The sequence below is a fragment of the Crenothrix sp. genome (assembly GCF_043729335.1).
Taxonomy (GTDB): domain Bacteria; phylum Pseudomonadota; class Gammaproteobacteria; order Methylococcales; family Methylomonadaceae; genus Crenothrix.
The window spans coordinates 1-57671 of record NZ_JAYTLQ010000028.1; the positions used below are offsets into that span (position 1 = coordinate 1).

Below are 57671 nucleotides of genomic sequence, written 5' to 3' on the forward strand. Positions count from 1 at the left end.
CAAACCACCGGCATCGGTGCTGACCACGGTAAAGCTGTAGCTGGCTTTAGCTTCAAAGTTAGCGGAACTTAACAAGATTACTGCACCGGTAGCGGCATCAATGCTCAACAGCGGCGCATCATCACCGGGTACGGTTTTAAAGCTGTAAGTGCGGGTATCACCAGCATCTACATCTGTTGCCGTGGCGGTATAGATGATTGTGCTGACAGGCGCATTTTCAGCGACTGAACCGGTGGTAGCGGAAGTCATCATCGGCGCTTCGTTGACATTGGTGACTGTCGCCACTACGGCTTGTTCTGCGCTTAAACCACCGGCATCGGTGCTGACCACGGTAAAGCTGTAGCTGTCTTTAGCTTCAAAGTTGGCGGAGTCTTTCAGTGTCACCGCACCAGTCACGGCATCAATGTTCAGTAACGCTGAGTCATCTTCACCCGCTTTGAGGCTGTAGGTCGCCGTGTCGTTGTCATCCATATCTTCTGAAGTTACGGTGTAGATGACGGTGCTGACAGGTGCATTTTCAGCCACCGAACCGGTGGTACTGGAGGTGATTACTGGCGCTTCATTCACATCGGTCACTGTCGCCACTACGGCTTGTTCTGCGCTCAAACCACCGGCATCGGTGCTGACCACGGTAAAGCTGTAGCTGTCTTTGGCTTCAAAGTTAGTGGAGTCTTTCAGTGTCACAGCGCCAGTCACGGCATCAATGCTCAGTAACGCTGAGTCATCTTCACCCGCTTTGAGGCTGTAGGTCGCCGTGTCATTTGCATCCACATCCGTTGCAGTAGCCGTGTAAATGACCGTGCTGATGGCTGCATTTTCAGCGACTGAACCGGTTGTGCCGGAGGTGATCACTGGCGCTTCGTTGACATTGGTCACTGTCGCAACCACGGCTTGTTCTGCGCTCAAACCACCGGCATCGGTGCTGACCACGGTAAAGCTGTAGCTGTCTTTGGCTTCAAAGTTAGCAGGATTTAACAAGGTTACTGCACCGGTAGCGGCATCAATGCTCAACATCGACGTATCATCACCGGCCACGGTTTTAAAGCTGTAAGTGCGGGTATCACCGGCATCCACATCCGTTGCAGTGGCGGTGTAGATGACCGTGCTAATAGCGGCGTTTTCAGCAATGCTACCGGTAGTACCTGAAGTGATGGCTAAACCTTCGTTGACATTGGTGACTGTCGCCACTACGGCTTGTTCTGCGCTCAAACCACCGGCATCGGTGCTGACCACGGTAAAGCTGTAGCTGGCTTTGGCTTCAAGGTTAGCGGAGATTAACAAGGTTACCGCACCGGTAGTGGCATCAATGCTCAATAGCGGCGCATCATCACCGGCCACGGTTTTAAAGCTGTAAGTGCGGGTATCACCGGCATCTACATCCGTTGCAGTAGCCGTGTAAATAACCGTACTGACAGCTGCATTTTCAGCGACCGAACCGGTTGTGCCGGAGGTGATTACGGGTGCTTCATTCACATCTGTCACTGTCGCAACTACGGCTTGTTCGGCGCTTAAACCACCGGCATCGGTGCTGACTACGGTAAAGCTGTAGCTGGCTTTGGCTTCAAAGTTAGCAGGCGCTTTCAGAGTTACTTCACCGGTGATAGCGTTGATAGTTAGCAGAGACGCATCATCACCCAACCCTGTTTTAAAGCTATAAGTAGCTGTATCACCTTCATCCACATCAGTTGAAGTGGCTGTGTAGATTACCGTGCTAGTGGCTGAATTTTCTGCCACAGTGCCTGTTGTGCTTGATGTAATAACTGGGCCGCCGTCATTCTGTGCGGCTAAGCTAAAGCTTTGTGTGGCAGGAATACTACCGCCATTGTCATCAATTACGTTATACGTTAAAGCTACTGCACCGCTGTAATTAGCGGCGGGTGTAAATATCCAGCCACCTACTATAGGCACAAGCGTGCCGTGGCTGGCAGTTAGATTAGACACTGTTAACGCATCGCCATCCGCATCATTAAAACCTTGTAATAAGGTATTGGCAAGAATGGTATAGGCAGCGTCTTCTGTGCCGCTTATCATTGCAGCAGATGCTGTGCCTGTTGGGGTGTCATTGACTGCCGTTAAGCTAAAGCTCCGCGTTGCCGCAATGCTATTGCCACCGACATTACTACCATCAAATACGTTATAGGTTAACGCTACTGCGCCGTTGTAATTAGCATTGGGTGTAAATGTCCAGGTGCCATTGTTATTGTTGAATAATGTACCGTCAGTGGCTGTCAGATTTGATACTGATAAGGAATTGGTGTCAGCATCACTAAAGCCTTGTACTAAGTCAGTAAGATGAATAATGTAAGTATGATCTTCTATACCAGGGGCAAACACAAAAGTGGCTGCACCGGTGGTAGGATCATTTACAGGTGTGACATTAAAGGTAATTGCAGAAGCGGTGCTATATGAATTGCCGTCGTTAACCGTAAAGCCAAAGCCGCTGTTGGCTAGTCCATTCGCATTTAAAGCTGGGGTGAAAGTTAGATACTGAATATCGCTAGCATCAATTACCTGGTTTAAAGTGACTGGGTCTCCATCCCATACTAACAAACCAGAGCTCGGCAAGGTAGTGATTTGCACGCTAGCCATAGCAACGCCTTCCAAATCAGCATAACCGAAATCGGCCGCTGTGAATGTGTAGGTGTTATCTTCAAGAACAGTGATGGCTTTGTCTGCGCCTGTAGGGGCATCATTTACGGCTTCAACATTAAAATTAATGACTGAAGCAGTACTGCTTAATTCGCCGTCATTAACGGTAAAGCTAAAAGCGCTGTTTTCTGCTCCATTAGTGTTTAAAGCTGGAGTGAAAGTTAGCAGAGCAATATCGGCAGCAAGAATGACTTGGTTTAAGGTAACAACCGCACCCTCTAATTGCAATGAACCCGATTCTGGTAAGACAGTGATTTTGATACTGACCATAGGATTGGCTTCAATATCATCATAACCAAAGTCAGCTGCTGTGAAGTTATAAGTATTATCTTCAGGGACGGTAATGGATTTATTTTCAGCGGTAGGTGCATCATTTACAGCAGTGACATCAAAGGTGATGGCAGAAGCTGCGCTGTTTAGCTCTCCATCATTAACTGTAAAGCCAAATCCACTGTTTTCTACTCCGTTAGTATTTAGGACTGGGGTGAAGGTTAATAAAGCAATTTCGGCAGTCGAAATGATTTGGTTTAAAATGACTGGCTCACCATCAAATTCTAAAAAACCAGATGGGGGCAAGGTCGTGATTTTAACACTGACCATAGGACTGGCTTCAACATCAGTATAACCAAAGTCAGCGGATGTAAAGGTGTAGATATTATCTTCAAGAACGGCAATGGTTTTGTCTGCGCCTTTAGGGGCATCATTCACGGCGCTAACATCAAAGGTAATGGCAGAAGGCGCACTGTTTAGCTCGCCGTCATTGACCGTGAAGCTGAAACCGCTATTGGCTAGTCCATTCGTGTTTAAATCAGGGGTAAAGGTTAATAAATTAATATCACCAGCCAGTACGACTTGGTTTAAAGTAACAGCCGTTCCATCAAATTCTAACAAACCAGAACTAGGCATGGCAGTGATTTTGACACTAACCATCGCATCTTCGTCAATATCAGCATAACCGAAATCAGCAGCTGAAAATATGTAGGTGCTATCTTCATCAACCGAAATAGTTAGACCTGCGGCTGTTGGCGCATCATTTACCGCAGCTAAGCTAAAGTTTTGTGTAATCTCGGTGCTAGCGCCATGGATATCCGTTACGTTATAGGTCAGTTGAACTGGGCCGTTATAATTAAGGTCGGGTGTATAGGTCCAACCTCCCGTAATAGCAGCTATTACGCTGCCGTGGCTAGCCACTACAGTGTCGATTGAAAATGTGTCATTTTCAACGTCGCTAATACCTTGTAATAAAGCTGAAGTCAAGATGGTGTAAGGAGTGTCCTCTGTACCGGCTGCTAATACAGCCGTTGCGGGGCCTACAGGCGCATCATTAACTGGGGTTACATTAAAACTTTGTGTGGTTGGAGTAATGCCGGTACTGCCATCGGTTACGCTATAATTTAAAACAACCGGGCCGTTGTAATTTAGCGCAGGTTGGAATGTCCAACCACCAGGAACAGCGGTAAGTGTGCCATGGTTAGTTGTTAAACCTACAACGGATAAGGCATTGCTGTCTACATCAGTAAAGTTTTTCAATAAATCAAAAGCAAGAATACTGTAAGGCGTGTCTTCTGTAGCATTAGGCAATACTGGGTTTGCTGCAGCGACTGGGGAGTCATTTACTGCGGTTATGGTAAAGCTTTGTGCGCCTCCAACGCTACCGCCTTGGCCGTCAATTACGTCATAAGTTAAGTTTACAGTGCCGTTAATGTTTGCATAAGGGACAAATGTCCATGTGCCGTCATTATTGTTTAACACGGTACCCGTGCTTGCAGACAGGTTGTCAATAAATAGATTAGTACCTTGTTCTGCATCACTAAAACCGTGCAATAAATCAGCTGCAGTAATGGTGTAATTAAAATCTTCTGTACCCGCTGCTAACAAAAGGTCTGCTGCGCCTGTTGGATTTGTATTTAGTGCTACCATGATGATTTCCCTTTATGAGTTAGATAATAATTGGTATCAGCTCGATCGATAAACCAATAAAGCTAATAAACTATTGGAAGCTTAGTACAGCAATTTTGATTTTGTGGTCTGTATGAAAATATTTTTCTAATATTTGCGGGCAATTTCTGATGGATTGGCAAATGGACGCCATACAAATTAACTAGACAACAGCAAAGTTTTGCTTTATGGCTTGTTTGTTTGTAAAGTAATGTCAAAACTCAATAATAAAATCGTGTTCTGACGTCATCGCTAAGCTTTTGTAATAACTAAAATAAAGCGTGTGATTTGAAGGGAAAATCAAGGAAACTGAATAGAAGATGGCAAAAGCGCCTTCTGAGAAGAGAAAGCGCTATCTGTTTAAGTTCGGTATTGGAAAAACAGGGGTAATTTTTTTAGAACGAGGTTTAAATAAAATCAATACCTATCGCATCAACCAAGTGTACATGAGGATTGAGTAGCGTTTTAATACCGGAAAATTCCCGGTGATTGACCAAAAATACCACAACATCTGCTTGCGCAATGGCATCACTTAACAGCACAAGTTTATGGTCGGCCAAGACGTCCGGTAAGATTTTAATATTGGGCTCTACCAGCAATAACTGTACCTGCGTCGTTTCAGCAAACTGCTTGGCAATGTGCAGGGCAGGGCTCTCGCGTAAATCGTCAATATTAGGTTTGAAGGCCAACCCTAAAATAGCCACTTTAATAGTCGATTCTTCAATGCCAGTGGTTGTTAAAGCCGCAACCGCAGTGTGTATTTTGTTAAGCACCCAGGTGGGTTTATGGTCGTTAACTTCACGGGCAGTACGGATTATTCTGGCTTCATCCGGTGTTTTATCGACAATAAACCAAGGATCAACCGCGATACAATGGCCACCAACACCACAACCAGGCTGCAAGACATTGACCCGTGGGTGGTGATTAGCCAGCTTAATGAGTTCCCACGGATTAATATCAAGTTTATCGCAAATCAGCGACAGCTCATTGGCAAAGGCAATATTGACATCACGGAAGGCATTTTCGGTGAGTTTGCACATTTCTGCGGTGCGGGCATTGCTAATCAGTAATTTGCCTTTAACAAAAATGCGGTAAACATCTGCCGCTTTTTGAGAACATGCAGCGCTCAGGCCACCAATAATACGATCATTTTCCACTAGTTCACGTACCACATGGCCAGGTAATACGCGCTCAGGACAATAAGCAATATTAATATCGACATCAACGGCATTGTCTACAGGCAAACGTAAATCCGGGCGGGCTATCGTTAGCCACGCCAGCATTTTTTCTGTGGTACCTACGGGCGAAGTGGACTCTAAAATAACAATATCGCCCTTTTTTAATACCGGCGCAATGGATTCAACGGCGGCTTTTACGTAAGTTAAATCAGGTGAATGATCGCCCATGAATGGCGTAGGCACCGCTATGAGAAAAACATCGGCGGGTTCCGGTTTTGTTGTTGCCCGTAAATAACCTTGGGTAACGGCGGCATGGACAATCATGTCCAGCTCCGGCTCAACAATATGGATTTTGCCTTGATTAATGGTATCTACCGCGTGCTGGTTAACATCGACACCAATCACCTTAATTTTGCGGGAGGCAAACATGGCGGCAGTTGGCAGTCCAATGTAGCCAAGACCAATAACGGAGGCGGTGGTAATACTAGACGCTTGCATAGTGGCTCTTTTTGTTATCGTTTTTAATAATAGCGACAATACGTTCACAGGCTTTGCCATCGCCATAAGGGTTATGGGCAAAGCTCATGCGGTTATATTCATCGGGGTTGGTTAACAGTTCAGTCACCGCTTCGGTGATAACGGCAGCATCGGTGCCGACTAACTTCACCGTGCCTGCGCTAATGGCTTCGGGGCGTTCTGTCGTAGTGCGCATCACCAGAACCGGTTTACCTAATGAGGGCGCTTCTTCCTGAATACCACCGGAATCGGTAAGTATAATAGTAGCGCGGGTCATTAAATAAATAAACGGCAGGTAATCTTGCGGCTCAATCAAATGCACGTTAGTCACATCCTGTAGAATGCGGTTAACAGGTTCCAAGACATTCGGGTTTAAATGCACGGGGTACAGGAAATCCACATTCGGAAAATCAAGCGCCAAGCCTTTAATAGCCATGCAGATCTGCTCAAAGCCATCGCCAAAGTTTTCGCGCCGGTGGCCGGTAATCAGTACTAAGCGAGCGCCATCACGCAGGAACGGAAAGTTCTTATGCAGTGCCTGACTGACCGTATTATCAGCCTCAAGCTTGGCTTTTACCCACAGCAGGGCATCAATAACGGTGTTGCCGGTTACGTGTATGTTATTTGCAGGAATAGCTTCTTTGAGTAAATTGGACTGTGATTGCAAAGTCGGTGCAAAGTGCAGCTGTGCAAGCGCACCGGTCAGTTTGCGATTGGCCTCTTCCGGCCACGGCGAATAAATATTGCCAGTACGCAACCCTGCTTCTACATGGCCAACCGCAATACGCTGATAAAATGCCGCCAAGGTGGTGCAAAACGTGGTGGAAGTGTCGCCGTGCACCAGTACCAGATCAGGTTTGAATTCAACCAATACAGGTTCTATGCGGTTTAAAATTTCAGTGGTGATACCCGATAATGTTTGTCCGGGCTTCATGATGTTAAGATCATAATCTGGTTTGATATCAAATAGCTCTAAAACTTGATCCAGCATTTGTCTATGTTGTGCCGTTACGCAGACGCGGCTATCAAATTCTGGCTGTTCAGCCAGCAATTTAACTAACGGAGCCATTTTAATCGCTTCCGGTCGCGTTCCAAATACGGTGAGTATTTTCATAAGTCTATGTATTATATGTGTAGTAAATTTTTGACAAATAACTTACGCCAGCTGGATTCACAGCCGTTTTATTAAGTTAACGTCGGAATAGTCGGGTTTTATATCCCTATTTTTGCGAGTACTAGCCCTCCTAGCCAAGCGGGTATTGCAGGTTTAGGCATCATGGCTGCGTCAGATGATGCAGCCATTACCAAAGCTTAATTCAATCTGGTTAAGTTGTCGATATTTGCTGAAGGTTCTTTGCACAGAAGCATAGTGTATTAAGGTCATATTTACAGGTGTTTTATATTTTTAGAATATCATCAACAGATGTGGCCAGCGCAACGCGATAGAAGACTGGGCTTTTTTAAAGATTTATACGATCTATAGATTTTGAATAATCCTGTATGTGTGCCATTTCTAGAATTTTCCTTTAAGCCTAATAGCAAGAGGAGCTTTAGAGGCGGTAGTTTGCTGTCGACTGAGATACGTTAAGCAAAAGCGCATCCGTTAATGGTCTATACCTAAAGTTGTCTGGTGGTAGCACTCAACACAAGAATTGCCTTACAATCGACACCATTACATGATTAATATTAACTTGTTACTGCTCATGCCAGTATTTAAACAGCAGTATTGGCTTATTATGCTGACTCACTCATCTGTGATGCTTCTTTTGAAGTCATGATTTAGCACACCTTTCCTACTAAAAATCGTTTTGTCTAATCCAGTCATTTAGAACAAAACACTAACGAGACAGACGATGCCCGTTGATATTTTACTTACCGTTATAGCGGTATCCGTTATTCAATCCATTTTTGGTGTGGGCGTATTATTGTTTGGTACCCCGATATTACTATTGTTGGGATATGATTTTGTTGAAGCCTTGGGTGTATTGCTGCCTATTTCCATCTCCATTAATACCTTACAAGTACTTAGGCATCATCGCGAACTTGATGTAGGTTTTTATAAAAACATACTCATTTACAGTGTGCCATTAGTGGTTATTTTTCTAGCGTTGGTCACGTCGGTTAAAATTAACGTTACTCCCGTCATTGGTGTCTTGTTGATTTTTGTGGCTTTAAAAAGTATTTCAGTATTTATTGAGCATAAGGTACAGTCGATAGTTAAATACGAGCGAGTGTATTTAATGGTCATGGGGATAGTTCATGGCATCAGTAATTTAGGCGGTTCGTTGCTAACCGTCATTATTTACAGCAAACACTATCCTAAAAATAAAACCCGTGTAACTGCTGCTGCAAGTTATGCGACCGTTGCGTTATGTCAACTGCTTACTTTATTGTGGGTCGGCAGTGAATTTACCGTGTCTTACTTTGACAAAATCAGCTTGATGCAAGTAGGAACTATTATGTTTTTATTAACTGAAGAAATGCTGTACAACCAGATTGATAACGACAAATACAGTAAATTATTTGCGGTGTTTTTATTTATATCGGGGATTTTGCTGATCATAAAATCATTATAAAAAAGCGTTACTCTATTCACACAAACAGTCAATTTGTTTATTATTTTATTATAACTTATCAACTTCCAGGATACGATGTCTGATATTGAAATTGCCCAAAAAGCAAAAATGCAGCCGATTATCGGTTTAGTCAAAGAACACTACGGCATTGATGCTGAGCACTTAGATCCTTTTGGCCACTACAAGGCCAAACTTTCCTTGGAATATGTCGCTAGTTTGGCGGATAAACCCGATGGAAAACTCATTCTGGTGACCGCCATTAGTCCTACGCCAGCGGGAGAAGGTAAAACCACCACTACCGTAGGCTTGGGCGATGCTCTAAATCGCATGGGTAAAAAAGCCATCATGTGTTTACGCGAGCCTTCTTTAGGGCCGTGTTTTGGCATGAAAGGTGGGGCGGCAGGCGGGGGCTATTCGCAAGTTGTGCCGATGGAAGATATTAATCTGCATTTTACCGGTGATTTTCACGCCATTGGCGTGGCACATAATCTGCTGGCAGCGCTAATTGACAACCATATTCATCATGGCAATGCCTTGGATATTGATCCACGGCGCATCCAATGGAAACGTGTGGTCGACATGAACGACCGTGCTTTACGCCACATTATTGTAGGGTTGGGCGGAGCCGCTAATGGTTATCTGCGCGAAGACGGTTATGATATTGTTGTCGCTTCGGAAGTAATGGCAATTTTATGTTTGGCTACCAGCCGTGTTGATCTTAAAGACCGTCTGGGTAAAATCGTCATCGGTTATAAATCGGATAAAATAACCCCGGTTTACGCCAGTGATTTGCACGCACAAGGTGCAATGGCGGCGCTGCTAAAAGATGCGATTAAACCGAACCTGGTGCAAACCCTGGAAAATAATATTGCTATTATTCACGGCGGGCCATTTGCCAATATTGCGCATGGTTGTAATACGGTGACCGCCACTAAAACGGCGTTAAAATTAGCCGATTATGTCATTACAGAAGCGGGCTTTGGCGCTGATTTAGGCGCGGAAAAATTCATTGATATTAAATGCCGCATGGCTGACTTAAAACCCTCTGCTGTGGTGTTAGTGGCTACCATACGTGCGTTAAAGTTTCATGGCGGCGTGAACAAAGATGATTTGAATCAAGAAAATTTGGCCGCGCTGGAAAAAGGCTTTGAAAATCTGGAGCGCCACTATAACAACATCACCCAGCATTACGGCTTACCGTGTGTGGTGTGTGTTAATCATTTTACCTTTGATACCGAAGTCGAACTTGAGCTGTTGCAGGCTAAATGTGCTGTTTTAGGAGCCAGGTGTGTGGTTTCAAAACACTGGGCGCAGGGCAGCGCGGGTGCAGAAAGCCTGGCGCAGGAAGTCATCAATATCGTCGATCACCGTGAACCTGGCTGTACTTTTGTCTATGATGAAAATCTCAGCGCCTGGGACAAGATTGAAACCATAGCCACTAAACTTTACGGCGCCTCAGGGATTTCTGCCAGTGCCAAAATTAAAGCCCAACTTAATACCTGGGATGAAAATTATGGCAAGTTTCCGGTGTGTATTGCTAAAACACAAATGTCATTTTCTACCAATCCAGGTTTAAAAGGCGCACCGTCTGGCCATACCATTGAAATCAGTGAAGTGAGATTGGCCAATGGCGCGGGCTTTATCGTTGCTATTGCAGGCGACATGATGACCATGCCGGGTTTGCCCAAATATCCCGCCGCTGAACGCATTGATATTGATGATACTGGCAAAATAACTGGATTGTTTTAATTATGTTTTCTATTGTATTGCCCGTAGCTGAAATTTACACCGGGGTTTTCCCGGCAAGTTACGTACTAGGCAGGCAGCACTGGTTAACCCAAGTTGAACGCTTAACTTTGCCTAAGCACAGCAGAGCGTTTGCCTGTGCCGGTACAACCCCCGATGGCCAGGCACTGATTACCGATAGCGTATGGATAGGTGCGAGTGATGCCAAAAATGTACTGGTGTTAATTGCCGGAACCCACGGTATTGAAGGCTATGCGGGTAGTGCAATAGAAATCGATTTTTTGCGGTTATTGAGATCACAGTGTCTCACGTTACCACCGGATGTTGCGGTGTTGGTCATTCACGCTTTAACGCCGTGGGGTTATGCCTGGCAAAGGCGCTGTGATGAAGATGGCGTTGATCTTAACCGTAATGCGGTTGATTTTCCCAAGCCCCTGCCGGAAAACCCCGATTATGATGCACTTCGGTCAGCCTTATTTTTAGAAGATAAAACTGAAAGAACGCAATTATTTAAAGTATTTGAACAACATCATGGCCGAGTCGCCTTTGAAAAAGCCATCAGTGGCGGGCAATATCACGATCCTAGCGGCCCTTTTTACGGGGGTGCAAAGCCCGCGCATGGCCGCTTGGTGGTCGAGGAACTTATCCAGCATTATAATTTAGCAGAACGTAATCTCGCTGTCATTGATTTACACAGTGGTTTAGGTGCTTATGGTTACGGTGAAATTATATGTGACCATGCGCCAGAAAGCCCAGCTACACAGATGGCGCAGCTTTGGTACGGTGATTCTGTAACGTTGCCCGCGCTGGGCACCTCCAGTTCGGTCGCCAAAACCGGCCTACAAGATTATTTGTGGCATGCCATTATGAATGACCACAGTTGTTATATTACCCTGGAGTTTGGCACTTACAGCACTGACCAATTATTTGATGTTTTGCTACGCGACCATCAGTTATGGGCGCAATCTGATAACCCACAAGCGAAAGAAGCGCACAGCTTATTAATGCGTCAGCATTTTTGCCCAAATGATACGGCTTGGCAAGAAATGGTGTTGTTTCGCTCACGGCAAGTTATCACCCAAGCGTTACGAGGCTTAATTGTATGACAGCTTTGATTCGTCCGGCGCATCTGGACGATATTGATGATTTGCTTGTGCTGGAAAATAGCAGTTTTGAGACGGATAAACTCAGCCGCCGCAGCTTTCGTCACTGGTTGACCACAGAACATTGCGCTTTACTGGTAGCGGAACTTGCTCAGCAAATTGTCGGTTATATTCTGGTTATCTATCATCCTGGCACGCGATTGGCGCGAGTTTATTCGCTGGCAATATTGCAGGTATTTAGAGGGCAGGGCATAGCCAAGCAGCTGATAATAGCGGGTGAAAAAGCCGCCAGTGAGGGTGGTAGATTGTATTTGCGCCTTGAGGTGAGCATCGATAATATCGCTGCAATTCAGTTGTATGAAGGCTTGGGATTTCAAAAATTTGGTATTTACCGGGGCTATTATGAAGACCATAAAGATGCTTTGCGTTACCAAAAGCGTATTCGCTATTTTGCCGATGTGCTGCAACATCGGTCTGTCCATTGGCTAAAACAAACCACGCCGTTTACTTGTGGGCCGGCGGCTTTAATGATGGCCATGCACGGTCTTGATAGACAATATCACCCGTCCCGCGAAGAAGAAATTAATTTATGGCGAGAAGCGACCACTATTTTTATGACCTCAGGGCATGGGGGGTGTCATCCGATAGGTTTGGCGTTAGCAGCTAAGCGACGTGGTTTTCAAGTAAAAGTCTGGATTAATAAAACTGATACCTTGTTTATTGATGGGGTACGCAATGATGAAAAAAAACAGGTTGTTGAACTGGTTGATGCGTGTTTTAAGCGCGAAGCGGCAGAGCAGGGTATTCCTATACATTATGCCAACATCACTCAAAATGATTTGATTGCTGCTTTTAAAGCCGGTGCCATTCCTCTGATCTTAATTAGTACATTTTCTTTGGATAGAAAAAAAGCCCCACATTGGGTAGTGATGAGTGGTTTTGATGATGATTGCCTGTACATGCACGACTCTGATCCTGAAGAAGGCCGTCAAAATGAACTCGATTGCCAGTTTATTCCGGTGGCGCGTGAGGATTTTGACAGGATGTCGTGTTTTGGTAAAAACAGATTGCGAACAGCCGTTATTGTTTTGCCGGAGTCAAAAAAGGCTAATAAGGTTTCAGAGAGCTGAGCTAAAAGAAGCGCATCATTCGCGAATAATGCGCTTTTGTGAAAAGTCTTATTTATTATTTTGACAACGTGATGATGTCATACATCTCATTACCAAATGCAGCAGTGGCGCTTGAGGTAAAATTGAACTGAGTAATTTGTATCTTACCCGCTGATATAAGTTTTCCGCTTAAAAATACAGATTTTGAAGAACCCGTAGTGAGGGAAACGTCAATACCATTCGCTTGAATAGTAGAATCGGGATCAATTCTACCCACAATTTTTAGGGAATTAGACCCCACTTTTAAAGTGCCATTAAAAAGATTGCCGGGTGAACCACCGATTTTGCACTGGGTTATAGTCAATACAACACTAACAGGGACGCTACAAGCAGTAGTGGAGACTTTTCTAGCAGCTCCTTTCCAGCTTCCGTTTAGGTTTGGCGCTGCCGAAACCAAAGTAGACACACATAAAGCCAAAGCTATCCACAAAAGTTTAACAAAAATATTTTTTTTCATGACATACACCTGATAGTGTTGAAGACAATTAGTCCATGAAGAACACAGCAAAACATTGTATTCAGCTGTTCATTCCTAAAAATTAAATACTACAACTTAAGTTTCGGAATAGCAATACGTACATATACTTAAAACGTGGCATTCTTTTAGGTAAAGCTACGTGTTTAACAAGGCTTGGATGTCAGATTCAAGTTCAGCAAAATGGCCAAAATGACGGGCGCGTAATATCCCTTGTTTATCTATTAGTAAATGCGAGGGTGTGCCTTGTAAGGCGTAGCTATCAAAAGTAGCCGCATTAAATAACTTGGCCTGTAAATACTGACTGACTCGTTGGCGGGTTTTTTGTTGCCCAGCAGCAGACTGGCGTTCAAATTGCGCGAGGTGAGTATCAATAAATGCCTTGATGGTTTCGTCAGTCGGCGGATTAGATTGCTGGGTTAATTTATCCATAGCCACTGGAAAGGGAATTTTGTAGGGAAACTGTCCGTTACCATAAGCGTTAAGTGCAGCAAGCGTTGCGCCGACAGTTTCGCCATCCAATAATAGCTTTTGTAAGTTTTCTAAGGTGTTTTTATCATAGTCTTCAAATGCGGTGGCAACACCTAAGACTTTTAAGCCCTGATTATGGTAGCGTTGATGTAAATCAACAGCTTGCGGAAGAGAGTAAATAAAGCAGCCCGGGCAATTAACCTGAAAAACTTCCACCAGAACAACATAACCTTGTAATTGATCAAGATTAACCGGCTCGCCTTGCACCCATTCAGAAACCTGCAATAATGGCGCTTTTTGACCTATTCCTGGATAAGACATCGCATAAATCCTTATTTTTATTAATGGTAAAAATCTGAAAACCTGAAATACAAAACCATATTTCTATACCCTAATAGGCACTGACTATAGTCAATCAGCTTGATATTGTATAACGGCATTACCAGCAAATAGAGTAAAATGCGACCCAGACTCAAAAGCCAAAGTTCAACACTTTGCGCAGCTTTCATCCTATTCTTTATTATTTTCTCGGAACAACACTTTGATAACCTCCGCAAACATCACTATGCAGTTTGGGGCTAAACCCCTATTTGAAAACGTTTCTGTTAAATTTGGCGACGGCAACCGCTACGGCTTAATCGGTGCCAATGGCTGTGGCAAATCCACTTATATGAAAATCTTAAGCGGCGACCTGGAACCCTCTGCCGGCAACGTCAGCATTACGCCGGGTGAACGCTTGGGGATTTTGCGCCAGGACCAATTTGCTTATGAAGACTTTAGTGTTATAGATACTGTCATCATGGGGCATAAAGAACTGTGGCACATTAAAAAGGAACGCGACCGTATCTACTCGCTGCCGGATATGACCGAAGCAGAAGGTATGCAGGTTGCTGATCTGGAGGTCGAGTTTGCGGAAATGGACGGTTATACCGCTGAATCCAGAGCCGGTGAGTTATTACTAGGCTTGGAGATACCGCAGGAGCAACATTACGGTTTGATGAGCGCGGTTGCGCCAGGCTGGAAATTACGGGTATTGTTAGCGCAGGCTCTGTTTGCTGAGCCTGATATTTTGCTACTCGACGAACCTACCAACAACTTGGATATCAATACGATCCGTTGGCTTGAAGATGTGCTTAACGACCGTAATTGCACCATGATTATTATTTCCCATGATCGGCATTTTTTAAACAGCATCTGTACGCACATGGCAGACATGGATTTTGGCGAATTGCGTGTTTATCCGGGTAATTATGACGATTACATGACCGCATCAACGCAGGTGCGTGACCAATTATTGGCCGGTAATGCCAAGAAAAAAACCCAGATGGCCGAGTTACAAACTTTTGTCAGCCGTTTTTCCGCGAATGCCTCTAAAGCCAAACAAGCCACTTCACGTGCCCGGCAGCTGGAAAAAATCAAATTAGACGATATTAAACCCTCCAGTCGGGTTAATCCTTTTATACGTTTTGATCAAACTAAAAAACTGTTCCGGTTAGCTTTAGAAGTTGAAGGCGTAAGCAAGGGCTATGGTGAAAAGCCATTATTCAAAAGCCTGAAGTTGATGGTATCGGTAGGTGAAAAAGTGGCCATTATTGGCCCAAACGGTATCGGTAAGTCCACACTTTTACGGACACTGGTCGGTGATTTAAAACCCGATACCGGTAAAGTCAAATGGTCTGAAAATTCGGAAGTGGGTTACTACGCACAGGATCATGCCGAGGATTTTGCTGAAAATATTACCCTTATTGAATGGATGGGGCAATGGCGTAAGGAATCCGATGACGACCAATCGATACGTGGCACATTAGGCCGGTTATTGTTTACGTCAGATGATATTAATAAACCGGTAAAAGTGCTTTCAGGGGGCGAGCAGGGACGCATGTTGTTCGGTAAACTGATCCTGCAAAAAAATAACATTATGGTGCTGGATGAGCCGACCAACCATCTTGATATGGAGTCGATTGAGTCGCTTAATACCGCGCTGGAAAACTACCCGGGCACCTTGCTATTTGTCAGCCATGACCGTGAGTTTGTCTCATCTTTGGCAACACGCATTATTGAATTAACGCCTAACGGTATTGTTGACTTTAATGGTAACTATGAAGATTATTTGGAGAGCCAGAGTAAATAATTCTCATCACTAAACCAGTAGCGCAAAACGCTAATTGCATTTTACTTTAGTGCTCACTGCCATTAAGTTAAGAACACGACCAGGCCGAAAACCTGTTTTGGCAAAAAACTTTTTTTTCTGATCACAAACCGGTGCGTTCTATCCGGCGTACCAAGCATGATCTGACGGCTCAGCCGGTTGATAAAATAGGCAATTCCGGTGAGGTTTGGCTCAGGCAGTTATTTTTGGGCGGATCATCACGTTACCCTCGGTGACAAGCTGCGGGTTTTTAAATCCGGCAGCATTGTGCATGAAATTCCGCTGGATAATCTGGGCTCACAAACCGTCATTGGCCGTCACCCCGATGCCGATTTGCAGCTGGAATCACATAAAATGGCCATGTTCCATGCCCTCATCAGAAAAGTCGATGGCAAGTTGTACATCGAAAACCTGGACAGCGACAGCGGTATTCTGATTAAAAACAGGAAGCTAAGCCTGAAAACGCGCGTCCAACTGCGCGATGGTATGCAAATTGATATGCCAGGATTTAGGCTCGAATTTGCTATTGCCAATATGCCCAATAGCGATGAGCTGGATTTTGACGCCGAAGAATTATTGGAAATACCGGATTTTTTCTACCAGCCGCCACCGCCTGCCGCCAGTCCGTTGCTCAGCAATCTGGTTGATAACCTGGGCAGCCTGAAAATTTGGTCTGAAGGCACGTCCATCCTTAAAGTAGCTGACATTATCGAAGAAACCGCCGACTGCAAGACTTTTCGTTTGGTTGGTAAGCAATCTCTGTTGTTCTCTTATAAACCGGGGCAATTTATTACTTTCATCCTGAATCTGGATGGTAAGGAAGTCAAACGTTCTTACAGCATGTCATCCAGCCCTTCCAGGCCGCATTTGCTGGAAGTCACTATCAAACGCGTACCTGGCGGTTTGGTATCCAACTGGTTTTGCGACCATGTGAAGTTGGGTGATGAATTGATCATCAAAGGCCTTGCGGGGAAATTCACCTGCTTTAATTACCCATCCAGCAAGATGTTGTTTGTGGGCGCTGGCAGCGGCATCACTCCGTTGTTGTCCATGAGCCGTTGGATTGCCGATACTGCCTCGGATGTCGACGTTAAACTGCTGGGCTCTTTCAAATCGCCGCCCGACATTATTTTCCGCAAGGAATTTGAAATGCTGTCTGCGCGTAATCGGGGCTTTCAGGTCGCCATCAGTGTCACATCCGGTTGGCATGGTTCGGATTTTTGGACGGGATTTACTGGTCGGGTCAATCACCATATGTTGAATTTGTTTGTGCCGGATCTTCACGAACGTGATGTGTTTTTGTGCGGCCCTGAACCGTTTGCCGATAATGTCAAAAATATTCTACGCGACCTGAATTACGATATGGCACGCTTTCATACCGAAAGTTTTGGTTCAGGCCGTTCTGCCCAGCAATCCGGTACTGATGTCAGCAAGATACTTCAATTGAAGGGGATGTTGCATAAAGTCACTTTTGCCAAATCAGGGAAAACGGTAGAAACGGATGGACACACGACCTTGCTGGCGCTGGCTGAAGCCCATGGCATCGAGATTGATTACAGCTGCCGGATAGGGAGTTGTGGCGAATGTGAAGTAAAGTGCAACGGTAATACGTATGCTTTGCCGGACTGCGGGATTGACGAAAAAACCAGGGCAGCAGGATTTATTTATACCTGTTGCAGTATGGCGACATCTGATGTGGAGCTGTTAATTTAATTAACTTCTTGAGTGTATTTTTACCACCCACTGAGGCCAAGGGGGATAAAGCATAACGTATAAAAACCGTATTAAAAGCACGCTTTACACATAATGCTGATCGTTGATGTGGACTATGAATTTATCTTTTCCACCCACTCATAAAGCTCGGTCAACGCCGGATCGCACTTACCACAACCAGAACCACAAGCCGTACCTGTAGGCAATCTGCGCACATTGCCCTTACTGATCCATTTGCCCAGCATACCGCGCAACGCATCTTCATCCATATTAAAACGATCAACTAAATCCTTTAAAGCAATGCGCTTGCGCTCTTTTAAATAGTCCCGTAAATCAGATAAAATCATGACATTGCTCCCGAAACAGGCTTTACCACGCCATATCTGCCATACAACCAAAGCCCAAATAATACCGACGAAAATAGCCCAAGCAAGCCGGTAATCCAAAACAGCGAGTAAGCCGGATGTTGAATATAAGTGACGGCCTGATAAAAAATAGTTGCCGTACCGTAAGCAAGGCCAGTGGTCCACAACACTACAAACAACGTCCAGTTTAAATTGGTTTCGCGGTAAATGGCTGCCGTTGCCGCCACACACGGTGCGTACAGCAAAATAAACAGCAAATAAGCAAAAGCACCGGCTTTGCCGTCAAAACTTTGCCGCATGGCCGCATACGTATCCGCTTTGACATCTTGCTCACTCACGGCGGCATTCACATCTAACCCCAAAGGATCTAACAAATTATCGGCAATGGCCATTAGATTTTTAGGCAACGTTAAAAACGCATCACTCAAAGCTTGCTGTAAATTAAAGGCACTATCCGTTGTCTTTGCACCGGCTTGCTGACTGTACAGTGCATCCAGTGTGCCGACTACCGCTTCTTTAGCCAATACACCGGTAAAAATACCCACGGTGGCTGGCCAGTTATCTTGCGCAATGCCCATAGGCTGAAATATCGGTGTTAGACCCCGACCAATCGCGCTCAGCACAGAGCGGTTATTATTTTGCTGGCCAAAGCTGCCATCGGTATTAATGGCATTGAGTAAATTCAACACCAATACCATCGGTACGATAACCTTACCGGCATTAAACAAAAACGATTTAAGCCGATCCCAGGTTCTAATAAACACGCCACTTAAAGTGGGCATGTGATACGCGGGCAGCTCCATAATAAACGGCGTGGTCTCGCCTTTAAATAGTGTATGGCGCATGATTAAGCCGGTAAAAACCGCCACGCCAATACCAAAAAGATATAAACCAAACACCAGATTCTGTCCACCCACCGGAAAAAATGCCGAGGCAAACAAGGCATAAACCGGCAATCTTGCGCCACATGACATAAACGGGTTCATCAAGTTGGTCAAAATTCTGTCGTGTTGTTTTTCAAGGGTGCGGGTCGCCATAATGGCCGGTACGTTACAGCCAAAGCCGACAATCATCGGCACAAAGGCTTTACCGGGCAAGCCGATCATGCGCATAAATCTGTCCATAACAAAAGCCGCTCTGGCCATGTAACCGGAATCTTCCAAGGCGGACAAAAACATAAACAAAAAGCCAACCACCGGAATAAACGTTGCAACCACTTGTATGCCGTTACCGATACCTTGGGTTATCAACACCGTCAGCCATTGCGGGCTGTGTAAGCTGGTTAATAATGCGCCCAGGCCATCTACCAGCACAGCGCCGGTGGCTTGATCAAAAAAATCCACAAAAGCATTGCCGACATTAATGGTACACATAAACATGGTGTACATCACCAGCAAAAACACCGGAATACCCAGAAAACGATTGAGAACAATCTGATCTATTTGTTCGGTGCGGTGTTGACTGATTTCGTGTATTTTACATACAGTATCTTGGGTGATTTTATTAACAAATCCATACCGTGCATCAGCGGCTAGAATATCAATTTCATCGTTGGTTTGGGTTTCTACCTGGCGTTGCAATTGCGCTACTTTAGGGAGCAAATCAGCTCCGGCATAGTGTTTGGCAAGCGTATCATCTTCTAACAAACGCAAGGCCAGCCAGCGTAAATTACAATTATGTTGTGCGGCAATGTCGGTTAATAAAGGCGAAAGTGTATCGACCGCATGCTCCAAAGCCCCAGTATAAGGAATGGTGATTGTGGGTATCGGCTGGCTGGTTACGCTTTTATTAATGACGGCTTTTAAAGTATCAATACCGTGCTTATTGGCCGCAGAAATAGCCACCACAGGGCAACCTAGCTGGATGCTTAAGGCATCAATATCGATTTTAATGCCGCGCTTTTTAACGGCATCCATCATATTGAGCACCAATATCATCGGTACGCGCATTTCAATGAGTTGCGAGGTTAAATAAAGGTTGCGCTCAAGACTGGAGGCATCAACAATATTGATGATTAAATCAGCGGCTTTGGAGGCGACAAAGTCACGCGCCACTTTTTCATCCGGGGAGATGTGATCATCGGCAGCTTCTAGTGAATAAGTACCTGGGAGATCAACTAAGCTTATGGTTTTGTTGGCGTGGCGGTATTGACCGGTTTTTTTTTCTACGGTAACACCCGGCCAATTACCCACATGTTGGTTAGAACCGGTAAGCACATTAAACAGGGTTGTCTTGCCACAATTAGGATTGCCGACAACACCGACCGTACTACAATCAGTTGACATTACATTCTCTCTAACAACAAAACCGCAGCTTCATCCTTTCTTAGCGTCAATGAAAAACCGCGCAATTTAATTTCGACCGGATCACCCATTGGAGCAAAGCGCGTCACACTAAACGGCGTTCCTGGGGTTAAACCCATCGCCAATAATTTTTTACGATACGCTTTACCGGCTTTATCAAAGCCAGTAATTTTTGCCAAATCACCAACCGCAAGTTGCTTCAGGTTTAACGACATCTTTCAACACCACACGAAAAGTATAAAAAACGAATGATCAAAGAGGAATCAATAATCATTCTCATTAGCATCACTATAACATCAAAATACAACTATTCAAGCGTGGGTCAAAAATAAAATTACACTTATAAATTGATTAATACAGATTATGCGCGGTGAAGATACGATGAATTGCAAGCGTCAGTGATGAAATAGTGACAGGGAATTTAATTACCCGTTCCAAGCATGGAAACTGTCTATATTTTGTTAAGGCCTTGAAAAAAAATGCAGGCTAGAAATTCAAATGGGGGAGGATGCCAATCGGCTGAAAGTGCCGCGAATTATAAACTGGCGCTAAGAATAGCCAATGAAATGAGAAGAGTTACATAGATAGCACAGAGTGCTTGAAAATACCTTCACAAAATCCAAAGGTATGGATGGGATTTTTTGATAACACGAAAGCCATGATAAAACAGTAGCTTGTATTGATAGAATGGCGGAGAGGCAGGGATTCGAACCCTGGGAGGGTTACCCCTCAACGGTTTTCAAGACCGCCGCATTCGGCCGCTCTGCCACCTCTCCAAGCCGTGCATTATAAAACAAACTGATCTATAAAATCAATTTTAAATAGGCTTTAATCCAAATTGCGTAAGTTTATAAACGTTTTAAGCCTTATCTATTTTTGTGCAGTAAAAATACAGTAGGCTGTTAAATTTTGAGTAAACAAATAATGCTGTGCAACACCGACCCAATAATTCGCAGTTTGGCCTTTAGTGCGCAACCCTAGCCATTCGCCCAATTTTTGCATCGGCTGTAACCGTTTAGCAACACTGAGCATATACTCTATAGATTGCATAGTTTGCGGGGTAAGATCGCGCATGGTTGGGCTATGAAAGCCCTGTTGTTCCAGTAAGCCACTGAACTCATCCTTAAGGCACAGATTAGGGACGGCCCAACCATTTAAGCAGGTCATAATTTCTCGCCATTCTTCAGTATTAAATTCGCGGCGTGTAAAAAAGCCATCACACACTACCACGCGACCACCTTTGCGCAATACCCGCATGGCTTCCTTTAAAAAAACGCCTTTATCCAGAGCGTAGCAAGAGCTTTCTAAAGCCCAAACCACATCAAAGGATTCATCTTCAAACGGCATTTGACAAAAATCAGCAACCTCAAAATCTACTAACTTGCCCACACCTTGACGATCAGCGTGTTGTGCGCCGTAGATAGCCTGTTGACTACTAACCGTCATGCCGGTAGCTCGATTGCCATAGTTTTTCGCCATCCAGATGCTACTTCCACCTACGCCACAGCCAGCATCTAATACTCGATCACTGGCTTTAATACCGGCAGCGTCATACAGCACCTGGTTTTTATTAAGCAAAGCTTGATGATGCTGATAAGGCGTGGTTTTATCCCAATAGCCGTAGTGGTAGGCCAAATTATCCCGATTACACCAGGTGAGTAAATAATCCCAATAGCATTCATCGTAATATTCAGCGGTTTCTTTGCGTAAGGTTTTGCCGGTTAAGTCGGCATCGGGGGGAAGTTCTCGATTGTCTTGGTTGGATATTAGGTAATGCATGAATTTGAGTGGATTATTCTTGTTTTTAAAAGGTAGATTTTACTAATCAACCAGATGAATGCTATTTGAGCTTTAAAACTCTGTAAGCAATAGGTTCTTGTTGTTTTAGCTTAATAAAAGATGCGGCTAGAAAAGGATTAGCCCAGAATTATTGCATAAGTACATCCAGGCCGTTTATTGCTGAACTGCCGCTGCCGCATAAGGCAGTCTCTTGATGATTGCTTGCTGCTGTAGTTTGGATTAATCCTGAAAAATTAAACAATTGTTTGTCGGCTAATTGCGAAGGCGCGACATTCTGTAAGCTGGTGAATATAGTTTCCAGACGACCGGGAAATTGTTTATCCCAGCCTTTTAACATCACTTTCATAGCTTTGCGTTGCAGATTTTCTTGTGAGCCGCATAGATTACACGGGATAATCGGAAAATCTTTAAATGCGGAAAAACGTTCAATGTCTTTTTCGCGGCAATAGGCGAGGGGGCGGATAATAATGTTTTTCTTATCATCGCTTAACAACTTGGGCGGCATGGCTTTCAGTTTGCCACCGTAAAAAATATTCAGGAAAAATGTTTCCAGAATATCATCTCGATGATGCCCCAACGCTATTTTAGTAATGCCATTGGCTTCGGCATAGCCATACAATGTACCACGCCGTAACCTTGAACACAGGCTGCACGTGGTTTTACCTTCTGGTATTACCCGCTTAACAATGCTATAGGTGTCTTTTTCAATAATATGATAAGGCACGCCTAATGATTCCAGATAAGCAGGCAATACGTGTTCGGGAAAACCAGGTTGCTTTTGGTCTAGATTCACTGCGATCAAGTCAAACTCTACGGGCGCGGTTTTCTGTAAATTAACCAGTACATCAAGTAGCGTATAAGAGTCTTTGCCGCCCGACAAGCACACCATAATCTTATCGCCGTTTTCGATCATATTGTAATCAGCGATAGCGTCGCCCACATAATGGCGCAGCCGCTTTTGCAGTTTATTAAACTGAATCCTGGATTTTTGATTGGGGTCTGACATAAAGGGGGTGTACCTTGTACCTTGCACCCTTTACCCTGCATGAGGTGCAAGGTAAAGGGTGCAAGAGGGTGGACGGTTTTATCCGTTATAACGCTGGAAAATCAACGTTGCATTGGTGCCACCAAAGCCAAAACTATTGGACATGATGGTATTTAAGGTGACGTTATCCTGACGCTCACGCACAATGGGGATGCCTTCCGCGCCTGGATCAAGCTGGGTGATATTGGCAGAAGCACTCAAAAAGTTTTCTTCCATCATTAATAAAGAATAAATGGCTTCGTTAACGCCAGCGGCACCGAGTGCATGGCCTGTCAATGATTTGGTAGAGCTGACAGGCGGCACTTTATCTTTACCAAATACTGTCCGTAACGCTTCCAGTTCTTTAGTATCACCCACTGATGTGCTAGTGCCGTGAGCATTGATGTAATCAATATTACTGCCATCCGTCATCGCTATCGCTTGCTGCATACAGCGTACCGCGCCTTCACCAGACGGCTGCACCATATCGTAGCCATCAGAAGTTGCACCATAACCGACCAGTTCAGCATAGATTTTAGCGCCACGGGCTTTGGCATGTTCGAGTTCTTCAACTACCAACACACCGCCGCCTCCCGAAATAACAAAACCGTCGCGGGTCGCATCATAAGGCCGAGATGCAGTTGCGGGGGTATCGTTATACTTGGAGGACAAGGCTCCCATCGCATCAAATAATACCGACAAGGTCCAGTGTACTTCTTCGCCGCCGCCAGCAAACACCACATCCTGCTTGCCCAATTGAATCAGCTCCATGGCATGGCCAATACAATGCGCACTGGTTGCACACGCTGAGCTAATGGTGTAGTTGACACCTTTAATCTTAAACGGCGTGGCCAAACAAGCCGTATTGGTGCTGGACATGCAACGGGTTACCATATACGGGCCAACGCGTTTTACGCCTTTTTCGCGCAATATATCAGCTGCATCAACCTGATTGGAGGTAGACGGCCCACCGGAACCCATCACCAGCCCCGTTCTAAAGTTGGAGACATCCGATTCACTTAAACCAGAATCATCAATGGCTTGTTGCATGGCGATATAGTTGAAGGCTGCGCCATCGCCCATAAAGCGTTTGATTTTGCGGTCGATAAGCGCATCAAAATCAATATTAATGGGCCCGTGGACATGGCTGCGAAAGCCCATATCGTGGTAGACATCGGAAAAAACGATTCCAGAGCGGCCTTGTTTTAGCGATTCTGATACTTCTGACCGATTATTGCCTATGCTGGAAACAATGCCCAAACCGGTGATTACGACTCTTTTCATGGTGATAAATCCTAAAAGTCTGCGGTTGACGTAAATAAACCAACGCGTAAGTCGGTTGCTGTATAAATCACTTTTCCGTCTACTTCCATCGTGGCATCGGCAATGCCCATATAAAGTTTGCGCATGATGAGCCGTTTCATATCAAGGCGATAAGTGACTTTTTTGGCCGTGGGCAAAACCTGGCCGGTAAATTTAACTTCGCCTACACCTAATGCACGGCCTTTTCCTGGGCCACCCATCCAACATAAAAAGAAGCCAACCAGTTGCCACATAGCATCTAAACCTAAGCAGCCGGGCATGACCGGATCACCCTGAAAATGACAGGCAAAGAACCATAAATCCGGCGTAATATCCAGTTCTGCAACGATTTGACCTTTACCATACGCGCCACCTTCATCGGTAATCAACGTAATTCTATCCATCATTAGCATGTTAGGCAGGGGCAGTTGTGCATTTTCCGGCCCGTACATTTCCCCTCTACCGGACATCAGCAATTCTTCGCGCGTAAAACTATGCTGCTTATCCATAATGTTTAACCCTTTAGAATTATACTTATAATTGAGCTGTCTATTATCTTACAGCCATCGAAAAAAATCAGCTCAATTTTTAGCGGCAGCAACTTCTGGTAGCAAGTTTTTTAGTTTTAAGGTGTTTCTTTGCAAGCGATATTGATAAATAATCGTGTAAGAAAGCACTGATGCGACGTATTTTCGGGTTTCTTTATAAGGAATATATTCCACCCAAAGATCAATCGGCAGGGCTTTACCCTTAGGTAGCCATTTTATGACGCGATGGGGACCTGCATTATAAGCCGCTGTTGCCAGAGCGACATGGCCGTCAAACTGACTCAGTAACTGCTTGTAATAGTAACTGCCGTACCGTATGTTAAGGTCAGGATTAAATAAGTCATTGTCCGAATTCCAGGGTTCCTGCAAGCTTTTGGCGATTTGTTGCGCTGTAGCCGGCATTATCTGCATTAATCCTTTAGCGCCAACCACCGATGCAGCCATTTTATCCATCATGCTTTCTTGGCGCATCAGGCCAAAAATAAGTGCAGGATCAAGATTTTGCAAAGCGGCATTATGTTCAACCTGGGCTTGGTAATGGGTAGGAAAGCGCAAACTTAAATCGTCCCAATAATCGGCTTTGGTTAAAGTAATGATTGCCGTTTGCTCCCAGTGCCATTGCTGTGCCAGTTTAGCGGCCAGTAACAACTGTTCTTTACTAAGCTTTTTTAAAATGCCTGCAAAGTGTCGTCTGGCATCGGCGTCTCGATGCAAGGCATTAAGCTCTTCTATGGCGCTAAGCTCTGTAGTTTGACGCAGCGTTGCCAGTGCTTCTGGTGTTAAAATAATAGGTTTATCGGTAAATTGATACGCTTGGTTAAGCACATCTGCTGCCAAAAAACCATAAAACCCCCTGTCTTTGGCAACGGTTGAATACATCGCTTGTGCTTGAGTGTTAGCGCCGGTTTTATCCAGCGCTCTGGCAAACCAATATTGCCAATGCGGGTCTTGTTGTTCTTTAGCGGATAGTTTTTTATAAGCTTCAATAACATGTGGCCAGTTTTGTGCAAATAAGGCGGATCGAACGCTCCAGATTCTTAACTCTTCATCTGGTTCATTGACTTTTTTCAAGCGTTCGAAAGCCCGGTGATCTCTACGTACCGCTAAAAGCAGTGCGAGTTGGTGTTCAATGTGCTGACTGGTTTTGTTGTCTATTGTGAAGGATTTTTTTTGACTATCCCAAAGATTTAACGCCAACTCAAGATTGGCTTTGGCCATTCTATCAATACCGTAGGCAAACAATCGCCCCATTAACCCCGTTTTGGTTTTCCAAAAGCCACTGTTTTTAATGATTTCAGGCGTTTGATGAACTTGTAGCCACTGCCCCGCAATCGCTTGATCGTTGGGGTTGAGCAGGTTGAGCGTTGCGTTGGCTTCGGTAGTATTATTTTGCGTTAAAGCCGATTCAAAATGTTGCCAGATAATATCCGATGTCAGTTTTCCAGAAGCGGTCAACGCATCAAATAAGGGCGCACAGCTTTCAGGCTGCGGTTCTGCTGTTGCCCAAAGAACTTGCGCTGCATCCAAGGCTAGTTGTTGCTGGCCGGTTTGGTAGTTAGCCCATTGAAATTGGCAATTTAGATTTTTATCGCTGTTAGCTTGATAATATTCGATGAACTCAGGCCAGCGTTGTTGCTCAGCTAGGCGGTTTAACCATTTTGGACGCAGTAAATCGGCATAATAGCTCTCTTTGTATGTCGTTAAAAACTCAGTAATGGCGGGTGTTTGCGACAAACGGTTTTTCAGCCATTTATACTGTAAATAAGGGTATAAAGGGTAATTAGCCAGCCTTTTTGATAAGCGCAGAAAATCCTTTTCTTTGTCTTTAGCCAGTAGTTTTTCCGCAGTTAGAAAATACTCACGCTGCTGGGAAAGGGTAGGGGGTAGGTTTATTTTGTACCAGAAAAACAGGCCGCCACTTATCAGTAAAAACGCAGCCAGGTATTTTATGCGCATAGTTTATATTTGCTTGTTTTGACCCAGAAAAACTAATTAATAGAATCTTCCAGTAAAATAGTTTCGAGAGCATCAGTAGAACGAATACCGATATCATTTGTTATAAAAAATGTACAACCTGCTTTGAGTGCAGCTGCATTGGGCTTCCAATTTAAAGCGGAACAAAAGCAATGGTACAGATGTAGGTTGGGGTGAGGTAACGAACCCCAACAATACTAAATCCAGTTTTGGGGTTCCTATCGTCACTCCAACCTACATTGCTTGGGCAAGCGTATTGCCCCCTATCCCTATTTAACAGTCGGCTCAACAATCGCCCTAGATGTTCCAGGCCCTATACTTTCTGCCGCGTCTTTAAGGTAAGTCTGTTTTAAACGTTTAAATGCCGACCACAAGGTAGTGTCCATAACCACTTCGTTACCAATAGAGACAATAACCCTGGATAATTCCGGTATTTTGGTTTTGACTGACGTTAAATACACCGGCTGCACATATAAAATACTGTTGCCCATGGGCAAAATAATCATGCGACCCATTTCTACCGTAGAACCGTATTTTCCCCATAAACTAAATTGAGCAGAAATTTCCGGACTTTGGTTAATTAAGGCTTCTACTTGAGCAGGGCCATTTACCTGCACATCTTTGCTAAATTTATAAACAGTAATGCCGGGCTTGTATTCTCCTAGGCGGCTACATTGCTTGCTATCCATGACACCGGCTACGCCTATCATGCTGAGATTATCCCTATTAATGGGTGTCATGGGGTTGATCATGACAAATTCTTCTTTACCATTGCAGTTGCCAAAATTTACGGTTTGGTAGTACGGCAACACTTCTGCATCCCTCACCTGGGCTTGTGTCCAGGTTTCTGCTTGTTCGTAGAACAATTCTGGGCTTTGTTGATGGTATTTAGCAAAAATTTTCATTTGCAGATAATACAAATCACGCGGATAACGTAAGTGCTTACGCAATTCTTCGGGCATTTCCGGTAGACTTTTAAATAACCCTGGATAAGCATTGTTATAGGCCTGAATCAGGCTATCTGATGGGTCAGAAATATAATAATCAACATCCCCATCCAGTGCATCAACCACTACTTTCACCGAGTTGCGGATATAGTTGAATTTTGCCTGGCCTGGGAAAAAACTATCATCAGCCGGTTTTGAAGCCGGGTAAAAGGGCGATAACGTATAAGTATCTTGTATCCAGTAAAATCTGTCTTGCGTTATCACTAAATAAGGATCTTTATCCAGATGCAAAAACGGTGTTAACTTTTTAATGCGCTCCTGAATATTCCGGTAGATTTTGACCTTGCTTTCAGTAGAAATGTTGGTCGAAAAAAACACGTTTTTTTCTTTAAAATAAACTGCAAATAAAGCTTTTCTAAAATAAGACGGAATTGGAATGCCACCTTTACCATGGTAAGCCGACTCATTATCTGGATCAGTACCGGCTATGCCTTTAATGTTTAAATTATTGGGGACAATGGCGTAATTATACTTACCCTCACCATAATAAATATCGGGGTATTTAACACTAAAACCCATATCAGAGTGCATATCAAGATCACGCAAATGCCAGACCACCGGTTTTTCAGCATCTTGCGCAGCAGGTGTGGCTACGGCGCCATAACCGTGTGTATAACGCAAATGGGTATTTTCCCAGTTTTGCGCTTCTTTTGGCAGTTTTAAGATATTGATCTCTCGAGCTGCCAAATTGACTTGTCGGATTTGATTAAGAATAGAATATTGATCCTCGTCAACCGATAAAAATTTGTAGTAAGGCCTGATGGCTTGTAATTGCTGGTAACTGTCCAGTAAATATTCCCTGTCCCACACGGGAATGTTCTCAAAGCGTGCTTGCGTACTCCACTTTTCTATGTCTGGTGCAGCATTCAATTTAATAGGAAGATCAACGTTTTTAACGTTGTTTAAATCGTAGGCATTTATGGTGGCATTAATATTATGCTGAATAAATGGTTTTTCCATTTTGACAGGGTTAGGGTTAACAATATATTCCTGAATACTATTGGGAATAAAGCCTATTTTGGGTAAAATCAAAAAACTTACAAAAAGAACAGATGAAATAATCAGCGGCGATTTTATACGGTGGCGGTCTGAAAAAATATACAGACTTGCCGCAATGGCTACGGCCAAAAACGAGGCAATGCCCAACCAGATTAAAGGTAACTGGTAGCGAATTTCTGTAAAACCCGGGCCATAAAAGATAGGTTCGTGGCTATTGTTGTACAACAGCGAAAAGCGGTGCAGTAAAAATCCCCAGACTACAAAAATTACTACAAAACCCATCAAAATACTCAGATGAATTTTTGCACCCATGTGAAATTCTCTACTTTGATCCGGAACAAAAATATGTTCCAGCCAATACAACGTACCCACCATAAAGAATAATAACATCGCTGTTATCAACAATTCCTGTTGAATAAGTGAGTAAATGGGATAGGACAGCATGTAAAAGCTGACATCATTGCCATAAATGGTTTCTTTTACCCCAGAATCACTGCCAAAGAAATACAGTAAGGATTGTTCCCATTGATTATAAAAAGGAATGGCAATAAATATGGCGAGTAGCAGGGAGACGGGCGTATATATTTTTGCCGAACCATACATGAAAGCATCGGCAAAGCCTTGAAAGCGTTGGTTTTTAGTAAAGTTATTTAAAACTTCTTCGCGTGGGTTTAATCCTAAATAAGACGAAGCAACCCAAAAATGGAAAAAGAAAATAACAAAAAAAGTGAGGGTAACGCCACCAGACAAAAAGTATTTGTACAGCAGTCGTAACCAAAAATACCCTTCGAGCTTTAAAGATTGGAACCACCATAAATCAACGAATAGATCCAAAAATATAAAATGAAAGGCGACAATCAGGACGACCACTAGAAGCAGTGTTGCTCCAATCAACGCGGGTACTGATTTTAATTTCTGCATAATGCCCCCGTATGTGCTGCGTGTATGTTAACCCTGCGTAGATAAGCTATTAAAAACAAGCGTAGCTGACGCATAGATGCTGGCGGGTATTCTAACACTCAATTAGATATTTATAATGCTTTAGGGCGGCAGACAATAGCGCCAATAGTGGAATGAATAGCCGATTTTCGCAAAACATTAAGGTGATTTATAGTGCTACTAAGTCAACTAATTTTACAATGATTAAGCTTAACAAGTAATTGTAATGCCTTCCATTTGCTACCAGATTATGATCTTTTTCTAAATCGCATACCAAAGTATGTAAGAAAAAACGCACACAGACCCTTAAAATAAAATAAAATAAATTTTGTATGAAAATAATACAAGTCTTGTTCAGCATTGTGAATCTTAAACAATATATTGAAAAAGGCTTTAATCCTAGGTGTCATATTTATTTGCACAATCCAACTGTTGATTTATTTTTAACAGATTTTTGAAAAAATGAAGACATCCAAAATAATACCCCACGATTTTTTTAAGTTTATTTAAATTAATACGTTATATAGTCACCTCGGCAAAAACTATGCCACTAAAAAACATCTCTTTTAAAGATGGCTTAAAAAATGCTTGTTTCTATCTGTAGTAGTATTTTTTCTTATGGGCATCAACTGAGTCTAGGCTCATAGGTTGGCATGCCATCTATCTGATTGTGGCCAATGGCCTCGTAATCCGTTGAATCCTTTTTTAAAAAAGAAAAACTAGGGTCTTTCAATTTTTCTTTTTTAAAGTGGCGAACGAATCTTTTACGAGGCATGACACCTTACTTTAGAGATCAAGTATATGAACGAAAATAATAATAACCCACTAACGCCTGCTCTGTGCAGGGTTATGGAAGCCTGTGTTAGTCTAAAAACAACAGAAACCAAAATAATAGCAGATCATTTAAATCGTTCCCCTGCCACTATCAGAAACGAATTTCAGCGGATTCTCGTGCTTATGAACGTGCATTCTCGATACGCTGCCTTAAAAACAGCCGAAGAAAAAGGCTGGCTAGATTCTGATACCAAACATTGACTTTATTGCAAAATGATGCGATCGCATTATTGCAAGTGTAAAGAAATATGATTAATATTTTAGCCGTGCGGTTCATATTGTTTTTAGCCAGAGCTAGACAATATATTGGCATGAAACCCCGCACTTAAATTTAACTTAGAGGTGATTTACTTAAAACATTTTTTGGAGGTATATTGTATGAAAGCTAAAATTTTACTCCCCGCTTTAATTGCTGGCTTAGTTGCTGTTACTGGTGTCCAAGCAGGTAAATATCCCGCACCCACTCCCGAAGACACAAGCGGGGTTGATTATTCCCATCCCGCACCAGCAACTCCCGCCCCAGTCTATGAACCCTGTTACAGAGCAGAACTTGTACATGGTAAATGGGATAATTATGGTAAGAGGTCAGGCGATAAATATGCGCATCAATCCAAAACCGTAGATATAGGTGGCAAAACCTATAAACTCAAAGGTCTTGAGCTAATTTGCGTAGAGCCAGCTCCGGCACCCGTAGTAGCACCTCCACCAGCAGGTGGTGGTAATTGCCATAAAACCAATACCTGCCCTGATACCGGCACGGATAATGGCTATCCAAAATAACCTTCAAATAGCGTTTTAATAACCAAGGATCAATAAGGAAACTCAATTGACTCTTGAATCTTTAATGGATGTGTTGCCTATTTTTAATTTAAAAGTAGGCAATTCATGTTTACTTCCGGTTAAGAGTGTCGAAAATTTCCATTCAATAGTGAATTATTTTCCATAAATCATACTTTTCAAGCTTCCTTATCTAAAACTCGCTTCTTATGCAATACATGGCTAAATCTTTCTATTAATTCATAAACAGCGTTTCCTTCCAAGCCTTGTCTGTTCGGTCTATTTGCTAGAACAGCGTTAGCAAATATTTACTATTTTTTGGGCGGATAAGTATAGATGAATAACTCAAAAAAACTATCAATAAAGATTCAAAATGATGCAATTGCATCATTGTTAAGTTAAGCCGTAGTCGGTAACCTACAAACCGTGCGGATGATATTGTTCTCAGCCAGAGCTAGGCAATAGGGTTATTTAGAACATCCGTACTTTATTTAGAGGTATTTTTATTTGAAAATTTTTTGGAGAAGTTTATGAATGCTAAAGTTTTATTATCAGCTTTAATTGTTGGTTTATTTGCTGCGAGCGCTGCTGTAGCTGGCGACAAATCAGCTCCAGCTCCAGTAGAACCAACGTGGGATAAGCCAGTAAAGGTCGAGCCTATTCTTGAGCCATGCTATAAAGCAGAACTTGTTCATGGGCAGTGGGATAGCTGGGGAAAATCAGCCAATAAACATCCTAATAAATCCAAAACAGTGGAAATCGATGGCAAAACTTATAAGCTTAAAGGCCTCGAGTTAATTTGCATTGAGCCAGCAGCACCCGCACCAGCAACACCTGCTTGCGTTCCAACTAAATGGAATAACTATTGCGACAAGCCATAAAATTAAGCGAGTAAAATAGTACTTTAAATAACCGGGGATCAATAAGGGAAACTCTATTGGTTCCTGGTTTTTAGTATTGGTAAATTTATCAGATATATCTGTAATAATTTGCTTTAAGCTGCTGCACCCCGTAAATATAAAAGCGCCCCTACATCAGTATACGCAACATCATGCTCACTGCCTTTAGGCGCAAACTGATAATCATTTTCGCGCAGCAACACATCACCCAGAAAAATTTCCCCGCTTAACATCATGCACTCTTCGTTTTGGCTATGAAGATGGCCAGCACAACTTGCGCCCGCTTCTAAACGGTAAAAATAAGACGCTGATATTCCATCGGTAAGCAATTGTTTTCTAAAAACACCGGGTTGTAACTCTTGCCAGCCTTCATCATCGTTATAAACCGTAGTAGCCACACCGCGTTGCACAGGTAACAAGCCACCGATTATCTCGCGTAAGGTAGCAGATTTATCACCAATGGAAGTACCACGCAAATAAGCCAACGCACCTTGCCGTGATCCAATACACGCATGGCGACTACCGGGCGGCGATACATGATAATCAAATTGCTTTAATTGCAAGTCACCCATGTGTAGATCACCACGCAAAACAACACCTTCTTCCAGCCAGTTATGACGATGCACCGGCAAAGTGGCACCCGCAGAAAATTCAACTAATACCGAATTACCACACGTACCACTCCACAACGGTTTGAAGCGAATACCGGTTTTTAACGTTTGCCAAACACCTTTCTTTGCCCTGACCGTAAGCAGTGCTGCATGATTGGCAACGCTTTGGGCAACACGCGCTTTTAGCCGAGCTTCAATGGCTTGTTGATTGATCTGCGAGGGCTCAAAAGGCTTTATTTCCGCCAATAACAGGCGGTTTAGTTCGCTTTGCTCCGAGTCATCGGGCGAAAATTTATTTTTTAAATGACTGTTCATAATTGTAGAGATGATTTTGTATCATCAGCTGATTCCTTAAGATAAATTGCCATCACCCAGCACCTGTTTTAAATGTATTAACGCACGTCGGATCATAGACTTAACCGTCCCTAACTGTAATCCACTGTAATGGGCGACTTCTTCATGCGTTAACCCTTGAAAAAATGCCAGCGCAATCACTTGCTGGGTAGTGGGGTCCAGTGCTGCCAAGGCGGTGTGCAAGCTACTGTTTTCTTGCACGGCTTCCAGTAAGTTTAGCGGATTATCAGTAGAACTCGGGACACTATCAATCATCTCTTGGTTATCTGCTACTGGGTTATCCTTGTGGCGCAGGGCATCTAAAGCGCGGCTTCTGGCGATAGTCATGATCCAGGTGATTGCGTTGCCGCGTGCTGGATCAAAACGCGGCGCTTGCCGCCACACCTGCCAAAAAGTGTCTTCCATAACTTCTTCGGCGGTTTGCGCGCAGCGCGTAATTCTTAAGGCTAAACTGTAGACACGCGCCATCATTATCTTATAAAGCGTGGCAAAGGCTAATTGGTCTTGATCAATAATTTTATCCAGCAAATCGCCGAGCAGTTGTTTTTCATCACGCATAGCGCCTGTTGCCAAGTCATCCGCTATAGAATCATCCATCCGCTGCAACTCAGCATCAAGCAACTGAGAAGCTGAGGACTCAACAGATTCTATATCCATATTTTGATTATTTTCGCGGCCAATTTTATCATTCATTAAATCTTATCTATCTATACGCAAAATCAGTAAAAGTGGATGCAAAAAGTAACAACGCAAATAAGTATACGGCCAAGCAAGTTTGTTCTCCAGGCAATTCCTAACGACAGCATTATTTCCATACGCTCGGACATATTATCAGGATGCACGCACATAGAGGAGTTGATTTACCAAGTGTACTATAAACCACAACACCAATCAGGACGGTGTTACCCCCTCATAATATTTTGGAGATTTCACATGAACATCTTACTTCGATCCATTTCAGGTATCGCATTACTGTCAGCCTTGCCATTATCATCAGCCTTGGCCGCTGATCCTATCGGTAAGTTATATACCATGAGCAATGCCACAACAGGCAATGAAATATTAGTTTACTCCCGCCGTGCCGATGGCAGTTTATCGCAGACCGATCATGTTGGCACTTATGGCTTGGGAACTGGAACTGGTCTTGGCAACCAAAGTGCTTTAACACTGAGCGGCGATGGTGCTTTGCTTTTTGCTGTCAATGCTGGCAATAACTCAATTTCATCGTTTCGTATTACTGCAACAGGGCTGGAATTTGTTAAAACCGTATCATCTGGGGGTGTAAGTCCTGTGAGCCTCACGGAAGATCGTGGCCGACTGTTCGTACTGAATGCTGGTGATGCGACACATGGGGGTAACATCAGTGGTTTTTGGACTGAAAATACCGGTGATTTAGAAGCTATCCACAATTCCAGACGACCTTTAAGCAATGCCGCCGCCGGAACCGGGGCGGCACAAATTAGCTTTAGCGATAACGGAAAACAACTTATCGTCACCGAAAAAGCCACTAACTTGATATTGACCTACCGGTTAAACGACTATAACAGACCAAGCTGGCCAAAATCTAACACCTCATCCGGTGCGACACCCTTCGGATTCGCTGTCGGCAAACGCAACCAGTTCTTCGTCTCCAATGCCGCTGGTGGTGCAGCCAATGGTTCTTCATTGTCCTCATATAAGCTGTTAGCCTCCGGCCAATTGAACACGATTAGTCCAACGGTTGGCGCAGGCGAAACCGCAGCGTGTTGGGTAACATTAACCCCCGATGGCCGTTACGCATTTACCACCAATACCGGCAGTGGCACGATTTCTTCGTTTCGCATCGGTTTTAATGGCGCTGTCGCTGTAGAGAATAATGATTCTGGTATTACTGGAGCAGGCACAGCGCCCATTGATATGGATATTAGCCCTGACAGCCGCATCCTGTATACGTTAAATTCAGGCAACGAAACCATTTCCAGTTTTTCAGTGGGTTTAAATGGCGATCTTACCTTAGTAAAAACATTAACAGGTTTACCAGACGGCGCTAATGGTTTGGTCGTACAATAAAGTACCAGGATTGCTGTTTAGCGGGTTGATTATGGTCGCTTGCTAAATGGCTTAATCTTGTTTTTACAGGTGGTCTTTACAAGCAAGATCGCCTGTAGTCTCACAAATCAGGAGTACATTACATGCGCTACCTTACACCAGTAACATTGCTGCTCGGCGCGTTAGCCGTTATAACGCCCTTGCAAAGCCAATCAGCACCCGATGCAACCAGTTGGCCGAATATCATTCCTCCTACTGGCCAGACGACCTTGCTTAACTGGCTGAATAAAAGTGGTTACAAAGAAAACTTTCTTCCCGAACCGAAAATTCATGCCAGCCCCGTACACGGCACTGTTAAAACCTATTACAACCCTATTCTGGCCGGTGATCTGCACGCCAAACGAAAAGTTTTTCGCAAAGGCGCGGCAATGGTCAAGGAGCTTTATTCGGGTAATAAAGTGACCGGCTATTCTGTTATGGTCAAAGTGCAAAAACACGCTAACACACAAGGACCAGACTGGCTGTTTTATGAAACAGCCGATAAAACCGGACAAAACGCTCTTTTGGGCAGGAATCTTTCCGCGTGTGCCGGTTGTCATAGTGAAGGCGTAGATTACTTGCGCTCTACGTTTCGGCCTTATAAATAAGCTATACGGGCAAACTACCGGTTGACGTTACGCATCCCGCCAATTTTTCGAAATTGCCCAGGCCCTACGCCCATCACTCTTTTAAATGCCTTGCTGAAGGCTGCTGCTGATTCGTAACCGCAGCGTTCGGCAACATCCATCACACTCGCTTTGTCTTGCTCAAGCCAGCGGCGGGCAAAATACATACGCCACAGGGTTAAAAACTCAATCGGTGGCATTCCACAGGCCTGAAAAAATCGCTCCGCAAAAACTGAGCGGGACAGATAAGCCGTCTCTGCCAGATTATCCAATGTCCAATGCCAACCAGGATTGGTGTGTATAGCCAGCACTGCATTGCAAATCTGGGCATCACCAAACGCACCCAGCAAACCTGGAATGGGTAAGTCTTTTTCGACAAGATCACGCACAATATAAAACAACAAGGCATCGGCAAGTCGATCTAAAATCGCCGTAGCGCCGACAGCATCGAGTCCCGCTTCGGTAAACAAGAGATCGAGAAGTGTACGCACTGCACTATTATGGGTATCGGATTGAGCGCCGATAACGATAAATTCCGGCAATGCGCCCATCAGCAGCCGCCGCACTGAATGGTCGATTTCCAGAAAACCACAAATAAGTGCCGTGCCTGGATTTGCGTGATCTAAGGGAACTTGTCGGGTAATATTTTGCATGCCAAAAGCATCGGGCTGCGCTTCAGACGAACCTATGATATGTGCCGCATCGTGTGGAAAAACCACAATATCACCATTTTGCAAACGGGTTGGAATCTTGCAGGTTGGCAGATGTAGCCAACAGTTACCGTGACAGACAATATGAAAATTAACATTGCCAGTGCCGGAGGTATCAAGCGCCCAAGAATCACACAGCTGTCCACGGTAAAAAACCTCCGCACGAAAGTTAATTCGCCTTAAAATTTCATTCAACGCCTGCTTGGCATCGGGCGTTAAGGCTTGCTTATTTTGGGGCAAAGACATGGGTGATACCTCTTGGGTTTGAGATTTAAGTGTAGCATCTGTTCTCATTCAAAGGCATCAGCTTCTACGATTATTTGAATACCCTTACAGCCTTAAAGGTGGATACACCTGAAGCTGTAATTGCCCATCATTAATTTTTAAAAAAAGTAACCGTTTTCAGTCCCCCTCTTTGAAAAAGAGGGGTTAGGGGAGATTTTTAAATAAATCCCCCTCGATCCCCCTTTTTCAAAGGGGGAGGTGAATACTTACAAAATAAAGGCTCTTTAGCCACAAAAAACGTGTCGCTATCTTTGTGCTCTAGCGTACAGACCACAGCTTGCATTACCCGATATCCTATGACCCTTAATAGGAACGCAGAGCCATAAAATTCCTATAAAAATCAGATTATTAAATTCTGCCCGCATTATAAATGTACCGTTAATCTTCATTGCATCCAAACGGTTTTTTTGTGCGTATAGCCTTTATAAATAACGCTAATAATTTTTGAATTAATGAGGGAGCAATGAAAACTCAAGCGGATCAACCGGTTTTAAGGGGGCTGTATTGGCAGCGACTATGGATGCCCCTATTCGTCGTGTTTTTACTCTCAGTTTCTTTAAGCTTAAGCCCCACAGTAGTAATCGCTTTAAGCGACTGGAACAATGGCTTCAATCATCCCTTGCAAGGCTGGGATCATCTGTTAACCATGGTTGCAGTAGGTATTTGGGCGGCGCAATTACGTGGGCAAGCTATATGGCTACTGCCGCTCGCCTTTGTTAGTGTTATGGGATTGGGTGGTCTTGCCGGTGCGGTAGGGTTATCGATTCCTGGCGTAGAACTAATTGTACTGCTTTCGTGCGCTGTCTTCAGTGCATTGATTGTGCAAAAGCTACGATTCAGTAGCAAAATTAATACTCTTATTGTGGTATTTTTTGCTTTTTTTCACGGTTATGCCCACGGACAAGAAATAGCCACTTCAGTCAGTCTGTTCTCATACACCTTGGGATTTATGGTGGCAACATTACTGTTGCACGGTGCTGGTATATTGACTGCGCGATTGATGGTGTTAACGATGGCTTTTTTGGTGGGCAGCAACGCTTATGCACAGCAAACCACCGGCGATGCTGGCGTAAAAAGTGAAACATCAACATCAAAACCAAATGACAATCAACCTGTCGAGCTTGAAGAAATGGTGATTACCGAACGTGCCGACACTCAAATAGGCATAGCGGATAGCGCGTCTCAAGGCAATGTCGGGCAGGCGCAATTAAAATACCGCCCCATTAGCCGTCCAGGTGAAATTCTCGAAACCGTACCGGGACTTATTGCCTCGCAACACAGCGGCGAAGGCAAAGCCAGCCAGTATTATTTACGCGGCTTTAATCTCGATCATGGTACCGATTTTTTGACGGAAGTGGATGGTGTGCCGGTCAATATGCCGTCTCATTCACATGGCCAGGGCTGGACAGACACCAATTTTCTTATTCCTGAATTGATCGAAACCGTCAATTATAAAAAAGGCGTGTACTACGCCGACAATGGCGACTTTTCCAGCGCAGGTTCGGCCAATATTCAGTATTTTAGTGATCTGCCCAGTAGCATCATCAAATTTACCGGCGGCAGTTTTGATTATTACCGTGGACTAATCGTCAGATCACAAAAGCTTGGCAACGGTAAGCTGATGTTTGCCGGTGAAACCATCCACAATAATGGCCCTTGGACATTGGGTAACGAATACCTTAAGTTTAACGGCGTGTTACGTTACAGCCAAGAGCACGGTGACTCGGGCTGGAGCGCAACTGCTATGGCTTATAAAGCCGACTGGAAGTCAACCGACCAGATTCCAAAACGTGCGCTAAATCAAGGTGCAATTGGCCGATTTGATAGCATTGATCCCACCGATGGCGGCAACAGCCAGCGTTACAGCGTGACCGGTGAATGGCATCGTCAGTCTGCGACCAGCGAAACCAAAGTCTTGGTTTACGGGACTTATTCCAAGTTGGATCTATTCTCTAATTTTACTTATTTTCTTGATAATCCAGTGCGTGGCGATCAATTTTCTCAGCCCGATGAACGCTTCACATCCGGTCTTAAGGCCACGCACACTTTTTTTCATACGATTGGCAAGGCCGAATCCGAAAGCACTTTTGGATTACAAATCCGTAACGATAACATCCATAACGCGCTGCTGTTAACCCAAGCGCAACAAACCTATAACACCGTGCGAAAAGATAACATCTGGCAAACCAGCATCAGCCCCTACGTGCAAAACAAAACTCGCTGGAATGACTGGCTGCGCACTGATGTCGGTGTGCGTTTTGACGGCTTTGGTTTCAACGTTGCCAATAGCAATATTGCCGATAACAATGGCGAACGTTACGATGGCCTTTTTAGCCCTAAAGCCGGTATTATTTTTGGGCCTTGGGCGGAAACTGAGTTTTATCTCAACGGTGGCCTTGGATTTCATAGTAACGATGCACGCGGGGTAAACACGCGCATTGATCCTAAATCCGGACAAGCCGTGGATAGGGCCGTGCCACTTGCCAGAAGTTATGGTGCGGAAATCGGTGTGCGTACGACCTGGATAAAAGGCTTGCAAACTACGCTGGCCGTCTGGTGGCTGGATATTGATTCCGAGTTGTTGTTTGCTGGCGATGCTGGCACCACAAAAGCCAGCCGCCCTAGTCGGCGTTATGGCGTGGAATTTAGCAATGTTTATTCACCAACCGATTGGTTAACGTTCGATGCTGACGTGAGCTTTTCCAAATCCCGTTTTAGGGGTAATGTTTCGGAAGGAAATTTTATCCCGGGATCTATTGAAACGGTTATTGCCGCTGGCGCAACTTTTCATGATGTGTACGGCGGCTTTTTTGGCGGCACGCGCCTGCGTTATTTTGGGCCGCGTCCATTGATTGAAAACAACAGTGTGCGGTCACAGCCCACCATTTTGTTGTCTGCCATGTTAGGTTATAAGTTTAATAAGACGTGGACTGTGCAGGCGGAAATGTTTAACTTACTGAACAGAAAAGACAGCGCTATTGATTACTATTACGCCTCGCAGTTGCGTAATGAAATTTCACCCGTTAACGATATTCATTTTCATCCGGTTGAACCTATTAGTTTCCGTTTAAGTTTGACTGCGAATTTTTGAGGTGAGAAATTCGACGCTATCCTTCAAATTTTGCATTGTTTAAACATTATTTATGCGCACAAGCCTATGTGTGTAGAGCAATCATTAAATTTTCATCGGTAAATACGACCCATGTTGAGATTTTTGAATTTAGGTTGAAATGGATAATTCACCAGCTTGATTGGCCGCCTCATCAAGTTCAATCCCTAACTAATACGTAGTGTTAATGTCATTATCGACAGGTTTCATGTTGCCAAAATTACCGAGGCTATGCTGACAACGCCCATCTTCAATCATGAAGTTCTTTTTTTACTGGAACCGCCGCCAACAGCTTCTTGGTATAGTCATGTTGCGGCTGCTTTAAAACCCTCACTGCGCTGCCATGCTCAATAATTTTACCTTGATACATCACCGCAATATCATCAGCAATTTCAGCCACCACAGCCAGATCATGCGTGATGAATAAATAACTAACGCCTTTCTCTTTTTGCAGGGTTTTTAATAAAGCAATAATCTGCGCTTGTATGGAAACATCCAGGGCACTAGTCGGTTCATCACACACGATAAGTTTAGGTTCAACGGCCAATGCTCGCGCTATACAAATACGCTGGCGCTGACCACCGGAAAATTCATGCGGGTAACGCAGCGCAGACTCTTCCGGCAAACCCACTTGCAAGAGTAATTGTTGCACGCGTTGCAGGCGTTCACTAGCTGTTACATTAGGTTGTAAGGCTTGTAAGCCTTCAGCGATGATATCACCGACCAGCATTCTGGGGTTCATCGACGAAAACGGATCCTGGAAAATAATCTGAATATTGGCGCGTTGTTGGCGTAGCGCCTCACCGGTTAAACTATGCAACTCCACACCATCAATTGTCACTTGGCCAGTGCCGCCTGGAATTAAATTTAACAGGCTCTTTCCTAATGTGGTTTTGCCACAGCCGGATTCGCCCACCAAAGCCAGGGTTTTGCCACGTGGAATATCAAAACTAACGCCATCAACCGCACGCACATAATCGACGATACGTTTAAAAAGGCCTTTTCGGATCGGGTAATAGCAATAAAAATCCTTAACTTCTAGTAATGGCGTGTTTAACTCGGCGTTGTTTTCGGGTTTGTTGCCGACATGGTTGATTGACGGCAATGCCGCGAGTAATTTCTGGGTATAAGGGTGTTTAGGTGCGTTAAAAAAATCGTCGGTTAAACCGGTTTCTACAATTTTACCTCTTTGCATCACGGCAACGCGATCCGCAATAGTAGACACCAGCGCCAAATCATGGCTAATAAACCATAGCGCCATACCCGTTTGTTGCTGAAGTTTTTTTAGCAAGCTTATTATTTGCGCTTGCAGGGTGACATCCAACGATGTGGTCGGTTCATCGGCAATTAATAAATCCGGCTTGCCCGCCAGCGCCATCGCTATCATCACCCGTTGCCGTTGTCCACCGGACAGTTGATGGGGATAATCATGAATGCGTTGTTGGGGCAGGGGGATTTCCACTTGCTGCAATAATTCCAGTACCCGTTGATTCAGTTCGTGCTTAGGCAAGGTAAAGTGAATGCTAATTGCCTCACTGAGCTGGCTGCCGATGGTCATCACAGGGTTTAATGATGACATGGGATCTTGAAAAATAAAGCCAATGCGCCGTCCGCGAATTTGGCACAAATCATATTCAGAGCGGGCCAGCAAATTATCGCCAGCTAGATTGATAGTATCAGCGCTGAGTTTGGCGTTATTGGGCAATAAGCGTAACACCGACAAGGCGGTTATGGATTTGCCAGAACCTGATTCGCCCACCAAGGCAAAGGTTTCACCGGGGTAGATCGCAAAGCTAATAGCATCAACAACGGGTTGCTGCGGATTGAAGGCGACAGTAAGTCCTTCTACTAACAGCAATGGCGTGTTAGCGCTTGAATCAATTTGGCTAGACATGTCGTGTGTTGTTACGCTTGATGAGATAGCAGGTTATTACGAGAAAAACAGCGATACGTTGTTCAGCCCTTTATGATTTTACAGGCGCACCATAAACGGCTGAACTTAGCGGCAGTGAAATTTTATGGGTATTATCTCGCACTAAAGGTATTACATTTTTTAGGATCACCGGTTTTAGCGCCAATACCAAACCATTGCATACGCTGCGCTGAAGAACCGTGGGTAAAAGACTCCGGTACGACATAACCCCGTGTTTGTTTTTGCAATATATCATCGCCAACGCTACTGGCAGCGCCTAGCGCTTCTTCAATATCGCCTGGCTCTAAAATTTGCCGCATTTCGTTAGCATGGTTAGCCCAAACGCCGGCATAGCAATCGGCTTGCAGTTCCATACGGACTTGCAATTGATTGTTAGATACTTCATTGCCTCGTTGCATAGCTTGCTGTACCTGATCCGCAGTGCCCAGCAGCTTTTGCACATGATGGCCGACTTCGTGAGCGACCACATAAGCCTGGGCGAAATCGCCAGGTGCGTTATGCCGATTAGCCAGCTCGTTAAAAAAGTCCATATCGAGATAGAGTTTTTGATCTCCTGGGCAATAAAAAGGTCCCATCGCTGCTTCACCAAAACCGCAGGCGGATTCAATCTGGCCACTGTATAGTACCAGTTTGGGCGGAACATAACGGCTGCCGGACTTTTGGAATATATCACCCCACGCATCTTCGGTAGAGGCCAACACTACCGACATGAATTTTTTCAGTTTCTCGTCCTGTGGATTACTAGGAACAGCCTGACGAGTCTGTTGTTGCGGCGCAAGTATATTGTCGCCTAATACGCTTAATACGATGGATGGATCGACGCCCATAAACAGCGCGATGACGGCTAATGCTACCGTACCTAAGCCGCCGCCCGTCAGCATCTTTCCTCCCATACTCATGCCACGGCGGTCTTCGATATTATCACTTTCTCGTTCGTTATCTTGGCGCATTTTATTCTCTCCTGTCTGTCGGCTAGCGTTTTAAGGCTACTTTAGCTTGATTCCAGTAATCATTTAATTCATCCAGATTGCAATCCTTCACGGTTCGCGCTGATGCTTCCACTTGTTGTTCAATATATTGAAAGCGTTTAACGAATTTTTTAGTGCTCTTCTTTAAGGTGGTTTCTGCATCCAGGTTAAGATGGCGGGCAAGATTTACGGTAACCAGCAACAAATCGCCGACTTCTTCTTCAATGTGTTTTACATCGCCTGATGCCCACGCTTCCCGCACTTCATTCAATTCTTCCAGCACCTTATCGAACACCGGCAACACATCCGGCCAATCAAAGCCATGGTCAGCGGCACGATCTTGTATTTTTTTGCATTCTATCAATGCTGGCAGATGCGCCGCGACACCTGATAATACGCTTTCTTTTAGGTCAGATGAACTCTTTTGTTGACGTTCCTCTGCTTTGATTTGTTCCCAGGCTTGGTGACGTTCTTCATCCGTATTAAAAACAGCATCGGCAAATACATGCGGGTGTCTGCGAATTAATTTTTCACTGATGCCTTGCGCCACTTGTTCAAAGTTAAAATGCCCCATTTCCTGGGCAATTTGCGCATGAAATACCACTTGCAGCAATAAGTCGCCCAGTTCGTTGCGTAGTTCGTCCAAATCATTGCGTTCTATGGCATCTACAACTTCGTAGGCTTCTTCAATTAAATAAGGCACCAGGCTACTAAAGCTCTGTTTAAGATCCCAGGCGCAACCGCCGTCTGGATTACGCAGACGTGCCATGATGTCGAGTAGCTGCTGGGTATTATTTAGCATAAGCCGCTCAAAATGAAGAGCCAAAGTTTTCAAAGTAGCGCTGATGAAACTCATCCATGTCAAACGCATGGTTTTGAGTACCGTTATGTTCAATTTTAATGGCGCCCATTAACGAGGCAATTCTGCCGGTAGTTTCCCAGTTCAGGTCATTCATGAGCCCGTATAGCAAACCCGCACGGTGGGCATCGCCACAACCGGTAGGATCAAGCAGTGCTTTGGGCTTGGCGACTGGAATATCGATACATTGGCCTTTGGTATATATTTTTGAGCCTTTGCCACCTAAAGTAATAATCAGCGCTTCGACCTTTTCGGCCATTTCATCTAATGTTAAGCCGGTACGTTCCTGCATAAGTTCAGATTCATAATCGTTTAGCGTCACCCAGGCAGCCTGATCAATAAATTTGCGTAATTCATCGCCATCAAACATCGGCATGCCTTGGCCAGGATCAAAAATAAACGGGATGCCCAGCTCGCAAAATTGTTCAGCATGTAATTGCATGCCCTCTTTGCCATCGGGAGACACAATACCAATCGCAATGTCGGGGTCATCGGTAGGTACTGAATTAAGGTGCGAGCAGTTCATGGCGCCAGGGTGGAACGCGGTAATCTGGTTGCCGTCTTCGTCAGTCGTAATATAGGCTTGGCCGGTGTAATTATTGTCTAGAATACGGATGTAGGGACTGGACAGGCAATTTTGACCTAACCATTGTGAATAGGGCTCAAAATCATGGCCTACGGTAGCCATAATTGCCGGTTGCTCACCCAGTAGTTTTAAGTTGTAGGCAATATTACCGGCACAGCCGCCATACTCACGCCGTAAAGTAGGCACTAAAAACGATACATTAAGAATATGCACCTTTTCCGGCAAGATATGATTTTTAAATTTATCATGAAACACCATGATGGTGTCGTAGGCCATAGAGCCACAGATTAACGCACTCATTACTTTCTTTCCTTTAATCGGTAATTATTTGGGTTACCCACTTAAGACGGGACATCCGTTCGCCCTGAGCTTGTCGAAGGGTTTGTTGTTCATGGTTCGACAAGCTCACCACGAACGGCTTTTTTTAAACTGTCCCGTCTTAAGTGAATAGCCATTATTTGGAATAGCTGAACAAAACTGCTTTTTACTTAAATAAAATCAAGGCCCAAGTGATTGCCGCCCAAACTAACGATGTCGTCACCGCCGCCGAACCTATATCTTTGGCGCGGCCTGACAACTCATGATGTTCAAAACCTATACGATCAACCACAGCCTCTATTGCCGAGTTTAACAGCTCAACCAATAACACCAGTACCATACTGCCAATAAGCAATAACTTTTCAATGTTAGATTGTCCCAGCCAGATTGCTAACGGTGTGGATATCAAAAAGATTATCGCTTCCAGCCTGAAAGCTTCTTCATGTTGCCATACTGCTTTATAACCTGCGGCGGAAAAATAACAAGCATTAATCAGGCGTTTAACGCCTTTGGCATCTTGATAGGCCATTCGTCAATTTTCCTTATTTATTTATGAGTGTTTGATAAGCATCAGCGTCCATTAATTTATCCAGCTCTGAAGGCGACTGCGTTTTAATGCAAAACAGCCAGGCTTTATAAGGTTCGTCATTCACCTGATACGCTTCATCCATCAGTATTTCGTTAACTTCTACCACTTTTCCGGTGACGGGACTGTATAAATCCGATGCAGTTTTAACGGATTCGACTACCGCACAATGCTGTTGCGCCTGAAAGCTATCGCCCACAACCGGTAGTTTAATATAAACCAGATCGCCTAGCTCCTGTTGGGCAAAGTCAGTAATACCCACACGAACAATATTATCATCTTCCAGTTTTGCCCATTCGTGAGTGCTGGCATACTTTAGGTTTTTCGGTAAATCAATCATATCGGATTCTCGAGTATGTGCGTTAAATTTTTGTGGGATTTGCTTAGCCTAGTACTCAGTCAATCTTACATTGTCGAGTAATATAAAATACTCCGTTCGTCCTGAGCTTGTCGAAGGACTTGTGGTTCATGGTTCGACAAGGCTCTCATGAGTTTGTCGAATGGCTCACCACGAACGGTTTTTTAAATTTATACCTGTCAAAATAAAATTGACTGAATACTAGTATTTTAGGTGTTCATTCAGCGTATGCAGGCATTATACTTTAACGCCACTACAAACGACTTATTCAAAACATGCTTTTTTTCCTGATTGGATTTATGCGCTCACTTATATTGTTCATGGCCATGGGGTTATCAATGATAACAATGGCGTTTGCCGATGCGGGTGATCAGCAGCAAGCCATGGACGATGATGGTCAAAATCGTTCAGTGCTTGTTTTAAATGAAAAAACCCAGGCAATAACCGGACTGCAAACTACAGTTCTTGAAGCCAGTCACTTTGGTGCAGAGTATTCCGTCAGCGGTAAGGCGCTTACGCTACAGCCTTTACTGGTGCTGCGTAATCGCTATCTGGAACTGTTGGCTCAACATCAGCAAGCGCTAGCCAAGCTAAAACAGGCAGAGCAAAATAAGCAGCGCCAGCAAGATTTATTCCGCCACGGCGTGACTTCCCAGCATAATTTACAAGAGCAGCAACTGCAATGGCACACCGAAAAATCTGTTGTGGCAGCCAATAGCTTGCAAACTAAAGCCATTGTCGATGAAGCACGTCTTATGTGGGGTAACACGCTAACGGCATGGGTGGTGACTTCCGATTCTACTCAATTAACTGATTTTTTATCAGGTCGCAGCGTTTTACTGCAAATCACTTTACCTGCCGATAAAACATTAGTCACCGGCAATCCTGTGATTTATGTTGAAGCGTCAGGCTATCGTCATAAAGCCAGTAAAGCCGTTTTTATTTCAGATGCGCCGCAAATGGACTCTGCTTTTCCAGGACAACGTTATTTCTTTCAGACACAAGGTAAGTCCATAAAGCCTGGAATGCGGGTCGTGGCGTGGATTGCCGAGAAAAAACAAGCAGCATCTGGCGTTATGCTCGCTAAATCGGCGGCGATTTGGATGCTGGATCAGCTGTTTGTTTATGTGAAATCTGGCAAGGATACCTTTAGTCGGCGGCTGGTCAATGATTATAAGGTAACATCGGAAGGCTATTTTGCTGTGTCAGGTTTTGATGCCGGCGAAGAAATTGTCACTACCGGCGCTCAAATGTTGTTGTCCGAAGAGCAGCGTCGACAAATTCCTGATGAGGATGATTAAGTGTGGGTGACTATGTTGTATTATGCGCTTTAGCTTTGAAGTCGCGTCAATTTTGATGGCGAGTAGAGACGCAAAATCTTGATATTGAGTGGATGTGTTTTTCAAGTTATTTTACACGGCACTTTAAAACAAAAAGCCTACCAAGCAGACGCGTTTGGTAGGCTTTTTTGGGTATAGTTAACGATGCGTTATCTTGGCAGTTCTGAAGAACCCATCAAATATTCATCCACCGCGCGAGCGGCTTGTCTACCTTCTCTAATCGCCCAAACTACCAACGATTGGCCACGGCGGCCATCGCCTGCAGCAAATACTTTATCGATAGAAGTCTGGTATTTTTGCTCGTTGGCTTTAATATTGCCACGGCCATCACGTTCAACACCCAATCCCTGCAACAGGCCATCGTGTACTGGATGCATAAAGCCCATCGCCAATAACACCAGATCAGCGTCCAAAGAAAACTCTGAACCGGCTTTTTCGGACATTTTCCATTGGCCAGCTTCCTGCTTCCACTCCACTTCAACTGCATTCAGCTGGGTGACTTTGCCGTCTGTACCGGTCACGCTGCGGGTATTGACTGACCAATGCCGCTCACAACCCTCTTCTTGAGATGAGGAAGTCCGCAGCTTGTTTGGCCATAATGGCCAGGTCATCAACTTGTTTTCTTTTTCCGGTGGCTTGGGCAGAATTTCAATTTGTACCACAGATGCCGCACCTTGCCGGATGGACGTGCCGATACAATCCGAACCGGTATCGCCGCCGCCAATAACCACCACACGCTTACCTTTGGCACTGATGGTTATGTCGTCAGAAACCGTATCTCCCGCATTGCGTTTGTTTTGCTGACGCAAAAAGTCCATTGCAAAATACACGCCTTCCAGCTCATTACGGCCTGTTACTTCAAGATCGCGCGGTTTTTCAGAACCCACCGCTAATACCACAGCATCAAAATCATCCATGATTTTTTGCACGGGAATCTCGCTACCAATATGGCTGTTTGGCCTAAACCTGACACCTTCGGCTTGCATTTGTGCGATACGCTGGTCGATCAAATGCTTTTCCATCTTAAAATCAGGAATACCGTAACGCAGCAAGCCACCGATACGATCATTTTTTTCATACACCACCACTTCATGGCCAGCACGCGCCAATTGTTGTGCGCTAGCCATGCCCGCAGGGCCAGAACCGATGACAGCAACGCGCTTGCCGGAGCGTTGCGCGGGGATTTGCGGAGTAATCCAGCCCATCTCCCAGCCTTTGTCGATAATCGCACATTCGATGGATTTAATCGTGACGGGTTGATCATTTAAGTTCAGCGTACAGGCGGCTTCACATGGGGCAGGGCAGATCCTGCCGGTAAATTCAGGAAAGTTATTGGTGCTGTGCAAAATCGACAGCGCCTGTTGCCAGTTACCGCGATGCACCATTTCATTCCAGTCAGGAATGATGTTGTTGACCGGACAGCCGTTATGGCAAAACGGAATGCCACAATCCATGCAACGCGCACCTTGCTGACTCATCTCGGAATCTTCAGGAGTCAGTATAAATTCACGATAATTCTGGATACGCTCACTCGCCGCTACGTAACGACGCTCAGTGCGGGGAAATTCCATAAACCCTGTTGGTTTACCCATCTTAAATACCTTCTTTTAATAAACGGTTACGCAGTCGCGGATACTTGCAGTGCCTGGATTTGTTTGAGCGCCTCGCGGTAATCAACCGGCATGACCTTAACAAAACGTGGCAGATAACTGTCCCAATTATCAAGAATCTGCTGCGCCCGTGGACTGTTGGTGTAACGCTTGTGGTTTTGGATGAAATGCTTCAAACGGCTGGCATCGTTACGGGTCATGTCACTCATTAGATGGACGCGGCCATGGGTTTCCATATCGCCGCCCTGGTGCGCCACCGATTCCAGCAAATCATCTTCGGCAGGGATAGGTTCCAGTTCCACCATCGCCATATTGCAACGGCGGCTGAAGCTGCCGTCTTCATCCAGCACATAAGCAATACCACCAGACATGCCCGCAGCAAAGTTACGGCCTGTCGCACCCAACACAATGACGACACCGCCGGTCATGTATTCACAGCCATGGTCGCCCACGCCTTCAACGACCGCAATGGCGCCTGAGTTGCGCACGGCAAAACGCTCACCGCCGATACCGTTAAAATAGCATTCGCCACTGATCGCGCCGTATAACACCGTATTACCGACAATAATGTTATCGGCCGGATTAATCGGACAATCTTTGGGTGGAAAAATGCTAATGCGGCCACCACTCATGCCTTTGCCGACATAATCGTTGCCGTCGCCTTCAAGCTCTATACTGATGCCTTGCGCCAAAAACGCGCCAAAACTTTGCCCCGCCGTGCCTTTGGCATGGATTGCAATAGTATCTTCCGGCAAGCCTTTATGGCCGTAGCGTTTGGCAACTTCACCGGACAGCATCGCGCCAAAGGTACGGTTGATGTTACGGACATCAATATTGATTTCAACCGGTTGGCCTTTTCCCAGCGCCGGTTGCGCCTGCGCTATGAGCTGATGATCCAGCGCATGTTCCAGACCGTGATCTTGCAGTTCAGTTTGGTACACAGCGGTGTTGCCATCGGTTTCTGGCTTGTAGAAAATGCGGCTAAAATCCAAGCCTTCTGATTTCCAATGCGCCAATGCAGGCTGCATATCCAGTTTATCGGAACGGCCTATCATTTCGTTGACAGTCCTAAAGCCGAGTTTAGCCATCCACTGCCGGACATCTTCGGCGACCAAAAAGAAGTAATTGACCACATGTTCAGGCTGGCCGGTAAAGCGCTTCCTAAGCTCTGGGTCTTGGGTGGCAACACCGACAGGGCAAGTGTTCAGATGGCATTTACGCATCATTAAGCAGCCTGAAACAATCAGCGGCGCGGTAGCAAAACCGAACTCATCCGCACCCAATAAAGCCCCGATGACCACATCGCGGCCAGTACGCAAACCGCCGTCCACCTGCACAGCAATACGCCCACGCAGCTTGTTGAGCACCAAGGTCTGGTGGGTTTCGGCAAGACCTATTTCCCACGGCAAACCGGCGTGTTTAATCGATGTCATCGGGCTTGCACCGGTACCGCCATCATAACCTGCAATGGTGACATGGTCGGCATGGGCTTTGGAAACCCCCGCTGCAACCGTGCCGACACCGACTTCAGACACCAATTTAACACTGATGCGGGCTTGCGGGTTGACGTTTTTCAGGTCGTGGATCAGCTGCGCCAAATCTTCAATCGAATAAATATCGTGGTGCGGCGGCGGTGAAATCAAACCCACGCCTTGGGTAGAATGCCGTACTTTGGCAATCACCGCATCGACTTTATGGCCAGGCAACTGGCCACCTTCGCCAGGTTTTGCGCCCTGGCTGATTTTGATTTGAATATCGTCGGCATTGACCAGATATTCGGTAGTAACACCAAAACGCCCCGATGCGACCTGCTTAATCGCCGAACGCATGGAATCGCCGTTGGCCATCGGCGTAAAGCGTTCCGCCAATTCGCCGCCTTCGCCGGTATTGGATTTACCACCGATCCGGTTCATAGCGATAGCCAGATTGGTGTGCGCTTCGTAAGAAATCGAACCGAACGACATCGCACCGGTAACAAAACGTTTAACAATACTGGCAGCGGATTCCACTTCATCCAACGGCACAGGTTCGGCGTTTTCCTTGAAGGTCATCAAGCCGCGCAAAGTCAGCAGGGTTTCGTTTTGTTCGTCTATCAATCGGCAAAAATCGTCGTATAATTCCTTGCTATTGCTGCGGGTTGCATGCTGCAATTTACTAATAGTTGCCGGTGTCCAGGCATGGGCTTCACCACGGATACGGTAAGCGTATTCGCCGCCAACGTCTAAAGCATCACGGTATATCGGCGCATTACCAAAGGCCACGCGATGGCGGCGCATGGTCTCTTCGCTGACTTCTTTTAACGACACGCCTTCAGTGGTGCTGGTGGTGCCGGTAAAATACTGGTCTAAAAACGGTTCAGCAAGGCCTATGGCATTAAAAATCTGCGCACCACAATAAGATTGATAGGTGGAAATACCCATCTTGGACATGACTTTTAAAATACCTTTAGCAGCTGCTTTGACATAGCGTTTATGGGCTTCATATTCGCTTAAATCAGGTAGCACGGTTGAGCACAAATTAGATAGCGTATCAAAGGCCAAATAAGGATTAATGGCTTCTGCACCGTAAGCCGCCAATAAAGCAAAATGATGTACTTCGCGGGCTTCGCCGGTTTCAATCACTAAACCCACCTGAGTACGCAAGCCCTCGTGCGTTAAAAAGTGATGCACCGCTGAAGTAGCCAGCAGGGCAGGGATGGCAATATGGGTGCTGTCCATGTCACGGTCAGACAGCGCCAGAATATTATTGCCATCTTCCACCGCTTGTTTTGCCGCAATACACAGTTTGTCGATAGCACCTTCCATGCCGCTCGCACCCAAATCGGTGGGGTAGCACAGCGTTAAGGTTTTGGTTTTAAAGACACCGGCGGTCCGAGTTTCAATACGGCGGATTTTTTCCAGGTCTTGATTGGTCAAAATCGGATGTTCGACTTCCAGGCGCATGTGCGTGCCGCCTTCATCCAGTCCCAGCAGGTTAGGACGCGGGCCGATAAATGACACCAAGGACATCACCAATTCTTCACGGATCGGGTCGATAGCAGGGTTGGTCACCTGCGCAAAACCTTGCTTAAAATAATCGTACAACATGCGCGGACGATCAGACAGCACCGCCAATGCGGTATCGATCCCCATAGAACTGATGGCTTCCTGGCCAGTTTGCGCCATCGGTTTCAGTAAAAACTGGATGTCTTCCTGGGTATAGCCAAACGCTTGTTGTCTGTCTAACAGCGTATGGGCATCCGGTGTCATTGCCGATACTTCTGCTGGCAATTTGGACAGCAATATCTGGGTTTTATCCAACCAATCCGCATACGGATGGTGGTTGGCCAATTCTGATTTCAGCTCGCTATCATCAATAATTCGGCCTTGCACGGTGTCAATCAGCAGCATTTTACCCGGTTGCAAACGCCATTTCTTAATGATCTTGTGCTGGGGAATATCCAGTACGCCCATTTCGGAAGCCATGATGACCATGTCATCATCGGTCACCAAATAACGCGCAGGACGCAAACCGTTACGATCCAGGGTCGCACCAATTTGGCAGCCATCGGTAAACGCAACAGCGGCAGGGCCATCCCAAGGTTCCATCAGGGCGGCGTTGTATTCATAAAACGCTTGCTGTTTTTTGTCCATCAAATCGTTGCCGGCCCAGGCTTCGGGGATCAGCAACATCATGGCATGGGCTAACGAATACCCACCGGCCACCAACAATTCCAGCGCATTGTCAAAACTGGCAGAATCGGATTGGCCTTCGGCGATTAATGGCCACAATTTGTGGATATCATCGCCTAACACCAGCGATGATATGGAATGTCGACGCGCCGCCATCCAGTTGACGTTGCCGCGCAAGGTGTTGATTTCACCGTTGTGGGCAATCATGCGGAACGGGTGCGCCAAATCCCAGGTGGGGAAAGTATTGGTGGAAAAACGTTGATGCACCAAAGCCAAGGCGCTGGTCATGCGCTCATCACTCAGTTCTGGGTAGAACGAGCCAACCTGATTGGCCAGCAACATGCCCTTGTAGACAATAGTGCGTGACGACAACGATGGCACATAGAAGAAATTACCTTGCTCCAGGTTCAGCTCGCGGATGGCATTTTCAACTTGCTTGCGGATCACGAACAATTTGCGCTCAAAAGCGTTTTGATCGGCGCAGTTGCTACCCCGTTGGATAAAGATTTGCCCGACAAACGGCTCAACCGGTTTTACCGAATAGCCAAGCTCGGTGTTGTTAACGGGCACATCACGCCAACCCAGCAGTGTTGCGCCTTCGCGGGCTACAAAATCGTTAAAGATGGCCACGCAACGGGCGCGGTCATCGGCGTTACTGGGCAAAAACACCATGCCGACGGCATAATCGCCACTGGCGGGCAAACTGATGCTAAGCTTAGCGCATTCGTCTCTTAAAAATTGATCAGGGATTTGCAATAAAATTCCCGCCCCGTCGCCTGCGCAAGGATCTGCGCCTACTGCGCCACGGTGGGTTAAGTTCGTAAGTAAATCCAATCCCTGACGTACAATTGTATGGCTCTTGTTGCCTTTTATATGGACAACGAAACCGACTCCACACGCATCGTGCTCGTTGCGTGGATCATATAAACCTTGTCTGGATGGTAGATTACTTTGACTCATTGTCACCTCAAAAAGTATGTTACAAAAGGATTATTAATTTCCGATTAATAGCCCTCGCACTGCGCCTACGCTGATATTTGCTCTCAACGTCCACTTCGCAGCAAAACCGCTAAATTATAAGGAGCGGCAGCAATTTTGTCACGTAGTGTTTTTATTTTGTAAATAAAGTTAGCTCCGTTAATGTGAATACTACAAAATATTTGCTTTCGGCCCTGCCAGGAATTCACCGATGCTCAGGATGATTTGTGTTATCTTTAACCGCATTATTGCCAATTGAATCGTTATGAAAGAAGAATTTGATATTGTTGTCGTAGGTGGTGGAATGGTAGGCGCGGCTGTCGCTGCTGGCCTTGGCGGTAGTGGATTGAAAGTCGCTTTGGTAGAAAGCATGCGGCCTGAAGCCTTTAATGCTGACCAACCGCATGATCTAAGGGTCTCTGCGCTCAGCATTGCCTCAAAAAACATTATTGAAACAGTAGGTGCCTGGCAAGGTATCACGGCACGGCGCTTTTGTCCGTTCCGACGCATGCGGGTCTGGGAAACTGCGGGTAATACTGAGTTTTGCAGCAATGACATTAATTATCCCGAATTAGGCTATATTGTTGAAAACAGAATAACGCAATTAGCCTTGTTAGATCGTTTACAAGATTTTGCGAATGTGACAGTGATGTGTCCTGCACAGATTAATAAAATTAACTATACTACCGGAAAAGCCACCACTGTAGAGCTGGATGATGGTCGTGTGTTATCAGCAACCGTTTTAGTGGCCGCAGATGGCGGGCAATCCAAAGTTAGGCAAACTGTTGGTTTGGGCGTTACCAGCTGGGATTACAAACAGCACGCTTTAGTTATTTATGTTGAAACCGATTACGGGCAGCAAGATATTACTTGGCAACGTTTTGTACCTAGTGGACCGCAAGCTTTTTTACCGTTAACAGGCAATTACGCATCATTGGTGTGGTATAACTCACCTGATGAAATTAACCGTTTAAAATCATTGTCATACGACAAGCTAAAGCAGGAGTTGCATGGCGTATTTCCTGAATGTCTAGGTGGTATTAAGCGTGTTATCAGCTCAGCCAGTTTTCCATTAAAACGACAACATGCACAAGATTATATCAAGCCAGGTATTGCACTGGTAGGTGATGCCGCACACACCATTAATCCTTTAGCTGGGCAGGGCGCTAATATCGGTTTGCTGGATGCTGCTGTGCTGGCAGAGGTTTTAGTGGAAGCACATAAAAATCATTTAGCATTAGGTGATGTCAGCGTATTAAAACGTTATGAAAAACTAAGGCGTTATGAAAATTTAAAAATGATGACCGCGATGGATGTATTTTATCAGGTCTTCAGTAATCAAATTCTGCCGGTAAAAATATTACGTAATCTAGGCTTAGGCTTAGCGGAGCGTATTTTACCGGCTAAAAATAAAATTATGCGCAACGCAATGGGCTTAGAAGGTAATTTACCTAAACTTGCGCGCGGCGAAACTATTCTTTAAAAACCAAGCACTATCCATAAACTTTAACACCAGGAAGATAAAAAATGAGCAATGTTTTTAGTTTTACCGGTACAGTCGGCAAAGATGCAGAAGTCCGTTATACCCCCGCAGGCTTAGCGGTACTGAGTGTAAACGTAGCTAATAACGTAGGTTTTGGCGACAAGCAACAAACGCTGTGGATTAGAGTCGCCTTGTTTGGTAAACGCGCAGAAGGACAATTAGCCAATTATTTAAAAAAAGGCCAGCAGGTATTTGTTTCCGGTGAGCTGACACAAAACGAATATAAAGCTAATGATGGCACTACACGGACTAGTCTGGAGCTTAATGCCAATATCGTTGATTTAGTGGGCAAGAAAAATGAATCGGGGCAAGGGCAACAAGCTTATCCCCCACAAGCAGCGCACCAAGCTGCCCCAGCGCCGGTATCGGCGCAAAGTAACGATAATTTTGATACTCCTTATGACGACGACATCCCGTTTTAAACAACTTTTACAGTTAAGTCTATACTAGACTTAATCAATATTGATTTGTCGGTCAGATATTTTAAAAAACCGTTCGTGCCCAAAGGGCATAGAGGCTGAGCCATTGGATAAGCTCATGAGAGCTTTGTCGAACCATGAAGCACAAGTCCTTCGACAAGCTCAGGACGAACGGAGTATTTGTAGTTCGACAAAATAAAATTGACTGAGTACAGGTGTTCGTTATTAACACATTCACGATAGTGCCGTTTTTAAATTAAAACCGACTGTTTTAACTCATTATCTTGATAAGAAACCAAGAAATGCAACCCATACAAACAATATGCCCTGGTTCAAAAACACAGCAGCTCGACCTAAAGCATAACAGTTTTGAGGCTATTTTTAATCTGGCACCTGTAGGCTATTTGGTTCTGGATAGGGCGGGTGTTATTCAACAGGTTAATGCTGAAGCAAGTCGGTTACTGGCACATCCTATTCAACAGTTAGTGAATAGGAAATTGGATGATTTCATTAATCCAATTGATCACAGCAGCTATTTTTTTTACATTCGGAATTTTACAAAGCAACAAGCCGGGCATCCTTTGGAGATCCGGCTGAAACATAAAAATACTCCCATAACACACCTTGAATGCCGAGCTACCATCGGTTCTGTCAATAGCGTATTTTTAACGATCAGTGATATTACCGAACGTCGGCAGGCCGAACAAGCAGTGGTTTATCATAACGAAACGCTGTCAGAAAAAGTCCGTAATCAGTTGCTGGAACGCGAAGCCAAGCTGAATTCTATTTTTAATGCGTCTGTAGAAGGCATTGTTACCATTGATAGTGAAGGGATGATAATTTCTGTTAATAATGCGGTAGAAACTATTTTCGGTTATACCGAAGCGGAATTGATTAAAGACAGCATTGTTAAGCTTTTACCTTTATTAAAGCGTAAAAGACCACGGCACTATTCAAAAAATAAGTTACACACTTTTATATCGGCATTTATTGGTAAAATTCAAGAAGTGCAGGGCATGCACAAAGATGGTTCAATTTTACTGCTGGATTTGTCTATCGTGCAGTATTCCATTGATGGCATCAATTATTTTACCGGCATTCTTCGCGACGTGAGTTTGCGTAAACTGCAAGAGCAGCAAAACAAAGAACATTTAGATAAGCTGGCTCATGTTACCCGCCTGGGTGTTATGGGAGAAATGGCCTCAGGGATTGCGCACGAAGTCAATCAGCCGCTGACTGCTGTCGTTAACTACACGCAAGTGTGTTTACGTTACATTGATGCGCCTAATCCTGACTTAATTAAACTCAGCGAAATTCTTTATAAAACACATCAACAAGCATTAAAGGCCGGCCAGATAATTCACAGCATGCGCGAGTTCGTAAAACCTCGCAAAATACACCGTGCCGCCGCCAATATCAACAGCTTGATCTTTGAAGCCATTAGTTTGCTGGATGCTGATCTTAAACAAGACAGCATTAAATTAAGTTTTGAACTGGAAAAAAACCTGCCTCTTGTCTATATTGATAACGTACAAATTGAACAAGTCATCATCAATTTAATTAGAAACAGCCTTGATGCGTTACGTGATTTACCCGCACAAGCATTGCGGATTTTATCCATTCAGACTCATTTGAATGAGCAAAACTTCATAGAAATCAAGGTTAAAGATAATGGTTCCGGCTTAAATGATGTACAGCGTGAAAAAATATTAACACCTTTTTACACAACAAAATCAACAGGTATGGGTATGGGGTTGTCGATTAGTCGCTCATTGGTAGAAGCACATGAAGGTGTGCTGCATTTCAATTCTAAACAAAACAAAGGCACAACTTTTTACTTTACGTTACCGGTATGGAACCCCATTAATGACTCAAAATGAGCCACTTACTTTAGTTTACTTGGTCGATGATGAATTTGCTGTACGCGATTCATTAACGCTTCTTATTGAGTCTACAGGACAATCTATTAAAAGCTTTGATTCTGCGGATGCTTTTTTAGAAAACTACAATGCGACCTTGCCAGGCTGTTTGTTACTGGATGTCAGAATGCCCATAATGGACGGCCTTGAACTTCAGGAAGAGCTCACTAAAAGGAATATTTCCATACCCATTATATTCATTAGTGGTAACGCCAATATTCCAGATTCAGCAAAGGCGTTTAGAGCCGGTGCTGTTGATTTCTTGGAGAAACCTTTTGATAGCGTAGTCTTGTTAGAGCGTATTGCTGAAGCCATCAAAAAGGATATAGAATGCAGACGCAAACGGGTTGAAAAACGCAAGCTACAA

General features: G+C 44.8%; 42 protein-coding genes and 1 tRNA gene (1 of these 43 running past the window's edge). 17 read left to right on the plus strand and 26 right to left on the minus strand.

Annotated features, from left to right (window positions below):
• The 3 genes from ACHZC4_RS06810 to wecB form a co-directional block, all read right to left on the minus strand.
• Positions 1 to 4569 (minus strand): cadherin-like domain-containing protein (locus tag ACHZC4_RS06810; protein WP_394753077.1); only part of this gene is annotated, 4569 nt, incomplete at its 3' end.
• 425 nt (positions 4570 to 4994) lie between these two features.
• A complete protein-coding gene (gene wecC / locus ACHZC4_RS06815; protein ID WP_394753078.1) occupies positions 4995 to 6263 on the minus strand; it encodes a UDP-N-acetyl-D-mannosamine dehydrogenase in 1269 nt (422 codons plus the stop codon).
• Entirely contained in the window at positions 6250 to 7395 is a 1146-nt protein-coding gene (gene wecB, locus ACHZC4_RS06820; protein WP_394753079.1) for a non-hydrolyzing UDP-N-acetylglucosamine 2-epimerase, read from the minus strand. The genes wecC and wecB overlap by 14 nt, the downstream gene beginning before the upstream one ends.
• 739 nt (positions 7396 to 8134) lie before the next feature.
• Between wecB and ACHZC4_RS06825 the strand changes: the two genes are divergently transcribed.
• From ACHZC4_RS06825 to ACHZC4_RS06840, 4 genes are all read left to right on the plus strand, one after another.
• Positions 8135 to 8857, plus strand: coding sequence for a TSUP family transporter (locus tag ACHZC4_RS06825; protein WP_394753080.1), 723 nt, complete (start codon positions 8135 to 8137; stop codon positions 8855 to 8857).
• A 75-nt stretch (positions 8858 to 8932) separates the two neighbouring features.
• A complete protein-coding gene (locus ACHZC4_RS06830; protein ID WP_394753081.1) occupies positions 8933 to 10606 on the plus strand; it encodes a formate--tetrahydrofolate ligase in 1674 nt (557 codons plus the stop codon).
• Between the two features lie 2 nt (positions 10607 to 10608).
• Positions 10609 to 11709, plus strand: coding sequence for a DUF2817 domain-containing protein (locus ACHZC4_RS06835; protein ID WP_394753082.1), 1101 nt, complete (start codon positions 10609 to 10611; stop codon positions 11707 to 11709).
• On the plus strand, positions 11706 to 12836 hold the full coding sequence (locus tag ACHZC4_RS06840; RefSeq protein ID WP_394753083.1) for a GNAT family N-acetyltransferase/peptidase C39 family protein: 1131 nt from the start codon (positions 11706 to 11708) through the stop codon (positions 12834 to 12836). The genes ACHZC4_RS06835 and ACHZC4_RS06840 overlap by 4 nt, the downstream gene beginning before the upstream one ends.
• 55 nt (positions 12837 to 12891) lie before the next feature.
• Here ACHZC4_RS06840 and ACHZC4_RS06845 read toward each other — a convergent pair whose 3' ends face one another.
• Both ACHZC4_RS06845 and ACHZC4_RS06850 read right to left on the minus strand, forming a co-directional pair.
• Positions 12892 to 13332 (minus strand): hypothetical protein, encoded by a 441-nt coding sequence (locus ACHZC4_RS06845; protein ID WP_394753084.1) that lies wholly within the window; start codon positions 13330 to 13332, stop codon positions 12892 to 12894.
• A gap of 156 nt (positions 13333 to 13488) precedes the next feature.
• Complete coding sequence (locus ACHZC4_RS06850; protein ID WP_394753085.1) at positions 13489 to 14142, minus strand: TlpA disulfide reductase family protein; 654 nt, start codon at positions 14140 to 14142, stop codon at positions 13489 to 13491.
• Positions 14143 to 14362: 220 nt separating this feature from the next.
• Here ACHZC4_RS06850 and ACHZC4_RS06855 point away from each other — a divergent pair, with 220 nt between their 5' ends.
• Positions 14363 to 15952: an ABC-F family ATPase gene (locus tag ACHZC4_RS06855; RefSeq protein ID WP_394753086.1), complete on the plus strand. Its 1590-nt coding sequence runs from the start codon at positions 14363 to 14365 to the stop codon at positions 15950 to 15952.
• 198 nt (positions 15953 to 16150) lie between these two features.
• Entirely contained in the window at positions 16151 to 17683 is a 1533-nt protein-coding gene (locus ACHZC4_RS06860) for an FAD-binding oxidoreductase (protein WP_394753087.1), read from the plus strand.
• A 113-nt stretch (positions 17684 to 17796) separates the two neighbouring features.
• On the opposite strand, the gene ACHZC4_RS06865 is transcribed toward ACHZC4_RS06860, so the two are convergent.
• From ACHZC4_RS06865 to ACHZC4_RS06910, 10 genes are all read right to left on the minus strand, one after another.
• On the minus strand, positions 17797 to 18030 hold the full coding sequence (locus ACHZC4_RS06865) for a FeoC-like transcriptional regulator (RefSeq protein WP_394753088.1): 234 nt from the start codon (positions 18028 to 18030) through the stop codon (positions 17797 to 17799).
• Complete coding sequence (gene feoB / locus ACHZC4_RS06870; protein WP_394753089.1) at positions 18027 to 20333, minus strand: Fe(2+) transporter permease subunit FeoB; 2307 nt, start codon at positions 20331 to 20333, stop codon at positions 18027 to 18029. Before feoB ends, ACHZC4_RS06865 begins: the two co-directional genes overlap by 4 nt.
• Positions 20333 to 20566, minus strand: a complete 234-nt coding sequence (locus ACHZC4_RS06875; protein WP_394753090.1) for a ferrous iron transport protein A — start codon at positions 20564 to 20566, stop codon at positions 20333 to 20335. The genes feoB and ACHZC4_RS06875 overlap by 1 nt, the downstream gene beginning before the upstream one ends.
• A 473-nt stretch (positions 20567 to 21039) precedes the next feature.
• Positions 21040 to 21127, minus strand: a tRNA-Ser gene (locus tag ACHZC4_RS06880).
• Between the two features lie 94 nt (positions 21128 to 21221).
• Positions 21222 to 22130: a methyltransferase domain-containing protein gene (locus tag ACHZC4_RS06885; RefSeq protein WP_394753091.1), complete on the minus strand. Its 909-nt coding sequence runs from the start codon at positions 22128 to 22130 to the stop codon at positions 21222 to 21224.
• Between the two features lie 148 nt (positions 22131 to 22278).
• Positions 22279 to 23157, minus strand: a complete 879-nt coding sequence (gene ttcA, locus ACHZC4_RS06890; RefSeq protein WP_394753092.1) for a tRNA 2-thiocytidine(32) synthetase TtcA — start codon at positions 23155 to 23157, stop codon at positions 22279 to 22281.
• A gap of 78 nt (positions 23158 to 23235) precedes the next feature.
• Entirely contained in the window at positions 23236 to 24459 is a 1224-nt protein-coding gene (gene fabB / locus ACHZC4_RS06895) for a beta-ketoacyl-ACP synthase I (RefSeq protein WP_394753093.1), read from the minus strand.
• 11 nt (positions 24460 to 24470) lie between these two features.
• Positions 24471 to 24986 (minus strand): 3-hydroxyacyl-[acyl-carrier-protein] dehydratase FabA, encoded by a 516-nt coding sequence (gene fabA / locus ACHZC4_RS06900; RefSeq protein ID WP_394753094.1) that lies wholly within the window; start codon positions 24984 to 24986, stop codon positions 24471 to 24473.
• 72 nt (positions 24987 to 25058) lie between these two features.
• Positions 25059 to 26981, minus strand: coding sequence for a transglycosylase SLT domain-containing protein (locus tag ACHZC4_RS06905; RefSeq protein ID WP_394753095.1), 1923 nt, complete (start codon positions 26979 to 26981; stop codon positions 25059 to 25061).
• Between the two features lie 287 nt (positions 26982 to 27268).
• Positions 27269 to 29926, minus strand: a complete 2658-nt coding sequence (locus ACHZC4_RS06910) for a UPF0182 family protein (RefSeq protein ID WP_394753096.1) — start codon at positions 29924 to 29926, stop codon at positions 27269 to 27271.
• A gap of 819 nt (positions 29927 to 30745) precedes the next feature.
• Here ACHZC4_RS06910 and ACHZC4_RS06915 point away from each other — a divergent pair.
• From ACHZC4_RS06915 to ACHZC4_RS06925, 3 genes are all read left to right on the plus strand, one after another.
• Positions 30746 to 30979, plus strand: coding sequence for a hypothetical protein (locus ACHZC4_RS06915; protein ID WP_394753097.1), 234 nt, complete (start codon positions 30746 to 30748; stop codon positions 30977 to 30979).
• A 177-nt stretch (positions 30980 to 31156) separates the two neighbouring features.
• Positions 31157 to 31558, plus strand: coding sequence for a hypothetical protein (locus ACHZC4_RS06920; protein WP_394753098.1), 402 nt, complete (start codon positions 31157 to 31159; stop codon positions 31556 to 31558).
• A 527-nt stretch (positions 31559 to 32085) separates the two neighbouring features.
• Positions 32086 to 32436, plus strand: a complete 351-nt coding sequence (locus tag ACHZC4_RS06925; protein ID WP_394753099.1) for a hypothetical protein — start codon at positions 32086 to 32088, stop codon at positions 32434 to 32436.
• 113 nt (positions 32437 to 32549) lie between these two features.
• Here ACHZC4_RS06925 and ACHZC4_RS06930 read toward each other — a convergent pair whose 3' ends face one another.
• Both ACHZC4_RS06930 and ACHZC4_RS06935 read right to left on the minus strand, forming a co-directional pair.
• Entirely contained in the window at positions 32550 to 33380 is an 831-nt protein-coding gene (locus tag ACHZC4_RS06930; RefSeq protein ID WP_394753100.1) for a cupin domain-containing protein, read from the minus strand.
• Between the two features lie 36 nt (positions 33381 to 33416).
• Positions 33417 to 34112 carry an RNA polymerase sigma factor gene (locus ACHZC4_RS06935; protein ID WP_394753101.1) on the minus strand — a complete coding sequence of 232 codons (696 nt, stop codon included), beginning with the start codon at positions 34110 to 34112 and terminating at the stop codon, positions 33417 to 33419.
• Between the two features lie 240 nt (positions 34113 to 34352).
• Between ACHZC4_RS06935 and ACHZC4_RS06940 the strand changes: the two genes are divergently transcribed.
• Positions 34353 to 35468 (plus strand): lactonase family protein, encoded by a 1116-nt coding sequence (locus tag ACHZC4_RS06940; protein ID WP_394753102.1) that lies wholly within the window; start codon positions 34353 to 34355, stop codon positions 35466 to 35468.
• Positions 35469 to 35590: 122 nt separating this feature from the next.
• Positions 35591 to 36094: a hypothetical protein gene (locus tag ACHZC4_RS06945; RefSeq protein ID WP_394753103.1), complete on the plus strand. Its 504-nt coding sequence runs from the start codon at positions 35591 to 35593 to the stop codon at positions 36092 to 36094.
• Between the two features lie 14 nt (positions 36095 to 36108).
• On the opposite strand, the gene ACHZC4_RS06950 is transcribed toward ACHZC4_RS06945, so the two are convergent.
• On the minus strand, positions 36109 to 37068 hold the full coding sequence (locus ACHZC4_RS06950; RefSeq protein WP_394753104.1) for an AraC family transcriptional regulator: 960 nt from the start codon (positions 37066 to 37068) through the stop codon (positions 36109 to 36111).
• Between the two features lie 502 nt (positions 37069 to 37570).
• Here ACHZC4_RS06950 and ACHZC4_RS06955 point away from each other — a divergent pair.
• Complete coding sequence (locus tag ACHZC4_RS06955; RefSeq protein ID WP_394753105.1) at positions 37571 to 40198, plus strand: TonB-dependent receptor domain-containing protein; 2628 nt, start codon at positions 37571 to 37573, stop codon at positions 40196 to 40198.
• Positions 40199 to 40466: 268 nt separating this feature from the next.
• Here the strand turns inward: ACHZC4_RS06955 and ACHZC4_RS06960 are convergent, their stop codons facing one another.
• From ACHZC4_RS06960 to gcvH, 6 genes are all read right to left on the minus strand, one after another.
• A complete protein-coding gene (locus ACHZC4_RS06960) occupies positions 40467 to 42110 on the minus strand; it encodes an ABC transporter ATP-binding protein (protein ID WP_394753106.1) in 1644 nt (547 codons plus the stop codon).
• 131 nt (positions 42111 to 42241) lie between these two features.
• The gene (locus tag ACHZC4_RS06965; RefSeq protein ID WP_394753107.1) at positions 42242 to 43099 is read right to left on the minus strand and encodes a neutral zinc metallopeptidase; all 858 of its coding nucleotides are present in this window, start codon (positions 43097 to 43099) and stop codon (positions 42242 to 42244) included.
• A 22-nt stretch (positions 43100 to 43121) separates the two neighbouring features.
• A complete protein-coding gene (mazG, locus tag ACHZC4_RS06970) occupies positions 43122 to 43919 on the minus strand; it encodes a nucleoside triphosphate pyrophosphohydrolase (protein WP_394753108.1) in 798 nt (265 codons plus the stop codon).
• 7 nt (positions 43920 to 43926) lie between these two features.
• Positions 43927 to 44862 carry a carbohydrate kinase family protein gene (locus tag ACHZC4_RS06975; RefSeq protein ID WP_394753109.1) on the minus strand — a complete coding sequence of 312 codons (936 nt, stop codon included), beginning with the start codon at positions 44860 to 44862 and terminating at the stop codon, positions 43927 to 43929.
• A gap of 184 nt (positions 44863 to 45046) precedes the next feature.
• Positions 45047 to 45409 (minus strand): diacylglycerol kinase, encoded by a 363-nt coding sequence (locus tag ACHZC4_RS06980; RefSeq protein WP_394753110.1) that lies wholly within the window; start codon positions 45407 to 45409, stop codon positions 45047 to 45049.
• Positions 45410 to 45422: 13 nt separating this feature from the next.
• Complete coding sequence (gcvH, locus tag ACHZC4_RS06985; RefSeq protein ID WP_394753111.1) at positions 45423 to 45806, minus strand: glycine cleavage system protein GcvH; 384 nt, start codon at positions 45804 to 45806, stop codon at positions 45423 to 45425.
• Positions 45807 to 46162: 356 nt separating this feature from the next.
• Here gcvH and ACHZC4_RS06990 point away from each other — a divergent pair, with 356 nt between their 5' ends.
• Positions 46163 to 47125, plus strand: a complete 963-nt coding sequence (locus ACHZC4_RS06990; protein WP_394753112.1) for a hypothetical protein — start codon at positions 46163 to 46165, stop codon at positions 47123 to 47125.
• A gap of 188 nt (positions 47126 to 47313) precedes the next feature.
• Here ACHZC4_RS06990 and ACHZC4_RS06995 read toward each other — a convergent pair whose 3' ends face one another.
• Both ACHZC4_RS06995 and gltB read right to left on the minus strand, forming a co-directional pair.
• Positions 47314 to 48756 carry a glutamate synthase subunit beta gene (locus ACHZC4_RS06995; RefSeq protein WP_394753113.1) on the minus strand — a complete coding sequence of 481 codons (1443 nt, stop codon included), beginning with the start codon at positions 48754 to 48756 and terminating at the stop codon, positions 47314 to 47316.
• Between the two features lie 26 nt (positions 48757 to 48782).
• Positions 48783 to 53405: a glutamate synthase large subunit gene (gltB, locus tag ACHZC4_RS07000; protein WP_394753114.1), complete on the minus strand. Its 4623-nt coding sequence runs from the start codon at positions 53403 to 53405 to the stop codon at positions 48783 to 48785.
• Positions 53406 to 53688: 283 nt separating this feature from the next.
• On the opposite strand from gltB, the gene ACHZC4_RS07005 reads away from it, so the two are divergent.
• From ACHZC4_RS07005 to ACHZC4_RS07020, 4 genes are all read left to right on the plus strand, one after another.
• A complete protein-coding gene (locus ACHZC4_RS07005) occupies positions 53689 to 54906 on the plus strand; it encodes an FAD-dependent monooxygenase (protein WP_394753115.1) in 1218 nt (405 codons plus the stop codon).
• Positions 54907 to 54950: 44 nt separating this feature from the next.
• Positions 54951 to 55388 (plus strand): single-stranded DNA-binding protein, encoded by a 438-nt coding sequence (locus tag ACHZC4_RS07010; protein ID WP_394753116.1) that lies wholly within the window; start codon positions 54951 to 54953, stop codon positions 55386 to 55388.
• Between the two features lie 299 nt (positions 55389 to 55687).
• The gene (locus tag ACHZC4_RS07015; RefSeq protein ID WP_394753117.1) at positions 55688 to 57265 is read left to right on the plus strand and encodes a PAS domain S-box protein; all 1578 of its coding nucleotides are present in this window, start codon (positions 55688 to 55690) and stop codon (positions 57263 to 57265) included.
• Positions 57252 to 57671, plus strand: partial view of a response regulator transcription factor gene (locus ACHZC4_RS07020; protein WP_394753118.1) — the 5' portion only. The gene runs 216 nt beyond the window's last position; only the first 420 of its 636 coding nucleotides appear in the window; it begins with the start codon at positions 57252 to 57254; its stop codon lies beyond the right edge, outside the window. Before ACHZC4_RS07015 ends, ACHZC4_RS07020 begins: the two co-directional genes overlap by 14 nt.

Coding starts and splice junctions, on each gene's coding strand:
- ACHZC4_RS06910 (WP_394753096.1), bottom strand. CDS start 29,926: ATGCAGAAATTAAAATCAGTACCCGCGTTGATTGGAGCAACACTGCTT.
- ACHZC4_RS06825 (WP_394753080.1), top strand. CDS start 8,135: ATGCCCGTTGATATTTTACTTACCGTTATAGCGGTATCCGTTATTCAA.
- ACHZC4_RS06830 (WP_394753081.1), top strand. CDS start 8,933: ATGTCTGATATTGAAATTGCCCAAAAAGCAAAAATGCAGCCGATTATC.
- ACHZC4_RS06965 (WP_394753107.1), bottom strand. CDS start 43,099: ATGCGCCAAGATAACGAACGAGAAAGTGATAATATCGAAGACCGCCGT.
- wecB (WP_394753079.1), bottom strand. CDS start 7,395: ATGAAAATACTCACCGTATTTGGAACGCGACCGGAAGCGATTAAAATG.
- ACHZC4_RS06875 (WP_394753090.1), bottom strand. CDS start 20,566: ATGTCGTTAAACCTGAAGCAACTTGCGGTTGGTGATTTGGCAAAAATT.
- ACHZC4_RS06980 (WP_394753110.1), bottom strand. CDS start 45,409: ATGGCCTATCAAGATGCCAAAGGCGTTAAACGCCTGATTAATGCTTGT.
- ACHZC4_RS06990 (WP_394753112.1), top strand. CDS start 46,163: ATGATAACAATGGCGTTTGCCGATGCGGGTGATCAGCAGCAAGCCATG.
- feoB (WP_394753089.1), bottom strand. CDS start 20,333: ATGTCAACTGATTGTAGTACGGTCGGTGTTGTCGGCAATCCTAATTGT.
- ACHZC4_RS06845 (WP_394753084.1), bottom strand. CDS start 13,332: ATGAAAAAAAATATTTTTGTTAAACTTTTGTGGATAGCTTTGGCTTTA.
- ACHZC4_RS06840 (WP_394753083.1), top strand. CDS start 11,706: ATGACAGCTTTGATTCGTCCGGCGCATCTGGACGATATTGATGATTTG.
- ACHZC4_RS06975 (WP_394753109.1), bottom strand. CDS start 44,862: ATGAGTGCGTTAATCTGTGGCTCTATGGCCTACGACACCATCATGGTG.
- ACHZC4_RS06850 (WP_394753085.1), bottom strand. CDS start 14,142: ATGTCTTATCCAGGAATAGGTCAAAAAGCGCCATTATTGCAGGTTTCT.
- ttcA (WP_394753092.1), bottom strand. CDS start 23,157: ATGTCAGACCCCAATCAAAAATCCAGGATTCAGTTTAATAAACTGCAA.
- ACHZC4_RS06885 (WP_394753091.1), bottom strand. CDS start 22,130: ATGCATTACCTAATATCCAACCAAGACAATCGAGAACTTCCCCCCGAT.
- ACHZC4_RS06935 (WP_394753101.1), bottom strand. CDS start 34,112: ATGAATGATAAAATTGGCCGCGAAAATAATCAAAATATGGATATAGAA.
- ACHZC4_RS07005 (WP_394753115.1), top strand. CDS start 53,689: ATGAAAGAAGAATTTGATATTGTTGTCGTAGGTGGTGGAATGGTAGGC.
- ACHZC4_RS06915 (WP_394753097.1), top strand. CDS start 30,746: ATGAACGAAAATAATAATAACCCACTAACGCCTGCTCTGTGCAGGGTT.
- ACHZC4_RS06905 (WP_394753095.1), bottom strand. CDS start 26,981: ATGCGCATAAAATACCTGGCTGCGTTTTTACTGATAAGTGGCGGCCTG.
- ACHZC4_RS06950 (WP_394753104.1), bottom strand. CDS start 37,068: ATGTCTTTGCCCCAAAATAAGCAAGCCTTAACGCCCGATGCCAAGCAG.
- ACHZC4_RS06945 (WP_394753103.1), top strand. CDS start 35,591: ATGCGCTACCTTACACCAGTAACATTGCTGCTCGGCGCGTTAGCCGTT.
- fabB (WP_394753093.1), bottom strand. CDS start 24,459: ATGAAAAGAGTCGTAATCACCGGTTTGGGCATTGTTTCCAGCATAGGC.
- gcvH (WP_394753111.1), bottom strand. CDS start 45,806: ATGATTGATTTACCGAAAAACCTAAAGTATGCCAGCACTCACGAATGG.
- ACHZC4_RS06930 (WP_394753100.1), bottom strand. CDS start 33,380: ATGAACAGTCATTTAAAAAATAAATTTTCGCCCGATGACTCGGAGCAA.
- wecC (WP_394753078.1), bottom strand. CDS start 6,263: ATGCAAGCGTCTAGTATTACCACCGCCTCCGTTATTGGTCTTGGCTAC.
- mazG (WP_394753108.1), bottom strand. CDS start 43,919: ATGCTAAATAATACCCAGCAGCTACTCGACATCATGGCACGTCTGCGT.
- gltB (WP_394753114.1), bottom strand. CDS start 53,405: ATGAGTCAAAGTAATCTACCATCCAGACAAGGTTTATATGATCCACGC.
- ACHZC4_RS07015 (WP_394753117.1), top strand. CDS start 55,688: ATGCAACCCATACAAACAATATGCCCTGGTTCAAAAACACAGCAGCTC.
- ACHZC4_RS06960 (WP_394753106.1), bottom strand. CDS start 42,110: ATGTCTAGCCAAATTGATTCAAGCGCTAACACGCCATTGCTGTTAGTA.
- ACHZC4_RS06920 (WP_394753098.1), top strand. CDS start 31,157: ATGAAAGCTAAAATTTTACTCCCCGCTTTAATTGCTGGCTTAGTTGCT.
- ACHZC4_RS06940 (WP_394753102.1), top strand. CDS start 34,353: ATGAACATCTTACTTCGATCCATTTCAGGTATCGCATTACTGTCAGCC.
- ACHZC4_RS06995 (WP_394753113.1), bottom strand. CDS start 48,756: ATGGGTAAACCAACAGGGTTTATGGAATTTCCCCGCACTGAGCGTCGT.
- ACHZC4_RS06925 (WP_394753099.1), top strand. CDS start 32,086: ATGAATGCTAAAGTTTTATTATCAGCTTTAATTGTTGGTTTATTTGCT.
- ACHZC4_RS06835 (WP_394753082.1), top strand. CDS start 10,609: ATGTTTTCTATTGTATTGCCCGTAGCTGAAATTTACACCGGGGTTTTC.
- fabA (WP_394753094.1), bottom strand. CDS start 24,986: ATGGATAAGCAGCATAGTTTTACGCGCGAAGAATTGCTGATGTCCGGT.
- ACHZC4_RS06955 (WP_394753105.1), top strand. CDS start 37,571: ATGAAAACTCAAGCGGATCAACCGGTTTTAAGGGGGCTGTATTGGCAG.
- ACHZC4_RS07010 (WP_394753116.1), top strand. CDS start 54,951: ATGAGCAATGTTTTTAGTTTTACCGGTACAGTCGGCAAAGATGCAGAA.
- ACHZC4_RS06865 (WP_394753088.1), bottom strand. CDS start 18,030: ATGATTTTATCTGATTTACGGGACTATTTAAAAGAGCGCAAGCGCATT.